The sequence below is a fragment of the Salinispora pacifica DSM 45544 genome, assembly GCF_000378845.1.
Lineage (GTDB): Bacteria > Actinomycetota > Actinomycetes > Mycobacteriales > Micromonosporaceae > Micromonospora > Micromonospora pacifica.
Genome location: NZ_KB905359.1, coordinates 4,881,089 through 4,938,759, shown reverse-complemented (window position 1 = coordinate 4,938,759; position 57,671 = coordinate 4,881,089). Strand labels below are relative to the sequence as shown.

The 57,671-nt window shown below is 71.2% G+C and carries 44 protein-coding genes (2 of these 44 running past the window's edge); 23 read left to right on the top strand and 21 right to left on the bottom strand.

The features are described from left to right. The 7 genes from SALPAC3_RS28455 to SALPAC3_RS0122585 all read right to left on the bottom strand — a co-directional run. A protein-coding gene (locus tag SALPAC3_RS28455) for a hypothetical protein (protein WP_018223447.1) crosses the window boundary here: on the bottom strand, nt 1-59 show its start. The gene continues 112 nt to the left of window position 1, outside the view; only the first 59 of its 171 coding nucleotides appear in the window; the start codon lies at nt 57-59; its stop codon lies off the left edge, out of view. A 97-nt stretch (nt 60-156) separates the two neighbouring features. Further along, nucleotides 157-2,424 carry a transglycosylase domain-containing protein gene (locus tag SALPAC3_RS0122610; RefSeq protein WP_026185827.1) on the bottom strand — a complete coding sequence of 756 codons (2,268 nt, stop codon included), beginning with the start codon at nt 2,422-2,424 and terminating at the stop codon, nt 157-159. An 86-nt stretch (nt 2,425-2,510) separates the two neighbouring features. Beyond that, nucleotides 2,511-2,948 (bottom strand): carboxymuconolactone decarboxylase family protein, encoded by a 438-nt coding sequence (locus SALPAC3_RS0122605; RefSeq protein ID WP_018223445.1) that lies wholly within the window; start codon nt 2,946-2,948, stop codon nt 2,511-2,513. 172 nt (nt 2,949-3,120) lie between these two features. Further along, on the bottom strand, nt 3,121-3,942 hold the full coding sequence (locus SALPAC3_RS0122600) for a hypothetical protein (RefSeq protein ID WP_018223444.1): 822 nt from the start codon (nt 3,940-3,942) through the stop codon (nt 3,121-3,123). A gap of 160 nt (nt 3,943-4,102) precedes the next feature. Beyond that, nucleotides 4,103-5,212, bottom strand: a complete 1,110-nt coding sequence (locus tag SALPAC3_RS0122595) for an SPFH domain-containing protein (RefSeq protein ID WP_026185825.1) — start codon at nt 5,210-5,212, stop codon at nt 4,103-4,105. Between the two features lie 2 nt (nt 5,213-5,214). Beyond that, nucleotides 5,215-5,685 (bottom strand): NfeD family protein, encoded by a 471-nt coding sequence (locus SALPAC3_RS0122590; RefSeq protein WP_018223442.1) that lies wholly within the window; start codon nt 5,683-5,685, stop codon nt 5,215-5,217. Between the two features lie 129 nt (nt 5,686-5,814). Further along, complete coding sequence (locus SALPAC3_RS0122585; RefSeq protein ID WP_026185824.1) at nt 5,815-6,630, bottom strand: DUF3097 domain-containing protein; 816 nt, start codon at nt 6,628-6,630, stop codon at nt 5,815-5,817. Between the two features lie 116 nt (nt 6,631-6,746). On the opposite strand from SALPAC3_RS0122585, the gene SALPAC3_RS0122580 reads away from it, so the two are divergent. Beyond that, nucleotides 6,747-7,541, top strand: a complete 795-nt coding sequence (locus SALPAC3_RS0122580; protein WP_018223440.1) for a hypothetical protein — start codon at nt 6,747-6,749, stop codon at nt 7,539-7,541. A gap of 64 nt (nt 7,542-7,605) precedes the next feature. Here the strand turns inward: SALPAC3_RS0122580 and SALPAC3_RS0122575 are convergent, their stop codons facing one another. From SALPAC3_RS0122575 to SALPAC3_RS0122540, 7 genes are all read right to left on the bottom strand, one after another. Beyond that, nucleotides 7,606-8,469, bottom strand: coding sequence for an HAD-IIA family hydrolase (locus SALPAC3_RS0122575; protein ID WP_018223439.1), 864 nt, complete (start codon nt 8,467-8,469; stop codon nt 7,606-7,608). Further along, nucleotides 8,418-9,449: a ferrochelatase gene (locus tag SALPAC3_RS0122570; protein WP_018223438.1), complete on the bottom strand. Its 1,032-nt coding sequence runs from the start codon at nt 9,447-9,449 to the stop codon at nt 8,418-8,420. Before SALPAC3_RS0122570 ends, SALPAC3_RS0122575 begins: the two co-directional genes overlap by 52 nt. A 76-nt stretch (nt 9,450-9,525) precedes the next feature. Beyond that, nucleotides 9,526-10,293 (bottom strand): enoyl-ACP reductase FabI, encoded by a 768-nt coding sequence (gene fabI / locus SALPAC3_RS0122565; RefSeq protein ID WP_018223437.1) that lies wholly within the window; start codon nt 10,291-10,293, stop codon nt 9,526-9,528. A 14-nt stretch (nt 10,294-10,307) separates the two neighbouring features. Beyond that, nucleotides 10,308-11,045 (bottom strand): beta-ketoacyl-ACP reductase, encoded by a 738-nt coding sequence (locus SALPAC3_RS0122560; RefSeq protein WP_018223436.1) that lies wholly within the window; start codon nt 11,043-11,045, stop codon nt 10,308-10,310. A gap of 609 nt (nt 11,046-11,654) precedes the next feature. Next, on the bottom strand, nt 11,655-12,605 hold the full coding sequence (locus SALPAC3_RS0122550) for a VWA domain-containing protein (RefSeq protein WP_018223435.1): 951 nt from the start codon (nt 12,603-12,605) through the stop codon (nt 11,655-11,657). Then, a complete protein-coding gene (locus tag SALPAC3_RS0122545; protein ID WP_018223434.1) occupies nt 12,602-13,621 on the bottom strand; it encodes a DUF58 domain-containing protein in 1,020 nt (339 codons plus the stop codon). The genes SALPAC3_RS0122550 and SALPAC3_RS0122545 overlap by 4 nt, the downstream gene beginning before the upstream one ends. Beyond that, nucleotides 13,600-14,697, bottom strand: coding sequence for an AAA family ATPase (locus SALPAC3_RS0122540; protein WP_018223433.1), 1,098 nt, complete (start codon nt 14,695-14,697; stop codon nt 13,600-13,602). The genes SALPAC3_RS0122545 and SALPAC3_RS0122540 overlap by 22 nt, the downstream gene beginning before the upstream one ends. A gap of 240 nt (nt 14,698-14,937) precedes the next feature. Between SALPAC3_RS0122540 and SALPAC3_RS27490 the strand changes: the two genes are divergently transcribed. From SALPAC3_RS27490 to SALPAC3_RS0122530, 3 genes are read left to right on the top strand one after another with little or no spacing between them, the layout of a single operon-like run. Further along, the gene (locus tag SALPAC3_RS27490; protein ID WP_080635216.1) at nt 14,938-15,162 is read left to right on the top strand and encodes a hypothetical protein; all 225 of its coding nucleotides are present in this window, start codon (nt 14,938-14,940) and stop codon (nt 15,160-15,162) included. 22 nt (nt 15,163-15,184) lie between these two features. Beyond that, nucleotides 15,185-15,733, top strand: coding sequence for a PH domain-containing protein (locus SALPAC3_RS0122535; RefSeq protein ID WP_018223432.1), 549 nt, complete (start codon nt 15,185-15,187; stop codon nt 15,731-15,733). Further along, nucleotides 15,730-17,256 carry a PH domain-containing protein gene (locus tag SALPAC3_RS0122530; protein ID WP_026185823.1) on the top strand — a complete coding sequence of 509 codons (1,527 nt, stop codon included), beginning with the start codon at nt 15,730-15,732 and terminating at the stop codon, nt 17,254-17,256. The genes SALPAC3_RS0122535 and SALPAC3_RS0122530 overlap by 4 nt, the downstream gene beginning before the upstream one ends. A gap of 36 nt (nt 17,257-17,292) precedes the next feature. Here SALPAC3_RS0122530 and SALPAC3_RS26100 read toward each other — a convergent pair whose 3' ends face one another. Further along, nucleotides 17,293-18,366, bottom strand: a complete 1,074-nt coding sequence (locus SALPAC3_RS26100; protein WP_033774903.1) for a phosphatase PAP2 family protein — start codon at nt 18,364-18,366, stop codon at nt 17,293-17,295. A gap of 117 nt (nt 18,367-18,483) precedes the next feature. Here SALPAC3_RS26100 and SALPAC3_RS0122520 point away from each other — a divergent pair, with 117 nt between their 5' ends. Next, complete coding sequence (locus SALPAC3_RS0122520) at nt 18,484-18,876, top strand: thioesterase family protein (RefSeq protein WP_018223429.1); 393 nt, start codon at nt 18,484-18,486, stop codon at nt 18,874-18,876. After that, entirely contained in the window at nt 18,873-19,700 is an 828-nt protein-coding gene (locus SALPAC3_RS0122515; protein ID WP_018223428.1) for an MBL fold metallo-hydrolase, read from the top strand. Before SALPAC3_RS0122520 ends, SALPAC3_RS0122515 begins: the two co-directional genes overlap by 4 nt. Before the next feature lie 93 nt (nt 19,701-19,793). Here the strand turns inward: SALPAC3_RS0122515 and SALPAC3_RS0122510 are convergent, their stop codons facing one another. Further along, nucleotides 19,794-20,282, bottom strand: coding sequence for a MarR family winged helix-turn-helix transcriptional regulator (locus SALPAC3_RS0122510; protein WP_018223427.1), 489 nt, complete (start codon nt 20,280-20,282; stop codon nt 19,794-19,796). Nucleotides 20,283-20,351: 69 nt separating this feature from the next. On the opposite strand from SALPAC3_RS0122510, the gene SALPAC3_RS0122505 reads away from it, so the two are divergent. Both SALPAC3_RS0122505 and SALPAC3_RS0122500 read left to right on the top strand, forming a co-directional pair. Next, nucleotides 20,352-21,596 (top strand): multidrug effflux MFS transporter, encoded by a 1,245-nt coding sequence (locus SALPAC3_RS0122505; protein ID WP_018223426.1) that lies wholly within the window; start codon nt 20,352-20,354, stop codon nt 21,594-21,596. Between the two features lie 365 nt (nt 21,597-21,961). Continuing rightward, complete coding sequence (locus tag SALPAC3_RS0122500; RefSeq protein WP_196233702.1) at nt 21,962-22,999, top strand: lytic polysaccharide monooxygenase; 1,038 nt, start codon at nt 21,962-21,964, stop codon at nt 22,997-22,999. Nucleotides 23,000-23,096: 97 nt separating this feature from the next. Here SALPAC3_RS0122500 and SALPAC3_RS0122495 read toward each other — a convergent pair whose 3' ends face one another. From SALPAC3_RS0122495 to SALPAC3_RS0122485, 3 genes are read right to left on the bottom strand one after another with little or no spacing between them, the layout of a single operon-like run. Next, entirely contained in the window at nt 23,097-23,558 is a 462-nt protein-coding gene (locus SALPAC3_RS0122495) for a hypothetical protein (protein ID WP_018223424.1), read from the bottom strand. A 16-nt stretch (nt 23,559-23,574) separates the two neighbouring features. Next, a complete protein-coding gene (locus SALPAC3_RS0122490; protein WP_018223423.1) occupies nt 23,575-24,138 on the bottom strand; it encodes an RNA polymerase sigma factor in 564 nt (187 codons plus the stop codon). A 32-nt stretch (nt 24,139-24,170) separates the two neighbouring features. Then, complete coding sequence (locus SALPAC3_RS0122485; protein ID WP_018223422.1) at nt 24,171-25,349, bottom strand: S8 family peptidase; 1,179 nt, start codon at nt 25,347-25,349, stop codon at nt 24,171-24,173. Between the two features lie 230 nt (nt 25,350-25,579). On the opposite strand from SALPAC3_RS0122485, the gene SALPAC3_RS0122480 reads away from it, so the two are divergent. From SALPAC3_RS0122480 to SALPAC3_RS0122425, 12 genes are all read left to right on the top strand, one after another. Further along, complete coding sequence (locus tag SALPAC3_RS0122480) at nt 25,580-28,252, top strand: CHAT domain-containing protein (RefSeq protein ID WP_018223421.1); 2,673 nt, start codon at nt 25,580-25,582, stop codon at nt 28,250-28,252. 274 nt (nt 28,253-28,526) lie between these two features. Then, a complete protein-coding gene (locus SALPAC3_RS0122475; RefSeq protein WP_018223420.1) occupies nt 28,527-29,147 on the top strand; it encodes an NADPH-dependent FMN reductase in 621 nt (206 codons plus the stop codon). Between the two features lie 18 nt (nt 29,148-29,165). After that, nucleotides 29,166-29,426: a lymphostin biosynthesis Trp-donating RiPP gene (locus SALPAC3_RS0122470; RefSeq protein ID WP_018223419.1), complete on the top strand. Its 261-nt coding sequence runs from the start codon at nt 29,166-29,168 to the stop codon at nt 29,424-29,426. After that, nucleotides 29,414-31,213: a hypothetical protein gene (locus SALPAC3_RS0122465; RefSeq protein WP_018223418.1), complete on the top strand. Its 1,800-nt coding sequence runs from the start codon at nt 29,414-29,416 to the stop codon at nt 31,211-31,213. Before SALPAC3_RS0122470 ends, SALPAC3_RS0122465 begins: the two co-directional genes overlap by 13 nt. A gap of 2 nt (nt 31,214-31,215) precedes the next feature. Further along, complete coding sequence (locus SALPAC3_RS0122460; protein ID WP_018223417.1) at nt 31,216-33,651, top strand: lantibiotic dehydratase; 2,436 nt, start codon at nt 31,216-31,218, stop codon at nt 33,649-33,651. Then, on the top strand, nt 33,648-35,933 hold the full coding sequence (locus SALPAC3_RS0122455; protein WP_018223416.1) for a lantibiotic dehydratase: 2,286 nt from the start codon (nt 33,648-33,650) through the stop codon (nt 35,931-35,933). The genes SALPAC3_RS0122460 and SALPAC3_RS0122455 overlap by 4 nt, the downstream gene beginning before the upstream one ends. After that, nucleotides 35,930-37,399: a hypothetical protein gene (locus SALPAC3_RS0122450; RefSeq protein ID WP_026185822.1), complete on the top strand. Its 1,470-nt coding sequence runs from the start codon at nt 35,930-35,932 to the stop codon at nt 37,397-37,399. Before SALPAC3_RS0122455 ends, SALPAC3_RS0122450 begins: the two co-directional genes overlap by 4 nt. Next, entirely contained in the window at nt 37,396-39,645 is a 2,250-nt protein-coding gene (locus tag SALPAC3_RS0122445; protein WP_018223414.1) for a lantibiotic dehydratase, read from the top strand. Before SALPAC3_RS0122450 ends, SALPAC3_RS0122445 begins: the two co-directional genes overlap by 4 nt. Beyond that, on the top strand, nt 39,642-40,901 hold the full coding sequence (locus SALPAC3_RS0122440; protein ID WP_018223413.1) for a metallopeptidase TldD-related protein: 1,260 nt from the start codon (nt 39,642-39,644) through the stop codon (nt 40,899-40,901). The genes SALPAC3_RS0122445 and SALPAC3_RS0122440 overlap by 4 nt, the downstream gene beginning before the upstream one ends. Continuing rightward, entirely contained in the window at nt 40,894-41,970 is a 1,077-nt protein-coding gene (locus SALPAC3_RS0122435; RefSeq protein ID WP_018223412.1) for a hypothetical protein, read from the top strand. Before SALPAC3_RS0122440 ends, SALPAC3_RS0122435 begins: the two co-directional genes overlap by 8 nt. Continuing rightward, nucleotides 41,945-43,045: an NAD(P)/FAD-dependent oxidoreductase gene (locus tag SALPAC3_RS0122430; RefSeq protein WP_018223411.1), complete on the top strand. Its 1,101-nt coding sequence runs from the start codon at nt 41,945-41,947 to the stop codon at nt 43,043-43,045. The genes SALPAC3_RS0122435 and SALPAC3_RS0122430 overlap by 26 nt, the downstream gene beginning before the upstream one ends. Further along, on the top strand, nt 43,045-43,716 hold the full coding sequence (locus SALPAC3_RS0122425) for a VOC family protein (RefSeq protein WP_018223410.1): 672 nt from the start codon (nt 43,045-43,047) through the stop codon (nt 43,714-43,716). Before SALPAC3_RS0122430 ends, SALPAC3_RS0122425 begins: the two co-directional genes overlap by 1 nt. Nucleotides 43,717-43,748: 32 nt before the next feature. Here SALPAC3_RS0122425 and SALPAC3_RS0122420 read toward each other — a convergent pair whose 3' ends face one another. Further along, nucleotides 43,749-44,957, bottom strand: a complete 1,209-nt coding sequence (locus SALPAC3_RS0122420) for a M20 family metallopeptidase (protein WP_026185821.1) — start codon at nt 44,955-44,957, stop codon at nt 43,749-43,751. A 101-nt stretch (nt 44,958-45,058) separates the two neighbouring features. On the opposite strand from SALPAC3_RS0122420, the gene SALPAC3_RS0122415 reads away from it, so the two are divergent. From SALPAC3_RS0122415 to SALPAC3_RS0122405, 3 genes are all read left to right on the top strand, one after another. After that, entirely contained in the window at nt 45,059-47,545 is a 2,487-nt protein-coding gene (locus tag SALPAC3_RS0122415; RefSeq protein ID WP_018223408.1) for a lantibiotic dehydratase, read from the top strand. 29 nt (nt 47,546-47,574) lie between these two features. Next, on the top strand, nt 47,575-48,432 hold the full coding sequence (locus SALPAC3_RS0122410) for a methyltransferase domain-containing protein (RefSeq protein ID WP_018223407.1): 858 nt from the start codon (nt 47,575-47,577) through the stop codon (nt 48,430-48,432). A gap of 89 nt (nt 48,433-48,521) precedes the next feature. Beyond that, nucleotides 48,522-55,664 (top strand): type I polyketide synthase, encoded by a 7,143-nt coding sequence (locus SALPAC3_RS0122405; protein WP_026185820.1) that lies wholly within the window; start codon nt 48,522-48,524, stop codon nt 55,662-55,664. Between the two features lie 121 nt (nt 55,665-55,785). Here SALPAC3_RS0122405 and asnB read toward each other — a convergent pair whose 3' ends face one another. After that, nucleotides 55,786-57,671, bottom strand: partial view of an asparagine synthase (glutamine-hydrolyzing) gene (gene asnB, locus SALPAC3_RS0122400; protein ID WP_018223406.1) — the 3' portion only. 76 nt of this gene lie beyond the right edge of the window; 1,886 of the gene's 1,962 nt are visible here — the last part of the coding sequence; the start codon falls outside the window, past its right edge — the gene reads right to left on this strand; its stop codon occupies nt 55,786-55,788.

Sequence of the window (57,671 nt, the reverse complement as noted above, 5' to 3'; positions counted from 1 at the left end):
ACGCCTTTTGGTTCTGCGCCGACCACGTCCATCTCGGCCAGGAACGCCAGTCGATGCATTGGCGCGAAGCCATCGCCGAGATCAACGCCACGATCGGCCGGTAGAACCGCTACGTCGAGCCGTCATCACCACGGAACTTTTCCCGAGCGCGCTATCTCAGCCACGGCTCTCAAGCCAACGACGCAGGTCGGCGAAGGGACCACGGTCGTCGCCGGGCTCCGGCCGCCCACGGTCCGGCTCAGGCCGTTCGACCGGGCGGCGCGGATCACCGACCAGTTCCCGGCTGGGCGCGACGAACGCCTGCTCCGGCTGCCCCTGCACGGCGGTGGAGATCACCTCAGCGACCGCGTCGATCACCTGCGCCTGCACCGCACTGCCGACCGCGTCGGTGGTGTCGTCGGGGTTCGCGGCGATGCCGGCGACCGCGATCTGCGGGGTGAAGCCGACGAAGCTCTCCGTGGCGTTCCCCTCTGAGCTGCCGGTCTTGCCGGCGACCGGCCGACCACCCAGGATCTGGTTCACCGAGGTGGCGGTGCCGCCGTTGCACTGGTTGGTCGAGGACTGCTGGCCGACCGGGCAGCGGGCGGCGTCGGTGGCGGCCCGCGCCACCTCCGCGTCGAGCACCCGCTCGCAGGACGGTGCGACCGGCACCGCCGAGCCGTCCGGCGCGGTCACCGAGACCACCGGCAGCGGCTCGCAGTACGTCCCCTCGGCCGCGACGGTGGCGTACGCGTTGGCCAGGTCCAGTGGGGTGGCGGCGGCCACACCGAGGGTGAACGAACCCCAGTTCTCGGCGTTGTTCTCGGCGAACGCCGCGTCCGCGTCGGACCGGAAGGTGATGCCGAGGCGCTGCGCCATCTCCACCACCTTCTCCGGGCCGACCTGCTCGGAGAGCCAGACGAAGTACGTGTTCACCGAACGGCCGAAGCCGTCCCACATCATCCGGTAGCCGTCCATCCACGCCGGGTTGGCGTTGCTCGGGCACCAGCGTCCGTCGCAGCTCGCGTCGCCCTCGGCCGGGTACCGGGTGGGCAACTGGCTGGGCGCGTCGAAGCCGGTGGCGAGGGGCATCCCCGCCTCCAGGGCGGCGAGCATGGTGAACAGCTTGAAGGTCGAACCGGCCTGGTAGCCGGCGATGCTGCCGCCGCCGGAGATGAGCGGGTTCACCGTGTTCGGGTAGTTCGGCTGCCCGGCCGGGTTCTCCGCCAGGCTGTAGTGCCGGTTCACCGCCATCGCGAGCACCCGGCCGGTGCCGGGCTCCACCGCCGCGAGCGGCAGCGCCCGCTCGTTGTCGTACCCGTAGACGCTGGTGACCTGCTGCTGCGCCGTCGCCTGCAGCTCCGGGTCCAGCGAGGTGACCACCGTGTAGCCGCCCCGGCGCAGCGCCTGCTCCCGCTCCTCGACGGTCTCCCCGAAGGCGGGCTGGGTGAGCCACCACTGGCGTACGTAGTCGCAGAAGAAGCCCCAGTCGTCCGCGCCACCGGTCGGGGCGGTGCAGCCGTTGGGCTGGGAGGTGGGGCGCAACGTCAGCGGCTCCACCTTCGCGGTGGCGGCCTCGGCAGCGGTGATCTCGCCGGTGGCGACCATCGCGTCGAGCACGTACGCCCGCCGGTTCAGCGCCGCCTCCTGGTCGCCGTCGATCGGGTTGTACGCCTCGGGCGACTGCACCAGGCCGGCGAGCAGCGCCGACTCGCTGAGGGTCAGCTCCGCCGGGGTCTTGGCGAAGTACCGCTGGCTGGCCGCCGAGACGCCGTACGCGCCGGCGCCGAAGTAGGCGATGTTCAGGTAGCGGTTGAGGATCTCGTCCTTGCTGAGCTGCTGCTCGAGCGCGTTGGCGTACCGGATTTCCTGAAGTTTGCGTTCGACGGTCTGCTCGGTGGCGGCGGCGCGCTCCTCGGCCGTCAGCCCGGGGTCGGTCTTGAGTACGTTGCGGACGTACTGCATGGTCAGGGTCGAGCCGCCCTGCGAGGTCTCGCCGCCGGTCACGTTGGCGACCAGGGCCCGGGCCATCCCCCGCAGGTCCACGCCGCCGTGGTCGTAGAAGCGGCGGTCCTCGGCCGCCACGATCGCCGCCTGCAGCGACGGCGCGATCTCGGCCAGCCCCACGTCGGTGCGGTTGACGTCGTAGAAGCTCGCGATCAGCGTCGTGCCGTCGTTGGCGTAGAGGTAGGAGCGCTGTGGGGTGGCCGGGGTCCGCAGCACGTCCGGCAGCGACGAGTAGCTCCCGAGCGCCGACCGGGCCGCGAACCCGAGCAGCAAATTGCCCGGCAGCACGGTGACCGCCAGGACAAGACCAGCGAGCAGGCCGGCGAGCAGCACGGTGAACAGCCGAGACAGCGGCGTACGGGGCAGGGCCATGGCGTCCAGGATTGCCAGGAAATGCGCAGACCGGCCAGCCTGAACGACGACTGTCAGCCAATTCACCGGCTACTGCCAGCTAATTCCCGGTGTAACCGCTCGGGAGGCCGGTCAGGCGGACATACCAGGCAAGGGACGACACCTCACCCTCTTCACCATGTTTTACCGGCTTGCTCCCGAATAGTGTGGTTAATGCGATTAAAGAAGTTGGCCAGTGCGATCTGGAGGGTTATCGCACCCAGTTGCTCCTCGGTGAAATGTTCGGTGGCGTCGTCCCAAATCTGGTCGGTCACGCCCGGTGCCCCGTCCTGGATTCGGGTGGCCGCCTCCGCCAGGGCGAAGGCCGCCCGCTCCGCCTCGGTGTAGAAGGGCGTGTCGCGCCAGGCGGTCACGTTGTGCAGCCGCTCCGCTGTCTCCCCCGCCTCCCGCGCCGACCGAACCGCGCCGAACACACACGGGCTGCAACTATTGATTTGGCTGATCCGCAGGTGAATCAGGGCCAGCAGGCCCGGGGCGACGCCCCCGGCGTGGATCGCCTGACCGAGATGCTGGACCGCTGTCATCACGTCGGGACCGGTCAGACTTGGCATGCGCGCTTCCATCGGTGTGCTCCCTCATCGCTGTCAGCAGTGACGTGGGTCCCTTCGGACCCAGGGGACTGTCACCAACCATGCGGGAGTAGAACCGGGGAGGGTACCGACGTGTCTGAAACTAGCCCGACGACAGACCTGCCAGCCCCGTGGTGATCCGGGCCGAGACAGGTCAGCCCGCGGCCAACGGTCCGCCGGTCCCGGCCGGGCCACCGGTGGCGGGCGCCGCCGGCACGGTCGTGGGAAGGCTGGCATTGGTGACGTCGCGAATGATGTCCCGGGGCAGCAGGCGGCCGGAGCGGTAGCCAATGCCGATGCCGGCGATCAGCGCGAAGATCGCGCCGAAGGTCTGCAACGAACCAAGCAGCGAACCCGCCAGGCCGAGCAGCGGCGCCGCGATCATCAACATCACGCCGTCGCCCATGCTGAACATGCCGGAACGGGCGACCGCCCAGCCGGTCGCCAGCCAACCCACGCTGTAGCAGCCGGAGCCGACCAGAACCAGGACCCGGGCGGTGGTGCCGAAGACCGGCGTCTGCGCGGCCAAGCCGGCGAACGGCAACATCAACACCAGGCCCGCGATACTGAACAGGAGCCCGATCACCGCGGCTCGTCGACTCCGGGTCGCCGCCAGCAGACCAGTCAGCGCGAGTACCGCGAGCAGCCCCAACCAGATCGCCAGCAGCCAGCTGACCAGGAAGAGCGGGCGGCCATCGGTCGGGTACGGCGCGTTGCCGATGCCCCGGTCGCTCGCCATCGAAACGATCCCGTAGAGGATCGCGTACGCGGGTAGCAGCCACACCGCCGCGCGGGCCAGCCGACGGATCGACCACGCCCAGGTCGCGTCGGTAGCCGGCAACCGTGGCGGCGGTTCCCCGATGAACGGCAACACCGCGAAGCCGCCACCGGTACGGCGGGTACCCAGTGGCGCGACCGGATCGTGCGTCCCGGCTTCCGACGCCGAGGAGCGGCGTCGCCTGTCCGCCTTCTTCATCTGTCACCTCGCTCCGCCCGAGCGGTGCGGGACGCGCCGAGGCGCCCCGAAACCTGGTCACCACCCGCCCTATGACCGATGGTGGCAGGCACCGGAGCGCCCCATGAGGTGTTCTCGTGTTATCGCTTGCGCTGGTGCTCAGTCCTGCTGGCGCTGGTGCTCAGCCCCGCCGGCGCTGGTCGGTGGCATCGTCGGGTGAGCCCTCCGCCGGGACTGGCTCGGGTGCGGGCAGCTCCGCCGGAGTTTCGCCTCCGGATGCCTGCGCCTCAGCGACGCGAACCTCGTCGTGGATCTGCCGCGCGGTGTCCGCAGCGACCCGCGCGGCTTCCTCGGCCTCCCGCTCGACCTGGCTGACCCCGTCGGACGCCTCCGGCAACGGCGAGTCACCGGCCATCTGGCTCAACCCCCCCAGCGCGCCTCCCATGCCCTCCAGCGCCTTGGTCAGCTCCGCCGGGACGATCCAGACCTTGTTGGCGGAGCCGTTGGCGATCTGCGGCAGGGCCTGCAGGTACTGGTAGGCGAGCACCTTCTGGCTCGGATTCGCCTGGTGGATGGCGTCAAACACGGTACGAACCGCCTTCGCCTGCCCCTCGGCCTCAAGGATGCGGGCCTGCCGGTTACCGTCGGCGCGCAGCACCGCCGCCTGCTTCTCACCCTCGGCGGTGAGGATCTGCGACTCCTTGTGCCCCTCCGCGTTGAGGATCGCGGCCCGCCGGTCCCGCTCGGCGCGCATCTGCTTCTCCATCGAGTCCCGGATGCTCGGCGGCGGCTCGATCGCCTTGATCTCCACCCGGGTTACCTTGATTCCCCACCGACCGGTGGTCTCATCCAGCACGCCGGAGAGGTGCCGGTTGACCTCCTCCCGGCTGGTCAGAGCCCGCTCCAGGTCGAGGGAGCCGATAACATTACGCACCGTCGTCACGGTGATCTCTTCAATGGCGTGCAGGAAGTCCTCAATCTCATAGGTAGCCCGAACTGAGTCGACCACCTTGAAGTAGAGCACCGTATCTATCGAAACAACCAGGTTATCCGAGGTAATCACCGGCTGCGGCGGGAAGACAACCACCTGTTCCCGCATGTCGACCTTGGTGCGCACCGAATCAATGAAAGGCAACAGCAGATTGGGCCCCGGCTTCAGCGTACGTCGGTATCGACCGAGCCGCTCCACCACGTCCTCACGCTGCTGCGGCACGATCCGCACCGCCTGGAACAGGGTCACCACGCCGATAACCGCCAGGGCTATCAGGAGGATTGGCACAATAGTGTCCATGTTCACCTTTTCATTTCAGGTAGTTCACCGGGGCGGGAAACGTCATCTCGCCACACCTGGACCGTGGCGCCGCGCACCTGGATCACCTGCACCCGGTCACCCGGCGCGAAGACTTGGGTCGCGTCATACGAGCGGGCCTGCCACAACTCGCCGTCGATCTTCACCAGACCGTTCTCGGCGTCAACCCGCTCCAGCACAAGAGCCGCGCTCCCTTCGATCGCCCCGACCCCGAACGATGAGCCATCTTTCGGGGTCAGGTTAAACCGTCGCCGCAACATCGGCCGCGCACCCAACACAGTCAACGCCGAGACCACGGCGAAGACGACCGCCTGAATCTCCAGGGGAGCCCCGAGTGCCGCCGCGCCGGCCGCCGCGAAGGCCCCGACCGAAAACATAATCAGGAACAGCGTCGTCGTAAAAATCTCGGCGATGGCGAGCACCGCCCCGGCCACAATCCACAGCACCGCGTCCACCCCACGATCGTGACATGCCGGTGCACGTGTCATCGAATCGACATCTGGTGCGGCAGGTTCGCACGCTCCCCGGTCGGGTCGACGCCAACCAGGGCTCAGCACCACCAGACTCAGCGGCTGAGCCCTGGCTCAACCCGCCGGTTCGGTGACAAAATCGATCAACCGCTCCATTGAGTTAATCAACGGCGTCTCGACATCGGCGAAGGAGTTCACCCGGGACAGAATCCGCCGCCACAGCTCGGCGGGTTCGGCCACACCGAGCGCCGCGCAGACCCCCTCCTTCCAGGGCTGCCCGGGCGGTACCACCGGCCAGGCCGAGATGTTCAGTACGGCCGGCCGTACCGCCTGCCACACGTCCACGTAGGGATGCCCGGTCACCAGCACATGCGGCGAGGTCACCCGGGCCACCATCCGGCTCTCCTTGGAACCGGGGACGAGATGATCAACAAGTACGCCGAGCCGCCGGCCCGGACCGGGGGCGAAATCGCGTACCCGGGCGTCGAGATCGTCTATCCCGTCCAGCGGCTCCACCACCACACCCTCGATGCGCAGGTCGTCGCCCCAGATCCGCTCCACCAACGCGGCGTCGTGCACCCCCTCCACCCAGATCCGGCTCGCCTTCGCCACCTGGGCGCGGACGTTGTCGACGGCGATCGAGCCGGAGGCGGTCCGCCGCCGAGCCGCCGGTACCGTCGGACGGGAGGGGCGACGCAGCGTCACCGGCTCCCCATCAAGCAGGAACGCCGCCGGTAGCAGGGGAAAGGTACGCCGCCGTCGGTGCCGGTCCTCGAGCAGCACCCCGCCGGCCTCAAACCCGACCACCGCGCCGCAGAACCCCGAGTCGGCGTCCTCGACCACCAGGTCAAGCTCCGCGGCCACCTCCGGGATGACCCGGCGCCGCCGCCAGTCCCCCGCCAACACGTCATGGTCGTAACGCCCTGCCATGCCGATCAAGCTAGCCCCAGCGGGTCCCCACCGCCGACCCGGCACGCCGGCCGGGGTGCGGGACGGCTGGTGCGGCAGCCGAGACAGAGGCGGGCAGGAGGACGTACCCTTTCGGCATGTCCACCCCCGCCGCTGGCGCAGCCACCCTCGCGCCACGCCGGTCCAGCCGGTTCGTTGCCTGGGTACGCGCGTGGCGTGCCGGGCTGGTGCCGTTCGACGAGGTCGCCGATGCCATCGCCGGCGACGAGGAGCATCTGGTCGCCGACGCACCCGGGACCTGGACCGATATCCCCCTACCCGCGGCCCTGCCCACGCTCGCCAAGCTCTCGCCCGATGTGATCCGCCTGGTGCTGCCCGCGCCCGGTGACCCGCGCGGGCTGCCCGGCCCGGGTGACTTCGCCGGTGCCGCGCTGCTCGCCGGCGAGGGAGTGATCGCCGGTTCACTTGGCCTGGTCCCGCAGCTGCGCACCCACACCTCCGGCTCCGGGGACGTCTTCGAGACCGTGCTGTGGCGGAGCTACCCGCTGCCGGCCGATGCGGCGGCCGCATCGCTCGCCCTCCCCGGGGCGGCAGAGGCCGAGGCGGAGTTGGCCGCCGCTCTCGCCGAGACCACCGCCACCCTGACCCGGCTCGACGTGGCTCAGTGGCGGCCGGAGCTGGCCGGGGCGTTGGAGGCGCTGCGCCGCCCCGACGGCACCACCGACCTGCCACCGGGCTTCGACCCCCGCGCCCGCCGGCTCTTCGCCCGGGCCGCCGTGTTGGACCGGGTGCTCGCCCTGGCGGGGCAGGCCGCCCCAGGGGGCGCAGTCAACAACTACGAGGCCCAGCAGCGCGATGCGGCGCTGCGCCCGTTGACCAGCGCCTGTCGGCAGGCGCTGGCCGCCGCCTGCAACGCCCCGCTACGCCCGTAGCGGCCCCGGCAGCGGGCAGCCAGGCCCCGGAGGTCGCCGCACCGGCCGACCGCCACCCCCGCCGTTAGATCTCGTCGAGCAGGTCGGCCACCGAGTTCACGATCCGCGACGGCCGGTACGGGTAGCGCTCGGCCTCCGTCCGGCTGCTGATGCCGGTGAGTACCAGGATCGTCTCCAACCCCGCCTCCAGCCCGCAGAGAATGTCGGTGTCCATCCGGTCGCCGATCATCGCCGTTGACTCGGAGTGCGCGTCAATCGTGTTCAGCGCCGACCGCATCATCATCGGGTTCGGCTTCCCGACGAAGTACGGCTCCACGCCTGTCGCCTTCGACACCATCGCGGCCACCGAACCGGCGGCGGGCAGCGCGCCCTCCATCGACGGCCCGGTCACGTCCGGGTTCGTGCAGATGAAGCGGGCCCCGTCGTTGATCAGCCGGATCGCCTTGGTGATCGCCTCGAAGCTGTAGGTACGGGTCTCCCCCAACACCACGTAGTCGGGCGCGAAGTCGCTGAGCACGTAGCCGACCGCGTGCAGCGCCGTGGTCAGCCCGGCCTCCCCGATCACGTACGCGGTGCCACCCGGCCGCTGATCGGCCAGGAACTGCGCGGTGGCCAACGCGGACGACCAGATCGCGGACTCCGGCACGTCCAGCCCCATCCGAACCAACCGGGCCTGGAGATCGCGCGGCGTGTAGATGGAGTTGTTGGTCAACACCAGGAACGGCCGGCCGGAGGAGCGCAGTCGGGCGATGAACTCCGGCGCGCCGGGCACCGGCTGCCCCTCGTGCACCAGCACCCCGTCCATGTCGGTGAGCCAGCTCTGGACAGGCTTGCGATCATTCATCTCGGATCCCTGGTGTCGGGCCGCCGAAGCGGTCAGGAGGGGCGGCGGGCCGGAACGCAGCAGACTGTCGGGCAGGTATCCCACATCGGCAGGTCGCCGAGGCGCCGGCGCAGCGTCGCGCCAGCCGGATCGGTGCGCTCCCGGACCAGTTCGCGCACCATCGCCACAAACCGGGAATCGGTGCCCGGCGTGGCGGCCCGGACGAAGTCCAGGCCGAGCTGCTTGGCGGTCTCCCGGGCTTCGGTGTCCAGGTCCCACACCACCTCAAGGTGGTCGGAGACGAACCCGATCGGGCTGACCACCACCCCGGTGACGCCCTGCCCGGGCAGCTCGGCGAGGTGGTCGTTGACGTCCGGCTCCAGCCAGGGTACCTGCGGGGGCCCGGAACGACTCTGCCATACCAGGTCGTAGGCCAGGTCGGGGGCAGCGGCGGCGTGCACCAACCGAGCGGTCTCCGCCAACTGGGCCTCGTACCGGCCGCCGTGCGGGCCGGCCGCTGCCGCCGCGGCGGTGGGAACCGAGTGGGCGGTGAAGACGATCCGGGTGCTGTCCCGCCGTGCCGGGTCCAGCTGGGCCAACGCCGTGCGCACCGCATCGACGTGCGGCTCGACGAACCCGGGGTGGTCCCAGAACTGACGGAGCTTCTCGATCACCGGAGCGTCCGCGCCGACCGCCGCCCTCGCGGCGGCGATGTCCTCCTGGTACTGCCGGCAGGAGGAGTAGCCGCCGAGGGCGCTGGTCACGAAGGCCAGGGCCCGCTCGACCCCGTCGTCGCGCATCTGCGCCACGGTGTCGGCGAGCATCGGGTCCCAGTTCCGGTTGCCCCAGTAGACCGGCAGGTCAACACCGTTGGCGGCGAAGTCGTCCCGAATCGCGGCGAGTAGTTCCCGACACTGCTGATTGATCGGCGACACCCCGCCGAAGTGCTGGTAGTGCTCGGCGACCTCGGCCAGCCGCTCCGGCGGCACACCCCGGCCCCGGGTCACGTTCTGCAGGAACGGCATTACGTCCTCGGGCCGCTCGGGCCCGCCGAAAGAAACCAGCACCACCGCGTCGTACGCCATGGCCCCATTCTTCCCCGGTGACTCGGTAACCAGACGACGGCCCCCGCGGCGTAGCCCGCGGGGGCCGTCGGCCAGGTCAGGCGCCGATCGCGTGGTAGCCGCCATCGACGTGGACGATCTCGCCGGTGGTCGCCGGAAACCAGTCGGAGAGCAGCGCCAGGCAGGCCCGGGCGGCCGGCTCGGAGTCGGTGAGGTTCCAGCCCAACGGCGCGCGCGCCGACCAGGCGTCCTCAAACTGCTCGAAGCCGGGGATCGACTTCGCGGCGACGGTACGCAGTGGCCCGGCCGCGACCAGGTTGCTGCGGATGCCCTTCGGGCCCAGGTGCAGCGCCAGGTAGCGGCTGGCGGATTCGAGGCCGGCCTTGGCCACGCCCATCCAGTCGTAGACCGGCCACGCCTTGGTGGCGTCGAAGGTGAGCCCGACCACCGAGCTTCCCGGGGCCATCAGCGGCAGCGCCGCGGTGGCGAGGGCCTGGTACGAGTAGGTCGAGACGTGCACGGCCGTCGCGACGTCCTCCCACGGCGCGTCGAGGAAGCCGCCGCCGAGGCAGCTCTGCGGGGCGAAGCCGATGGAGTGGACGATCCCGTCGAGGCCGTCGACGTGCTCCCGGACCTGGTCACCGAGCCCGGCGAGGTGGTCACGGTTGGTCACGTCCAGTTCGATTACCGGGGCTGGCTCGGGTAGCCGCTTGGCGATCCGCTCGACCAGGGAGAGCCGACCGTAGCCGGTGAGTACCACCTGTGCGCCGTTCTCCTGCGCGAGCCGCGCCACCGAGAAGGCGATCGAGGCGTCGGTGATGACGCCGGTGACCAGCAGCCGTTTACCGGCGAGCAGTCCTGACATGTCGATGTCTCCTCTCAGTGCCCCATGCCGAGGCCACCGTCGACCGGGATGACCGCACCGCTGATGTAGCCGGCGGAGTCCCCCGCCAGCCAGGTGACGGCGCCGGCCACCTCGTCCGTGGCGGCGAAGCGGCCCGCCGGGATGGCCTTGCGGTACTCGGTCTTGCGGTCCTCGGGTAGCGCGGCGGTCATGTCGGTTTCGACGTAGCCGGGTGCCACCACGTTCGCGGTGATGTTGCGACTCCCCAGCTCTCGCGTGATGGAGCGGGCGACGCCGACCAGGCCGGCCTTACTGGCGGCGTAGTTGACCTGGCCCGGGCTGCCGTAGAGCCCGACCACCGACGAAATGAAGATCATCCGTCCCCAGCGCGCCCGGAGCATCTTGGTCGAGGCGCGCTTGGCGCAGCGGAACGCGCCGGTCAGGTTGGTGTCCAGCACCCCGGTGAACTGCTCTTCGGACATGCGCAGCAGCAGCGTGTCATCGGTGATGCCGGCGTTGGCCACCAGCACCTCGACCGGGCCGAGCTCCGCCTCGACGGCGGTGAACGCCGCGTCCACCGAGTCGGAATCCGTCACGTCGCAGCGGACGCCGAAGAGGCGGCCGGCGTCGGTCCCCGGGTCGGCCGCGTCGGCGCCGGGCGCCGTCCCGCTCCGGTAGGTCACCGCCACCTGGTCACCCTGCTTGACGAAGGCCTGAGCGATCGCCAGACCAATACCGCGGTTACCCCCGGTCACCAACACGGTACGGGCCACGATTCCCCCTCAGCTCGGAAGATCTCCACGTCGCGTCGGAGCCTAGGGGTTACCGGCAGGTAAGCGCTAACGCGCCACGGCGCCGGCCGCCACCGGCAAGGCGAAACCACCGCAACCACCCGGCGACCGTCACCCCCGCCCCGGCCCACTTCGATGCCCCACCGACCAGGGTGTACGATGGCGCCGTTTTGCGAGCTCGCCCTACGACTCGCAGCCCCTGGGCCCCGCCAACCGCTGGAGGTGATCGCTGTGCGAGATAGCGATCCTCCGAGTCGTGGCCGGGCCGACCGTCAGCCCCGCTGAGTCCCATAAGCACGGCTGACAGACCCGCTCCCGCACGCCACCGGACGCCGGCCCCCGCCGGACCGAGCACCGGTGGACGATCGGAGCTGCCGGCCACGACTTTGTGTGCGCGTTCTGACCACCCTCCCGCGGGCCCCGACGCCCGCGCCCAGTCGCCACCGGAGCCAACTCCCATGAGCCGTTACGTCGCCCCCCTGGGCTTCACCCTGGCCGCGGTCTGGGTGGCCGTCCTCTTCGTCCTGGCCGGCGGTGGTCACTGACCGCCACCGAAATCCCCGTTTGTTCCGGACCCCGCCAGCGACGGCCTCAGACAATCCGGGACGACCACAACAGACTGGTCGCCCCGGCGCAGAGCGCCAGCAGCAGCGCCACCCCGGCGTACCACTGGGTGACCTCGCGCGGTTCGGTCCGGAACCCGATTGACGAGCCCATGTCCTGGTAGACCTGCTTCAGCTCACGCACCGAGGCCGCCTCGTAGAAGTACCCGTCGGTCGTCGCCGCCAGATCCGCCAGGGCGAGCCGATCCACCGGCACCCGTTGGCGTTGGCCCCCGATGTCGACCTGGCCGCCGTCGGTCCCGAAGGCGATAGTGGAGACGGCGACATTCGCGGCCTGTGCCGCCGCGGCGGCCTCCTCCACCGACCGACCCGACGTGCGATAGCCGTCGGAGAGCAACACGATCCGGGCCGGCGGAATCCCCGCCGCGCCGTCAGCCGGCACCGAACGGATCGCCTCCAGACAGGTGAAGACCGCCTCCCCCGTCGCCGTCGACTCGGCCAGCGCCAAGCCGTTGACGGCGGTGACCACGGCCTGTCGGTCCTTCGTCGGCGGCACCAGCAGGTTGGCCGCCTTCGCGAACGAGACCAGCCCCAGGTTGTAGCTGGCCGGCAGTTCGGCGATGAACTGCTGTGCCGCCTCCTGGGCCGCCGCCAGCCGGTTCGGAGCCACATCGTCGGCCTGCATGGACAGGGAGACGTCGACAGCGAGCATGATGGTGGCCCGTTCCAGGGGCTGCCGGGTGTCGATCGACGGCCGGGCCAGCGCCGTGGCGAGCACCAGCAGACAGAGGAGGAACGCGGTCGCGGGTACGTGCCGACGCCACCCGAGGCCCTTCGGCGCGATCGTACGTAGCAGCTCCACATTCGTGAACCGCAGCGCGTACGCCCGGCGGTGCAGCTGCCGCCACACGTACAGCCCGGCGAGGACGAACACCGGGAGTACGGCCAGGAGCCACCACGGCTGTAGAAAACGAATCATCGTGTCGTCCCCCGGGTGCGGGTGTGCCGCTGCGCGGCGACGAAGCGCACCATGTCCAGCAGCCAGTCTCGGTCAGTACGCAGTCTCAGGTGGGCAGCGCCCCCGGCGCGGAGCGCCGCGGCGATCTCCGCGCGCTGGGCGGCAGCGGCCTCGGCGTAGCGGTGGCGCAGCCGCGGGTCGCCCGTCCGTACCTCATGCAGTTCGCCGGTCTCCGGGTCAACCACCGGCAGAACGCCCACGTCGGGCAGTTCCAGCTCCCGCGGATCGAGTACCTCGATGGCCAGCACATCGTGGCGCACCCGCAGCTTGCGCAGCGGCCGGGCCCACTGGGCCGGTGGCGCCAGGAAGTCGGAGATGATGACCGCCACACCACGCCGCCGCGGCGGCCGGTTCAACCGGTCAACCAGGGCGCCAAGGTCGCCACGGCCAGGCCGGATCTCGGTGCCGGCGACGGCCCGGACCAGGGCCTGCACCTCCCGGCGCCCGGAGCGGGCGGGCAGTTGGGTAAACCGGCCGGGCCCGGCCGTCGGCGCATCCCGACCGGCGGCGGCCGGCTCGCTCCCGGTGCCGATCACCGCGCCGATCCGGTTGCCGCCCCGGCTGGTCAGGTGCGCCAACGCCGCGGCGGCGGCCACCACCACGTCCCGCTTGAGCCAGCGGCCGGTGCCGAAGTCGAGACTGGCCGAGAGGTCCACCGCAAGCCACGTCTCCAACTCCCGGTCCGCCACCGTGCGCCGCACGTGCGGCATCGTGGTACGCGCCGTGACGGGCCAGTCCATCCGCCGCACGTCGTCGCCCGGGCGGTATTCACGCGAGTCCCCCGCCTCGCTCCCCGGGCCGGGTAGCAGGCCAACGTAGTCACCTTGGAGCAGACCGTCGAGCTTGCGGGTGACGAGCAGGTGCAGCCGGGACAACGTGGCCTCGGTGCGCCTACCGGCGGTGGGATCGACGGAGTCGCGGCCGGTCGCGTCGGTTGGCCGACCGGCGGGTGGGATCACGGCTGCTGCCCAGGCCACCCGGCGCCGGGTGGCACGGCCGGGGCTGGGTTGGCCTGCTGGCGCGGCGCCACCGTGGGCAGCGGGATCGTCGCCATCACCCGGCCGACGACGTGGTCGGCCGGCACCTCGTCGGCCAGCGCGTCGTAGCTCAGCACCAGCCGGTGCCGCAGAATGTCGGGCGCGATGTCCTGCACGTCCTGGGGTAGCGCGTAGTCCCGACCGCGTAGCAGCGCCAGGGCCCGGGTCGCGCGGACCAGGCCGAGCGAGGCCCGCGGGCTCGCCCCGTACTGGATGTGCTGGGCGACGTCGGGCATGCCGTGCTCGGCGGGGGTCCGGGTGGCCAGCACCAGCCGGACCGCGTAGTCGACCAGGGCATTGTGCACGAAGACCTGGTCCGCCTTACGCTGCAGCGCGACCAGGTCGGCGGTGGTGAACACCGGGGCGGGTTCCGGCGGTGTCACGCCCATCCGGTACACGATCTCCCGCTCCTCGGCGGCTGTCGGGTAGCCGACGACGATCTTCATGAGAAACCGGTCCCGCTGCGCCTCCGGCAGCGGGTAGACACCCTCCTGCTCGATCGGGTTCTGGGTGGCCATCACGAGGAACGGATCCGGCACCCGGTGCGTCTCGCCACCGATCGAGACCTGCCGCTCACTCATCACCTCCAGGAGCGCCGACTGCACCTTCGCGGGCGCCCGGTTGATCTCGTCGGCGAGCAGGAAGTTGACAAACACCGGCCCCAGTTCGACATCGAACTTCTCGCTCGACTGTCGGTAGATCCGGGTACCCATGATGTCCGCCGGCACCAGGTCCGGCGTGAACTGCACCCGACCGAACGATCCACCGACCACCGTGGCGAGAGTGTCCACGGCGAGCGTCTTCGCCACCCCCGGCACCCCCTCCAGCAGGCAGTGCCCCCGCGCCAGCAGCGCGACGACCATCCGCTCAATCATCCGGTCCTGCCCGACGATCACCCGCTTGACCTCGAACAGCGCCTGTTCCAGCAGGGTGGCGTCCGCGGCCGGAGTGCTCTGCGCGGCCGGCGGGTTCGACCCGCCGGGGGTCCTGGCGTCGGGCGTGCTCGGCTGGGCCACCGGTCCTCCACAGCATGATCGGTACTCGGGCGTGGTGCGGTACAAGACTGACATGATCGGTGGTGGCACGCCGCAGCGCGAACCCCGTTTCCCGCCCCGCGGTCCGATCCACCGAACTCGCCAGCAGCGGGGTGGACAGCGATCGGTACGGGACGTGTACGATTCACCCGTCGCCGGGCGGCTCCCCCCGTGGCCGCCCGGCGCTCAAACTCCTCCGCGAGCCCGCCTAGACTGGCGGGAATGGATAACCCCGCAACCCCCGCCCTGGTCTGCTCAGCGCGTGGCTGTGCAGCCCCCGCCCAGTGGGCACTGCGGTGGAACAACCCCCGGCTACACGACGCGGCGCGACGTAAGACCTGGCTCGCCTGTCCTGAGCACCGGGTGACGCTCGGCGACTTCCTCGACGCCCGGGGCTTCCTCCGCGAGGTTGTTCCGACGGCCGAATCGCCTACTCTCGACTCGTGAGCACGTACAACGGAACCGCACGGTGACCGGCGACGGCCCGGCCGGGCTCCCGCCCGCTGCCCCACCCCCGACCGGCCCACCCCCCGGTCCGCTGGAACCCTGGCCAGAAACCGTCCGCTGGCAGGCTGTCTCCACCGACCTGATCTGGGTTGAGCTGCTGCGACTGGCCGTGCTGATCGTCATCCTGCTGGCCGGGCTGGCGGTGGGGTGGGCAGTCAGCGGCCAGGGGGCCTTCGGGGTGGCCCTCGCCGGGGTGCTCCTCCTGACCGCGCTACGGACGGTCACCGTCATCCGGGCCGTACGCGCGTGGGGGTACGCCGAACGCGAAGATGACCTTCTGGTCCGACACGGTCTGCTGGTGCGCCGGCTGACCATCGTCCCGTACTCGCGGATGCAGTTCGTTGATGTCAGCGCCGGCCCGCTGGAGCGGGCCTTCAGCCTGGCTACCGTCCAACTGCACACGGCGGCGGCGGCCACCGACGCCCGGGTGCCGGGGCTACGCCCGGCGGAGGCGTCCCGTCTCCGCGACCGCCTCACCGCGCTCGGCCGCGACCGGGCGGAGGGCCTGTGAGCGAGCCGGCCGCACGAGATCCAGAGGAGACCCGGCCACCCGTCCCACAGCCGCACCCCGGCTGGTATCCCCCCGCCGCGCCGCCACACCCCGGCGGATATCCCCCCACCGCACCGCCACACCCCGGCGGATATCCCCCCGCCGCGCCGCCACACCCCGGCTGGTACCCGCCGGCCGGCGCGCCCACCCCACCGGTGCCGCCGCACGGCGCCGAACGCCGGCAGCGGCTACATCCGCTCTCCCCCGCGCTACATGGCGCCAAGTCGCTGGTCGTGGTGATCGCTGGGCTCTCCTGGTCCACGCTGTCCCGGGTCGGCGTCGGCTGGTTCGTGGTGCTGGCGGTGGTGCTGGCGCTCGGCGCCACCGTGCTCGCGGTGGTCAGCTGGTACAACACCGGCTATCACGTCGTGGACCGCGAGCTCCGGGTGCACGAGGGGCTGCTCTGGCGACGCACCCGGGCGATCCCGCTGGAGCGCCTCCAGGCCGTGGAGGTGGTCCGACCGTTACTCGCCCAGCTCACCGGATTGGCGGAGCTGCGCCTTGAGGTGGTCGGGGGTGGCAAGACCGAGGCGCCACTGGCGTATCTGAGTGTCGCGGACGCCGCCGCCCTGCGACAGCGGCTGCTCGCCCTGGCCGGTCCGCAACCGGAGGCCGCCGTCCCGGCACCGGACACATCGCTGGTCCGCCCGGAGGCGGCTCCGCCCGGCCAGCCACTACACACGGTCCGGAACACGGACCTGTTACTGAGCCAGCTACTCACCCCACAGGCCTTCATGATCCCGGTCGGGGTGGCCTTCGTGGCGACGCAGTTCCTCTCCGGCGACTCCTGGTCGTTCGTCGCGGTGGCGAGCACGTTGACCGCGATGGCCGGGGTGCTGCTCCAGCCCATCCGCCGGGTGCTCGACGACTGGAACTTCCAGCTGGCTCGTGCTGCCGACACCCTGCGGATCCGCAACGGTCTGCTGGAGACCCGGGCGCAGACCGTGCCGCTACACCGGGTACAGACGGTCGGTGCGACCTGGCCGCTGTTGTGGCGGGCGAAGGGCTGGCTGCGGCTGCGGCTGGAGGTGGCCGGCTACTCGACGGGGGAAGCCGACGGGCGCAACCGACCAGACCAGCTCCTCCCGGTCGGCCGGCAACCGGTCGCCGAGGCGATCCTCGCGGAGGTGTTGCCCGGGGTACGCCTCGACGACCTGCCGCTGACCGCACCGCCGCCCCGGGCTCGCTGGCTCAACCCGTTGGGTCAGCCGGTGCTCGGCGCCGGGCTGCACGAGCGGGTGTTCGCGGTCCGCTCCGGCCTGCTCACCCGCCAGGTCGTGGTCGTGCCGTACGCGAGGATCCAGAGCGTACGGGTGGTGCAGGGGCCGGTGCAGCGGCGGTTGGGGCTGGCGACGGTGCACGCGGACACCGCCGGCGGCGCCGGGGCCGCCGCCCGCGACCGAGCGGTCACCGAGGCGTGGGCCCTGGCCGCCGAGCTGACGGCCCGCGCGCACCAGGCCCGCCGCGCCAGCCGGCCGCGGTAGCGAGCCGCCGCTCCAGGTGACGAAGCTGGGTGCCGATCAGCGGCCGGCGGCCACCGCTTCATCCGCCGGCGGCGAATCAGCCGACGCCGCGGTGGCCGACGCCGCAGAGTCCGACGCCCGGAGGCCCGACGCCGCCGCAACCGGTTGGTCCGGGGCACGTCGGGCACGCCGGGCCGCCCACCATCGCTCGGCCAGCCCCACCGCCAGGAAGGCCATCCCCACGTACACCCAACCGACCAGGACGTCGATCACGTAGTGCTCCCCGGAGTAGACCAGGGTGAAGGTCATGGCCAGCGGGTACGCGAGCAGCAGCGGCCACCACCGCTTGCGCGTCCCGCGCAGGAAGAACAGCACCACGAACAGGGCGAACGCGGTGTGCAGCGACGGCATCGCGGCGACCGGGTTCGACGCGAGCTGACCGGCGTTGAGCAGATTCCCGGCGCCGTGCAGCCCGAAGACCTGCCACCCCCGGGTGGAGATCCGGGCCACCTCCTCCAGCAACCCGTTCTGCGCCGCCCACCATGGTGGTGCGGCGGGGTAGAGGAAGTACGTCACCAGGCCGCTGGCGCAGAGGAAAGCCCAGCGACGCATGAACGCCGCCCACCGCTGGCGGTCCCGCATCCAGAGCACCGCGGCAGCGGCCATCGCCACCACGAAGTGGGAGAAGTAGACCCAACTCACCAACGCGTCCCACCAGCGCACTTCCGGCTGGTAGAGGTGCTGCTGCAACCAGACCGTGGGCACCTGGCCGCCGGTGGCCCAGCCGAACATCACCCGGTCGGCGACGATCAGCTCGTAGGCGTGCGGGGTCGCCCCGTTGTCGGCGAAGCCACGAGAGAGGTTGTAGAGCATGAGCAGCAACACCACCGGCAGCCAGTCCCGGGCGAAGCGCAGGTGGCTGCGCCACGGCCGGGTGGAGTTCCAGGCGATGGTCGCCGCCCAGATCCAGACGAAGGCGTATGCCGGATCGGTGGGCAGGCCGATGACGAGCCAGCCGAGAACGAAGGCACCCGCCCAAACCGACATCATGATCACGCGACGGCGCCCGCCGTCGGCCACCACCGGCGGATCAGTTCGGACAGGCTGTTGGGGGTCGATTGGCGCAGACATCACGGTCCAGGTTAACGACGGTCGGCGCAGCAGCGGACGCAGGAGGTCCTTCGGACGTTTCCGGGCGGTTCGCCTCAAGCGTGACCGGCCCGCCATCCAACCCATAGGCTGGTGACCATGCAGGAGCCCTTCTCCCCGGGCGCAACCGCCTCGGTGGAGCTGATTGTCACCGAGGTCGACACCGCCCAGGCCATTGGCTCCGGCGACGTGCCGGTCCTGGGCACGCCGCGAATCCTCGCCCTGGCCGAGGCGGCGACGGTTGTGGCGGTCGCCCGCCAACTGCCCGATGACGCCACGACCGTGGGAGTCCGAATCGAGTTGGACCACCGCGCCGCCACCCCGGTCGGCCGGACCGTGGTGGCGCGGGCCCGGCTGACGAAGGTCGACGGTCGACGGCTGATCTTTGCGATCTCCGTCACCGAGGGCGACTCCACCGTCGCCGAAGGGCGGGTGGAGCGGCTCGTGGTTGACCGGCAGCGCTTCATCGGACGAGCCGGGCGGTCGTCATGACCCTCCGCTTCGGCGAAGTCGCCGACCGGGTGTATGTGTTACGCGAGCCGCTGCTACGGGTCAACGTGACGCTGCTCGTCGGCGACGGTGCGGCCCTGCTGGTGGACACCCTCTCCACGGCCGGCCAGGCAGCGGAGTTGGCGCGGGCGGCGCGGGCCGTCACCCCGCACCCGTGGGTGCTGGTGAACACACACCACCACTTCGACCACTGTTTCGGCAACGCCACCCTGGCCGGCGATCCGCCCTGCCCGGTGTACGCGCACCAGCTGGCCGCCGCCGCCCTGCGCGACCCGGACCGGCTACGCCGGGCAGCGTACGAGGAGATGCACGGCGAGCAGCCCCGCCTCGCCGAGGAGTTACTCGGCACTGCCGTACTGGCGCCGACCCATCCGGTGGGCGAGCGAGAGGTGCTCGATGTGGGTGGCCGACAGGTCATCCTGCGGCACCTGGGTCGGGCACACACCGCGGCGGATCTGGTGGTGCACGTACCCGATGCGGAGGTGCTCGTCGTCGGCGATCTCGTGGAGCAGAGCGGCCCGCCGGCATTCGAGGACTCGTACCCGTTGCGGTGGCCGGAGGCGGTGGCCGAGCTTCTGCGGATGACGAACCCGACCACGGTGGTGGTACCGGGGCACGGCGACCTGGTTGACCACGGGTTCGTGCACGCCCAGCACGGCCTGCTCAGCGACCTGGCCTGGCAGATCCGTGCTGGCCACGCCGGTCGGACGCCGGTGGAGCGGGTGGCCGCCGAGGCACCCTTCGGTGCCCGCCCCGCGCTGATCGCCGCCCGTCGCGGCTACGCCGAACTCAACGGCGAGCTCTGATCCACGCCGGCCGGCCGCGCTGCCGGCGGGCACACCGCACCCGGAAGACCGGCGCACCGCCAGGTCCGCCGGGCCGGTGAGCTCCCCGCGGGGTCAGGGGATCAGCAGGTCTGCCAGGCGGGCCAGGTGCGGGGTGGCCGCCATGACCGTGGCGCGCGCCTCGGGGGACAGGCGGGACACCGCGGCGCTGAGCAGGACGGCGCGCTGCTGCTCGTGATCGGCGATCCGAGCGTGGGCGGCGTCGGTGAGGCGCAGCCGGGCGGTACGGCGGTCGGCCGGAGCGCACTCGCGGTGTAGCAGCCCGGCGGCCACCAGGTCCCGGACGAGGGTGCTCACCGTGTTGGGTGCCGCGTGCAGGCGGCAGGCGGCATCCTTCACGCTGACATCGGGGTTGGCCCGGACCAGCAGGAGCAGCTCGACCTGGGCCTCCGGCAACGGGAGACAGTTGGCGTGCTGGGCCACCGCGCGCCGCAGTCGGCGGTGCAGCTCGCCGACGACGGCGCCCAGCGCCGCCGTCGAAGCGGGGTCGAGGCACGGCACCGGCTGCGCCGGCACGTCATCGGTCGTCACCGTGTCGCCCACCTCACCTCAAAAGACTCTGGATACAGAGCTAAGGTTACCCGGTTGGCAGGCAACCCCCGGGGGAACTCAGTGACGCAGACCGCACAACCGACCGCACCCGCCGCAGCCACTCCCGCCGGCCAGCCGCGGCCAGCAGGGGTCGGCGGTGGGCTTGGTCTGCTACTCCTACTCGGGGCGATCACCGCGATCGGCCCGCTCTCCCTGGACATGTACCTGCCGGCGCTCCCCGCCATGGCCCAGGACCTGAACGCGAGCCAGGCCCAGATTCAGCTCTCTCTCACCACCTGTCTGGTCGGGCTCGCCCTCGGGCAGTTCGTCACCGGCCCGCTCAGCGACCGCTGGGGCCGGCGGCGGCCGGCGCTGATCGGCCTCGTGGCGTACACCGTGCTCGCCCTGGCCTGCGCCGCGGCGCCCAGCGCACCGATGTTCACCGCCCTGCGGTTCGCCCAGGGCTTCGCCGGCGGGATGGCCGCCGTGGTGACCCGTGCCATCGTTCGCGACCTGTACTCAGGTCGGGCGGCAGCGAAGTACTTCTCCCGCCTCACCCTGGTCTTCGGGCTCGCCCCGATCGCCGCGCCGACCGTTGGCAGCCTGGTGCTGCGGTTCGGGTCGTGGCGGACCCTGTTCGTCCTCCTCGCGGTCGTCGGCGCACTGCTCACCGCCGTGGTGGCGGCCTGGCTGCCGGAGACCCTGCCCGCGCATCGGCGCAACCGCGACGGCCTCAGCGGCATCGTCCGGTCGCTTCGCGAGCTGCTCACCGACCGGGTCTACCTGGGGTACACGCTGACCCAGGGACTCGCCTTCGCCGGGCTGTTCGCGTACATCTCCGGTTCGTCGTTCGTCTACCAGGACGTGTTCCACCTCTCGGCGAGCACATTCGGTCTGCTGTTCGGCCTCAACGCGTTGGCCTTCGTGGCGGTCGGGCAGGCCAACGTCCGCCTGCTGGACCGGTTCCCGCCCCGCACCCTGCTGGTCAGCACCCTCGGGGTGAGTGCGGTGGCGGCAACCGGGGTGCTGGCCGGCGCGATCGCCGCCAGCCAGCTACTCCTCACGGCCGCGCTGCTGGCCTTCATCGCTTCGCTGGGCATGGTGATGCCGAACGGCACGAGCCTCGCCCTCGACCGACACGCACGCCACGCCGGGACCGCGGCAGCGCTGATGGGCGCCCTCCAGTCGGTGATCGGGTCGCTCGCCGCGCCCCTGGTCGGGCTGGGCGGGGAAGGCAGTGCCGTACCGATGGCAGCGGTACTCGCGGCCTCCGCCGCACTGTCGCTCACCGCCGCACTCACCCTGGCCCGTCCTCAGCGCCCCTGATCGATCACGCGTACCCGGGTGGTTTCGCACCCACCGATCCCGTGAACTGCGCCAACTGAAAAGGACATTGGCTGCTGGCTATTGCGGTCGAATACTTCACCATGTTGCGATAGCAGCACCGGACGACGCGGGACACTCGTCGTCCGCTCGGGCATCCACGCGAGGGCATCGGTCCGACGACGGACCGCCGGCTCGCGTGCCCGCCACTCCTGCGCACGCCGCCTGCCACCGTGACCGCTCGTCGCTGCGGGCCGGCCAGGTGCCGCCCCGCGCCCGTCCCCCACGCGGGGTGGTAGGCGCCCCGCGAGTCAGGAGATCCCGTGTCCTCCTATCGAACCCGAACGGCCGTGCTCCTCACCGCGGCAATGACTCTCCTCGCGGCCGTCGTGGTGCTCATCACCAGGTCGGAGCCGGCGGCGGCGCACGGCGCCGCCATGGTCCCCGGCAGCCGTACCTTCCTCTGCTGGCGGGATGGGCTGAGCCCCACCGGCGAAATCCAGCCGTACAACCCCGCCTGCTCGGCGGCGGTGGACCAGAGTGGGGCCAACTCGCTCTACAACTGGTTCAGTGTGCTGCGCTCCGACGCCGCCGGTCGGACCGTCGGCTTCATTCCCGACGGCCAGCTGTGCAGCGGAGGAAACCCCGGCTTCCTCGGCTATGACCTGGCCCGCACCGACTGGCCACTGACGCACCTGACCGCTGGCCAGAGCATCGAGTTCCGCTACAGCAACTGGGCACACCACCCCGGGACGTTCTACTTCTACATCACCGAGGACAGCTGGAGCCCGACCCGCCCGCTGGCCTGGAGCGACCTGGAGGAGCAACCGTTCCTGACCGTCACCAACCCACCCCAACGTGGCGGTCCGGGCACCAACGACGGGCACTACTACTTCACCGGAACGCTGCCGGCCGACAAGAGCGGCCGACACCTCATCTACTCCCGCTGGGTCCGTTCGGACAGCCCGGAGAACTTCTTCGGCTGCTCGGACGTCACCTTCGACGGAGGCAATGGTGAGGTAACCGGCATCGGCCCCGGTGGCACCCTCCCGCCACCGAGCCCCACCACCACACCACCGAACCCGACCACACCACCACCCAGCGGCGACTGCATGGCGATCTACAAGGTGATCAACGCGTGGCCGGACGGCTTCCAGGGGGAGGTTGAGATCATGAACCACACCGCCGACACCTGGACCGGATGGGCGGCGAGTTGGACCTGGCCCAGCGGTCAGGCAATAACCCAGCTCTGGAATGGCACCCACACCACCTCGGGATCGGCGGTAGCGGTGACCAACGCGTCGTACAACGGCACGGTGGCCCCGGGAGGCAGGACCACGTTCGGCTTCCTCGCCAGCCTCGCCGGCCCGAACACATCACCGACTGTGACCTGCAGCAGCAGCTGAATCGCAGCCGCACCCGGCTGTCAACGGCGACGGTCGGCACTGCCCTGAGCCGCGGCGCAGGACGGTGCCGACCGTCGCTACACCCGGGCCACCCGGATCACAGGATGGTCCACTCGGTACAGATCGGACCGGAGTCAGCCAGGGTGCAGACCAACCGAGCTGGCCCCGGTGCGGTGTCGTCCAGCATGAAACGTCCCAGACCGTCCGCGTCGGTGCCGACGGTCGAGTCGGAACCCGGCTGCTCTACCTGCACCCGAGCTGGCTGTGGCGGCACCAGCTGACCAACGATCCGAAGCCGATCACGAACGGGGATAACCTCCACCTCGATGGTGATCGAATCTGCGCGAAAGGTCAGCAGCCGCGCCTCGTCGCCGCGGACCTCGGCTGCCCCGGACATGCTCTCCACCAACCGGGCAAGCTCGGCATCGGGCGAACGCCAGCTGTAGCTGGCGACCGCGGCGGCGCGTACCGACTCCGGAACCGAATCGACCTCAGCCAGTAGGCTCCCCAGCCGGACAAGCAGTTCCTCATCTGATGTGGTTAATCGGTCGTCACTCATGCGTACGCACGCTCCCCTAGGTACGTCGCTGCGGTGCCGGCTGACTCAGCAGTGCCCGAAGCGTCGCCAGGCACCGGGCGCGAGAAGGGCCAAGACTGCCGATGGGCACCGAGAGCGCCGCAGCAGCGATCGCATAGCTGCCCACCGGCTCGAACACCAGCAACCGTAGTAGCTCCTGACAGCGTATCGGCAACTTGCGGTAGGCGTGCCACAGCTCCGCATCAGTTTCCTCAGCGACCAGCCGCTGCCAGGGCTCCGGCTGCGACTCGTCAATCGGCTCTGACCGCGTGAACTCCGGTGACGGCACCTCCCACCGGTTGCGCAGCAGGGCAAGGGCCTCACGGCGCGCGGTGGTGGCAAGCCACGCCCCCACCGATCCAGGATCACGTAGCTTGTCCAGATTTTCCACGAGCCGCAACCAGGTCGCCTGGCTGACGTCCGCGACGTCAGCCTCGTCGAGCCGGAATCCTCGCGCCACCGTATAGACCAGCCGCGCGTACCGGTCGACCAGTGCCTCCCACGCCGCCTGATCCCCGTTGGCAGCAGCACGCACCAGCTGACCTGCGTCGTCGTCGCTCATAGACAGGAATCGTACAGCGCTACCTGAGCGCATCAGATCAGCCCGAGGTGGCCTCCAAACCGCTGGTTGGCCGTCCTCAGGTCGGCCATTAGCTGGTTGGCAGCGGTCACCGCGCCGACCTCCGAGTCGATCCGGGCGGAGAGTTCGGCAGCCACCCGCGGCGCGGCGAAGGAGGTTCCGCTCCATTGTGCCCACCCCTCCGGGAACAGCGCGTGGTCGATGTACGTGCTTCGTACGTCCGCACCGGGCGCGACGATGCTGACCCACGGTCCGGCGTTACTCCAGGAACAGAGGCTGCTGCCGTCGTGCGCGGCAACCGCCAGGACCTGCCCACTCCACGACTCGTCGGCCGCGGCGAACGCTGCGGGCCAGAACGGGTCGCTGCGGTTGCCATCGTTGCCGGCGGCGGCGACCACCACCCGGTCGATTCCGGACAGGGCCTGCTCCAACGCCGCGCGTACGCCGAGCGGTGCGGATCCGTCGGCGGTGAAGCCGCCGAGGGAGAGGTTGATCACCTTGGTCTCCGGGTGCAGTCGGCCAAGGGAGGCGATCAGCTCGTCCTCCGTGCAGACACCAAAGGTGTCCAAGGTACGAATCACCCGTAACACTGCCCGGTCCGTGTGATTCGCGATGACACCACCGATGAAGTTGGCGTGCCCCACGTCGCCGTCGAGCAGCCCATCCTCATCGACATCGGTCTCCGTCTCCACCTCCACGCCGTCCGCGGCTAGGTAGCCCGCCGGGAGCGGGGTCTCGGTCCAGAACCCGGTATCGACGATGGATACCGGGACACGACCGGTTTCGGCCGGCATCTTCAACGTCGATGCGGCGACGGGCGCCGGCGGCCCGAACGGACCTCCGTGGTTGAACGGACTGGCCAGGAAGACGTGGTTGGGGCTGACCACCTGCCGGCCGGTTGGCCGGTCCGCCCGCAGCGCGCGGCACGCAGCCGGTACATCCAGCCCCGGCGCCCGATAGCGACGCAGGCCCGGCAGTAGCTCCTCATCGCCGGAGCCGGGCTGCGCGGCCCGAGCACGTCCGAGGTAGCGTTCGGCATCCCGGCGACTGTCTTCGGCGACCAACAGTTCGTCGGCGACGAACCACGCCCGGGCGTCACCGCCGACAGCGGTGTGCGCGAGCTTGGGAAGGCGCTCCAGCCGCGCCCGACGGCGGGCAGCGAATCGGTTGACGCGTTCCGAGGACGGAGGCATCCATCTCTCCTTCGCTAGGGGAATCGATCACACCCACCTGCCGGCGACCGGCTGGCGGGCGTTCGCACAAGAGAGGGTGGTGGACCGCTCGCTGATACGAACTGTGGACAGGGAGTTGAGTCAGGTATCTGACTAATACTCATCCGAGTTGACATCCGCCACAGTGGACATTTGGGAAGCTTCATCGGGCGGCTTCTCGGTCGTTCCCCGCTGTGCCAAAATCAAAGGTGATGGACAGCGCCGACCAGATGGACGACAGTCCAGCAGGCAAGGCGCTCCACCTCGTCACCGCCGACCCGGCCCGCGCCGCCGCGCTGGCCGATGCCGCGCTCGCCGCTGCCCGTGCGGGCGCGGATCCCGACCAGGAGACAGTGGCGCTGCGGGCCCTCGGGCTCGCCGCGCGGGAACAACACAACGCGGATCACGGGCTCCGCCACCTACGCCGGGCACGCCGGGTCGCCGAGGTCGCCCAACTCCCGGTCCGCGCCGCCGAAGCCCGGATGAGCCTGGCGCTGGTCCTGGCCGAGGCGGGCCAACCGCAACAGGCGCTGCGCGAGATCGACGCCGCGTCACCGATCCTCCGTGGGCTGCCCGCCGCACGCCTACAGATGCAGCGGGCGCTGATCCTCGACCGCCTCGGCCGCTTCGACGAGGCGATGGCCGGCTACACCGATGCGCTGGCCGCGTTCCGACGGAGCGGGGACCGGTTGTGGCAAGCCCGTGCGCTCACCAACAGAGGCGTGCTACACACCTACCGCGGAAGCCTGCGCCAGGCCGAGACCGACCTGCGGGCCGCGGAGCACGGCTACGCGGAGCTCGACCAGGAGCTGGCTCTGGCCCAGGTCCGCCACAACCTCGGCTTCGTCCTGTCCCGCGCGGGTGACATACCTGGCGCACTGCGCTGGTACGACCTGGCCGACCAGTACTTCGCCAGGACCACCCGCCCGGCGATCGCCCTGATGGATCGAGGCGAACTACTACTGGGGGCGCGGCTACTGCCGGAGGCTCGCGCGGCGGCCGAGGCCGCCCTGGACGCGGCCCGGGCAAGCCGAATGGGGCTCTACGAGGCACAGGCCCGGCTGATGCTGGCCGAAGTCGCGTTGGCCGAGGCCGACCTGCCGACCGCCTCGAAGCAGGCGCAGGCCGCGTACCGCCTGTTCAGTCGACAGAACCGACCGGCCTGGGCGGCACTCTCCCGATACGTCAAGCTACGGGCCAGCTCACCGGACGAGCCGGCGCACCTGCGGCAGGCCCGCTCCGTCGCCCGTGCGCTGGCGGCGAGTAGCTGGCCGATACCGGCACTCGACGCCCGCCTCTATGCCGCCCGAGTCGCCCTCGACCGGGCGCTGCACACCGGGCAACGCGCGAAGGTCGCCGCCATCGCCGGAGAGTTGAGTGCCATCCGTGCCGCCAGCCGTGGTGGGCCGGTCCAGCTCCGGGCCCGCGCCTGGCATGCCGAGGCACTTCGCCGAATCGCCACCGGCGACACCGCCGGGGCACGCCGGGCGCTCAACGCGGGAATGGCACTGCTGGACCGCTACCAGGCAGCCCTCGGCGCCACGGAGCTGCGGGTGATGGCCGGGGTATACGCCCTGGACCTGGCCAGCACCGGCCTTCGACTAGCGGTTCGGGGCGGGCAGGCCCGGGCGATCCTACGCTGGAGTGAGCGGTGGCGAGCCGCCACGCTGCGGCTACCCCCCGCCCGGCCGCCGGACGAAGCCGGGCTCGCCGCCGACCTGGCCGAGCTGCGCCGCACCGTCGACGAAGCCGCCCAGACGAGTGCCGCGTTGGGATCGACCCTGCTGCGTCAACAGCGGATGATCGAGGAACGGATCCGGGCCCGTAGCTGGCAGGCCAGCGGCACCGAGACCGGCACGGCGAGTGGAATTCCACTGGACCGGATCGCGGTGGAGCTGGCCGACCAGACGCTGGTCGAGCTGATCGACATAGACGGCACGCTCCACATCGTCGTGGTGCACGGCGGCCGATTTCACACCCGGGCGCTGGGTGCGCTCGCCACCGTCACCGATGAGCTTCAGGCACTGCGGTTTGCGCTGCGACGCATCCTGACCAGCCGTGGCACCGATGACTCCCGGGCGGCGGCGGCGACCGCGGCCCGGTTCGCGGTGCACCAGCTGGACAGCCTGATCTTCGGCGCGATACAACCGTGGCTCGGCGCCGGCGGGCTGGTCCTGGTGCCGGTCGGCGCCCTGCACGCCATGCCGTGGGCCCTGCTACCGACCTGTGCCGGCCGACCGGTCACGGTGGTGCCGTCAGCGTCGGAGTGGCTCACCGCGTCGGCCCGCCGCCGAGCCGCCCACCCGGCGACGGCCACTCCGCCGCACCAGCGGGACCCAGTGCTGGTCGCCGGCCCCGGCCTCGCCTATGCCGAGGCGGAGGTGCAGCGGCTGGCCGGAACACTCGCTCCCGTCAAGATGCTCCTCGGCCCCGACGCGACCGCCGAGGCAGCGCTCGCGGCGCTGGATGGCGCCCCCCTTGCCCACCTCGCCGCACACGGCACCTTCCGCACCGACAATCCCATGTTCTCGCACGTACGCCTCGCCGATGGTCCGCTGACCGTCTACGACCTGGAGCGGCTCGCCTGCGCGCCCGGGACAGTGGTGCTCTCCGCCTGCGACGTGGGGCTGTCAGCGGTGCACCCGGGCGAGGAACTGATGGGGTTGTCGACCGCGCTGCTCCAGCTGGGAACGGCGACGGTACTGGCCAGTGTCCTGCCGGCGCTGGACTCCGCGGCGCAGGAGCTGATGGTGGAGATGCATCGACGGCTGGCCACCGGTGACACACCGCGGCTCGCCCTCGCCGGCGCACAGGCGGAATTCGGTGCCGGGCTGGACGCCGGCACCGCCACCGCCGCCTCGTTCGTCTGCTTCGGCGCCGGCTGACCGACCTCCCCAGCCCCGGCCGCGCCCACCAGCCCGCCCGGATGACACGCCGTCGACTACCCAGCTAACCTCCCGCGAACACCCTCCGTCACTCCACAACGGAGCGAGTAGTCAGGCGCCGATCTGATACGTCGCCTTCGCGACATGGACCGCATGCATCAGACACGCCCCGGACCCTCTCTTATGGGGGAACCGCACGGGGACGACGAACGAAACACATCCCATCGCGCCGGACAGCTCGCAGCTTCGAGTCCACGCGCGACGAAGGAGAGGTGTGAAGGTGCTCCAGCTAACCAACACCAGCAATTGCACGAGCAGGGTCCGAAGCCGCACCGGTCCCCTCATCGTCGGCATCGGCGGCACCATGCGCCCCGGGTCCTCCACCGAACAGGCGGTCCGGGCCGCGTTGTCCGCCGCCGAGCAGGCCGGAGCCCGTACGCACCTACTCGGTGCCACCGAGCTACAGCTGCCGCTCTACCTGCCCGGCGAAAGCCGGCGGACGGCGGCAGCCCGACAGTTCATCAACGCCGTACGCCTGGCCGACGGGATCGTGATCGGAACGCCGGCGTACCACGGAGGTATCTCCGGCCTGGTCAAGAATGCCCTCGACTACATCGAGGACCTGGGGGACGCGCCCCGCCCCTACCTACACGGTCGGGCCGTCGGCTGTCTGGTCACCGCTCGCGGATCCCAGGCCGCCACCACCCTCACCAGCCTCCGCGCCGTGGTACACGCGCTCCGGGGTTGGCCGACGCCGCTCGGCGTCGCGGTCAACACGGAGCACGTCACGTTCGCCGCCGACGGCGCCAGCAGCGATGCGCACATCTCTTCCCAGCTGTCCCTGATGGGAGAGCAGGTCGTCGAGTTCGCCCTCGCCCGAGCCACCACCGCCTGACTTCCAGCCCGACCCGAAGTGGAGTACGACATGTTGAACAACAACCGCTCCGCCGCAACCGCGGACGTAGCCGACGGCACCGTCGGCAGCCCCCCGCTGGCGGCTTCCCCGGCGGCAGCCGTATCCGTCGACAGCCAGCAGACCAGCGCCCAGCCGATCGATCCCGACGTCGAGGGGCTCGACGACCTGGACAACGTCGACTTCGACCTGGACGAGGTGGAAAACAAGATCGCACCGCTCGCCCTCGCGTCGAATGAGGCGATCCAGTGGCGCCGGTGACCGTGGCCGCCGGTGCCGCCGTTCGGGTGGATATCAACACCGGCCCCGCCAGCTCCTATGTCGGGCTGCGTGAATGTATCGCCGCGCTCCGCGCGGCAGGTGCCAGCTTTGGCGAGCTACCCCACCGCCACGCCGCCGAGTGGGCGGAGCTGGCCCCCGACGACAAGCCACAGGACAACCCACTGCCACTCGGCGAGATCGCACTCGCCGCCTCCGAGCGGCGACTGCACCGGGAGAGCGAGCAGGTGTACCGAGTCCTCTCGGTCGCTGCCGCCGCGCTCTGCGCCGGCACCGCGGAGTTGGGTCGTCCACTGCTCGTCAGCGGCGCCGGCGGCACCGACCTGTCGTCCCTGCGCGGGCTGATGCGGGCCGTTGAGCACTCACGGGTCCACCCCGGCGCGGCACTCCTGCTGGATCGACCGGAGTCGGTCCGGGCGCCGCTCGGACCGCACGCCGACTATCGCGCCGAGCGGGCTCGCTGCCTCCGTCGCATGGACCTGCCCATCACTGTCGAGGATCTCGTGCTGGACCTACCGTCGGTTGCGGCCACCGCGGTGGCGTCCGCCTCCGAGGAGGGCAAGCTCTACCAGCGGGCACGCGACCAGCACAGCTCCGCCGTCGACCGGGTCGCCGCCGCCATGGCCTACTGCCGACGGGCCTTCTTCTCCGCGAACTGGGAAGGGATGGCGCTCGTCGCCACCGAGGCGATCGAGCTCCTGCCCGGGGTCCCCACGCCGGCCCTTTCCGAGCTGCTGGCCAAGGCGGAACGCGAGGACAGTCTGGTCCACGCCATCGAGTTCGAAACCACAATCCTGCGCAGCACCGCTGATATCCGTGGCTTCCTCCTCAAGGTAATCGGCATCCAGGCCGGCTTCCGCGGGGACCAGGACGCGGCTGTCACCGCCTTCCGCGCCATTCGCGAGCACGACGACGGCCTCTCGCCGGAGATCCGCGCCCAGTCCCACCTGTACACCGCCCTCACCCTCTCCAAGCGCAAGGGCCGCCTGGGCGAGGCGGTGGCCGAGGTCGAGCAGGGATTCGAGGTTGTCCGGGAACGCCCGAACGAGGCCGACAGCGTCCGGCGGGAACGGGGCTGGCTGCACAACCTGCGCGGGCTGACCCTCTTCGCCGAGCGACGACTCGGCCCGGCGTTCGAGCATGAGAAGAAGGCGCTTGCCTGCCTCGCCGGCCTGAACGATGCCAGCTCCGCTCACCTGCGCATCAATCTGTACTCCAACATCAGTGTGTTGCAGGAGAAGGCCGGCAAGTATTCGTCCGCGCTGGCGACCTGGGACAAGTTCCGGCAAGCCACCGGCTCCTCGACCGCGGGCTTCGCCAAGCACCACTCGTATCGCAGCGCCGGGCTGCGGCTGCTGGTCGGTGATCGGGAAGCCGCTGTCAAGGAGATCGACACGACCCTCACCAACGCCGCCGGACTCAATGACATCTTCCACCAGACCGAGGTCCGCCTCGAGCTGGGCATGCTGCACGCCACGGCGGGTCACCGCGAGGCCGCCGTCGCGGAATACGAGCTGGCCGAGCAGGACGCGCGACGGCTCGGCGACCCCTACCGGATCGCTCTCGCCCAGGCCGGACAGGTGATGACCGGTGGGGCCGGCGCGGATATCCCGGCCACCGTGGCGAATGCGGAACTGAGCCTGACCCGTCCGGTCGAGGCGACGGCCCTCGCGAAGGCGGTATCCGGCTCAGCGGAGCTCGCCGAACTCCTGCCGAAGCCCCGCACGAAGCTCAACCGTCCCTTCGACCTGATCAACTTTCAGGACTGACGATGACTGAGCAACCAACCCCCTGGCAGCTCTACCCCCGGCTGCTCCTCCGTCGGGCGGGCTTCGGCATCGACCTGTTGACCGCCCTGGCCGACGAACCGACGCGAGCAGGCGCCGCGGAGTACCGCACGGCGGCGAAACAGTTCGGGCTGTGCCGTACCAATTTGATCGAGGGCATCGCCCGGGCGGTCGCCCAGACCGATCGGCAGTCGGACCGGTCGCGACTTCGGGCGCTGTCCCGGGCCCGCAGCCGGGCGGGACGCGGCCTGTCGGTGAACCCCGAACAGCTGGACCCCGCGCTGGTTCCAGCGGCGGCGGCCTACGACACGGCGCAGGCCGAACTGGAGCAGGCGGGCCAACGGCTGACCGACGTCCTCGCCCAGGAGGCGTTGCGCCGACCGGACCGGGTGCACGCGCTGCTGGCCAACGACCGGGTCTGCGACGCGTTGCTTCAGCTCTCACCCTCGTTCTACGGCGAGGTCCTACGCTGGCGGCAGGGGTGGGCCACCCGGAGTGCCGGTGCGAACCGGAACCGGGCCAAGGACCGCGCCTTCTACCGCCGCGCCTACCTCTACGGCCAGCGCCTGGCCGCGAAGAACGAGACGACAAGTTTCTTCGGTCCGCTGGTACACGGACGGATCGACCACACGGCCGCAGGGATCGGGTTGGGCCCCGAGACCGGGTCGGGGGTCCACACGACGGAGGCGCAGACCGCGTTCTGGGCCGTGTGCGAGCTGGCCCGCAACCTCGGCGCCGATCCTGCCGTCCGCGACCAACTGCCAGTGACCTGGGTGCCGGCCTACCGTCGGCGAGCGGAGGCCGAAGCCGGAACCGGCACCGTGCAGACCAGTGCCGGGCGGCGGATCCGGCTCTCCGGCGCCCACTGGCGACTCGTTCACGACGTCAACGACCACCGTTCGGTACGGGACCTCGCGGACCTCGCCGGGATGGAGGTCGCCGAGGCACGGGTGGTCCTGGATCGGCTGCGGCAGATCGGCGCCGTCCGGCTGTGGCCCGAGCCGCCGTCCACCACCGCCCGTCCGCTGGACTGGCTGGTGGGCTTCGCGCAGGAGTATGCCGCCGGCACCGAGTGGCCGGCCCGGCTGCGCGAACTCGCCGCCCTGGCGGACCGGTACGCAGCCGCCGCCGGACACCACCAGCGGGCGGCCGTGCTCGCCGAGGTGGAGGCGGGTTTCTCGGCGCTGACGGCGACCGACGCCCGCCGGGCCGGCGGGCAGATGTACGCCGACCGGTTGGTGGTGTCGCTGGACGCCAAGGGCGACCAGTCTCCGGTGGTGGTCGGCGGCGACATCGCCCGACGCTGGGAGGAGCAGCTCACCCCGGTGCTGGATGTCGCGGCCCGATACGGCGAGCTCCAGCAGCAGGTCGCCGCAGAGTTGTGCGCGAGGGTCGTCAGCGAGACGGAGACCGGTTCGTTGCCCTATGACGAGCTGATCCGCCGGGTGCTACCAGCGGTTGAGGCCGGGGAGCTGACGGCGCTCGCCGACCCGGTACGGAAGTTCACCCAGACCTACACCGAGCTGGTACGCACCGCCCTGCGCGGGCAGGAGGCCCGGTTGTCCACCGCCGCCCTGGCGCCCCTGGCGCCCAGCCCGGGCCGGGACCGGTTCGTCAGCCCGGACCTCATGCTGGAGCGGCAGCCGGACGGAACCGACCTGCTGGTCCTGGGCGAGCTGCACCCCTACGTCTTCGCCTGGGGTTCGCAGGGGCTCTTCTGCGACGACCAGGAGCGGATGCTGGCCGACTTCACCGCGGGGCTCGAGCCGTGGGGCGGCCCCGACCAGCTCGCCACGGTCATCCGTCGACGGCGGCACAAGGGTCTGGTCGCCGACTGGTTTCCGGGACGCTTCGTCGAGGTCACCTCCGTCGCCACCGACGACCGGAAGCGCACCGTGGCGCTCGCCGACCTGACCGCCGTACTGGTCAACGGGGTGCCGCGGCTGCACGCGCCCGACGGTGAACTGACCCTCTACGCCGGCGAGGACGACCACGTCCACCTCCGGGCCTTCGCCGCACCGGGCGTGGCCCTGCCCCTGGTCCGATTCGGCGACTTCGCACCCCGAATTCGCGTCGGGGAGGTCATCGTGCAGCGGGCCCGCTGGTGGTTCAGCGCCGCTGACCTTGGCGTCGCCGAGGTCCGGGACGCCGCCACCGCGTTCCTCGCGGTGCAGTCCCTACGCGCCCGGCACGGGCTTCCCCGCTTCTGCTTCGTCTCGGCGGCACACGAGCCCAAGCCGGTCGGGGTTGACCTCGACAATCCGCTGGCCGTGGACGCGCTGCTGGCGTTGACCCTGGCCGGCGACGGGAAGGTCTCGCTGGCCGAGATGCGGCCCGCGCCAGAGGCCCTGTGGCTACGCCACGGCGACAGACCCGTGACCGCCGAGTTCCGGATCGCTATGAGAAGGGCTTCGTCGTGACCGTCCCCACCAGCGCCGGCCCGGCCGACCCCAGCTGGGAGCTGCTGCCGGTCCTCGTGCTGCGCAGCGCCGGCTTCCCCTGGCAACTGATCGAGTCCCTGACCTATCGACAGACCGCAGCGTTGCTCGGCGAGTTGGCCGCCCTGGAACGAAGGGCTGCCGAGGTAGCCGCCCGAATGCGAGCGTCGGCTCGCCTCACCCGAGGCCAGCAGAGCAAGCTACGCAACGTCCGCCCGCTACCCCCGTCGGACATCTTCGACGGCGACTGGCTCGCCGAGTGGAACGAGATCGCCGAGCAGGCGACGCGGACCCGGGACCAGCTGGAGCCGACCGTCGCGGCGGACGCGGCGACGGTCAATGCCGCGCTCGCGGAGATCCGTACCGACGCACGGATCAACGATGCCATCGTCTGCTCCTCCCCCGCCGTCCACCGGGATCTGGTCCGGGGGGCGACCGGGGGCAGGATCCGCCGCCAGCTCGCCGCGTACGCGCAGCGGCTGGCCGCGAAGAGCGAGACGATGAGCTTCTTCGGGCCGATCAACTACGGCCGGGTGGACGCCGACTCGGACGCGGCGACGACGCTGTCCTGGGCGGGCCACCGGGAGATCCGGGTTCGCCAGGCGCACTGTGCCGCCCGGGTCAACGACGCCGTCCAGACGATGATCATCGACGATGACTCGTTGGTGACGCACCTGGTGCCCATCCGCAAGACCACGGCACGCCCGCCGCGCCGAGACGACCCGGCGGCCGGGTTGATCCGGGCGGTGGACGGCGACCGCACGATCGCTGAGCTCGCCGCGGCCGGTGGCGCCGAGGTGACCCGTACGGTGGGGCTGTTCCGCACGGCCGTGGCCAAGGGGGTGCTGACGCACTCCTGGTGCCCGCCGGCGACGACGGTGGATCCGTTGCGCTGGACCCTGGAGCGGATCGACGAGGCCGGCGCCGAGACCGCCAGCCGCGCGGCGGCCGTCCGGTCGCTGCTGGTCAAGGTGCTCGACCTACTCGACAGCTACCCCTGGACCTCGCCGGAGCGCAAGCTGGCCATTCAGGCCGAGGTGGAGTCCCTGCTCCCCACCGGCGGGCCGACGAACCGCAGCCGTTTCTACAACGACCGGGTGATCATCCACGAGGCCGCGGTGGGTACTGCCCAACTGGAGCTCCGGGGGCGGCTCGCTCACGACCTGCGGGCGGCGGCCGCCCCCGTCCTGGACCTGCTGGCGCATGAGGCGGAGCTGACCCGGGTACAGACCAACCGGGCGGTGGCGCGGCGGCTCGGCCCGGGCCGCACTCCGCTGCTGCGAGCGCTGAGCGCCTGCGCGGACATGTCCATCGAGTACGGCGGCCAGCTCAGCACGGAGCTGGCCCGCGTCGTCGGCGAAGCCGGACCGGAGGCGAGTGAGCTCGACGTCGCCGGTCTGCTGCCCACTGTGCCCGCCCCCACCGCACCGGTTCTCTGCTCCATCGACGTCCTGATCGGCACGGCCGACCTGGCCGACTACGACCCGGGTACGACTCCGTTGGTGCTCGGTGACATCCACGACGCGGCGCTACTCACCCCGTGGGCCCTTCAGTTTCATCCGGAAGCGGCGACGCTGCTGGCCGAGCGCGACGCCGCCGTCCGGCGGGCCCTCGGTGACCAGACAGCCGTCAACGTGATCTCCCGGCGGACGACCGGGCTGCCGCCGTTGGAGTTCCCCGGCGTCGTACTCGAACTGGGCGGCTCCGCCACCGCGGGTCGAGACCGGATCGGTCTGGACGAACTCTGGCTTGACAGTGACGGGGAGCAGGTGGTGCTTCGGGGCGCCAGCTTTCCCGGGCAGAGCCTGCTGTTGCACAACGGCGAACTCGACACCGCGGTGCACACCGCGCTCGCGCTGCCCCGCATTCGGCGTGCCGTCCTCCCGCCGCTGCCGTACCTGCCCCGACTGCGCTGGGGCAACGCGGTCTTCTCCCGGCGGCGCTGGCTGGTGCCGAGCGCCGAGGTACAGACGTCGCTCCGCGGCCAGCGGGACCTGGACCTGCTGCTCGGTGCCGCCCGGTTGGTCACCGAACGCGCCCTGCCGAACCGCTTCTTCGTCAAGTCGCCCGCCGAACGCAAGCCGGTGTATGTCGACACCGCGAGTCCCGACCTGTTGAAGGGGATGGCGCGGCTGGCGGCCACCGCCGACCACCTCGCCATCACCGAGGCCCTGCCCGCGCCGACCGACGCCTGGCTTCGCGACGGTGAGCTGCGGTTCGCCTCGGAGCTGCGCTGCGTCTACCTGCGGGGTGGTGGACAGTGATGCGCCGGGTGATCCTGCCGCCCCTGTACGACCTGAGCCTCGAACCGATCCTGGGGCCCGCCGACGAGCTTTTCGACGCCAACGCCGAGTTCCTCGACCGGCTCTGCGCTCCGGTGCGCCTGCGCACGTTGGCCGAGTCCGCGGCGCGGCCGACGTCTGGTGTGACCACCGCCGAGACGGCCACCAAGGCGCTCTTCGCCGCGGGCGCCGCGACGATCCTGGACCGCGGGCGCTACGACTGGGGCCGACTCCGGGCGACGGGGCTGGCCCTGCGGCTGACCGCCGAAGCGGATCCGACGATCCGGTTGGCCGTAGACGATGTCGAGCTGGTCCACGGCACCACCGAGTCGGGCGCCGACGTGGTGTCTGCCGCGACCGGTACCGCCCTGTTCGGGCCGGAGGCCGACCGGGCCCGATCCTGGGCACCGGGGGCTCGCGTGCACCTGCTGGTCGAAACCGACCAGCAGCTTCCGGCCGCTGCCGCGCTGGCGAAGGCGTTGGGTCCGCACCGGGTCACGCTCTGCGGACGGTTCGCCGCCGCACACCGGAAGGCGCTACGCGCACTCGCGCCATTCGCCGGCGCCGAGATCGAGGACTGGACCCCGTCCTGGCGCCTGCGGCGAGAGTGGGCCCCGGCGGGCGAAGACATCCGCTGGGTACGCGACGCCCACCAGTGGCGCCCCGGGCCGCCCTGGGCGGGTTGGCTCGCCCCCGAGCAGGCCGTGCTGCTGCCGGCCCGAGCCTGGCGGGACTGCCGCGGGGTGGCGCTGACCGTGGCCCGCTTCTCCGCCTGGTCGGCGGTGACGGGGGTGAGTGGCGTCGACACCGACCTGGAGACGGTACGCCGACTCGTCGGCGACGACCGGCTGGCCGTCGAGCTACTGGTCGGCGCCCCCGGGCTGGATGCCGACGCGACCACCACCGCCGCCCGACGGCTGCGCTCCGGGCCCGGACCCCGGCTGGCGGGTCTGAGCCCGTTCCGGCTGACCAGCCGAAGCGGTCCACGCAGCTCGACGATGTGGGGTGGGGTGCCGCTGACCCGACAGGACGCACCGCGGCACGATCTCCCGCGCTGGGATCGTTTTCACGGTCCGGGGTCGCTCGACGACGCCGACCGGCGGCGCATCACCAGCGCCCTGACCGCCGAGTTCGGCGCCGAAACCGAGCTGTATCCGGGTCGGCTCGCCTGCTGCGCGCTCGCGCCCGGAAGCCAGCCCCCCGCCGCGTGGGAACCCTCCGCCGCGGTCGTCGAGGCCAGCGGGGCCGGGCCAGATGGGCGCGGACCCGGATCCTTCGTGGTGAACCTGCGCACGGGTAGCGCCTTTCGGCTGCACCCGAGGCTGACGCCGGTCGTACGGCGGTTGGCGAGCGGCGACGCTGCCGTCTGGCAGCACCTCAGTGACACGGTCCGTACAAAACTGTCCGGTCAGCTGGTCCGGGCCGGGGCAATCCGGAGTCCACAATGACAAGAAACTGGCGCATTGGCCGCGAGTTCATCGTGCGCCACGCGGGAATGCCGTTCGACTGGCTGGAGGAGCTGGGCGCCCCCGGTGACCTGCTGGAGCTGGCCGACGAGGTGGTTCGGCGGGAGGATGTCCTCCTGGCCAGCGTCTCGACGCACTTCACCGGCGATCGAGCCACCGGGATCCGGGCCGACGTGCTGCACGGCCGGATCGACCAGCTGCCCCGGACCGCCGGGCCGGACTGGCAGGCGGCGGTCGATGCCTGGGGAGAGGCCCTGGCCCAGTACGTCCGCGCCTACCAGGCAGCGGACGAGCAGGTGGGCAAAGAACTCCGGGAAGTGCTGGCGACGTCCCAGGTGTCCGAGGCGGTCTTCCTGTCGAACCCGGATGTCTACCGCAACATGCTGCAACCCTTCTTGGCGTATCAGGGTGCACTGAACTCACGCTGGCGGCGGGTACGCCGACAGATGTACACCTACGTGCAACGGTTCTGCGCCAAGAACGAAACCGTCAGCTTCTTCGGCCCGATGGCGTACGGCACGGTGGGCGGCGGAGACGACGCCCAGCTACGCCGAGACGTTCCCCGTACCCGCCGGGTGTTTCTCTCCCACTGGGCGGCCCGGGCCCTGGCGTTGGCCATCGCCCGAGACTCCGCGATCCTGCCGCACCTCCGCTTCCACCACACCGGCCGCGGCGCGGACCCGGGTGAGCCGATCCTGGCCCAGGTGCTCCCGGGTGGCACGACCGTCCGGCAGCTGATCCAGCGTTCGGGCCGACCCGCCGTCGAGGTGGTGCGGACACTGATGAAGCTGGTGGCGACCGAGCACCTCACCATCGGGCTCGGCGGCGGCGACTACGACCTGGACCCGCTCACGACGCTGCGCGAACAACTCGCCGCGCTGCCGGCCACCCCCGCCCGCGACCAATGGATCGCCCGGCTCGGCGATCTCGCCGCGCTCCTGACGGAGCTGGGCGAACAGCCACTGGACCGCAAGATCACCACCGTCGCCGCGGTGGAGGCCCGGTTCACCGAGATCACCGGCAAACCGGCCCGGCGGGGCGCGGGCGCCGCCTACGCCGACCGGGCGGTCTTCTTCGAGGAGTGCGCGTCCCCCTTCGCCCTCACCATCGGCGCCGATCTGATCCGGCGCTGGGAGGAGCAGCTCACCCCGCTCCTGGAGGCCTGCGTCACGCACGGTCACGCCACCCAGACCGCGGCCGCCGAGGCCGTCCGCGAGAGCTTCGCCGGCAACGGCCAGGACCGCGAACTGAACCTCCTCGAATACGCGACCCAGGCCGCCGCGGATCAGTCCGACTCCACCAGCACCTACCAGGCGACCTACGCGCCCAGCTACCCGGGTGAGGACTGGCGGTCCGAGCTGGCCCAGCTCATCGACCGGGCCAACGCCCTTGACGGCGAGCGGTACGCCGTCATCGACCTCTGCCCGGCCGCGACGGACGTGGCGGGGCTGGACGAGGCACCGCTGGTGCTGTCCCGCGCCCACCACCACCTGCTGGTCAACAGCTGGCTCGCCACCATGCATCCGGATCCGCGACGGTACGGCGCGGCCGCCACCGAGTGGGTCGCCCGACAAGCTGACGACCTGGTCGGCCTCGACCTCGGCCGCCGGAACAAGGGCTACTACCGGTTCCCCGGCCGGGAGGTCGCGATGCGTCCGCTCTCCTGGACCGACGAGGGCCGGGCGGACCTACTCAAACCCGAAGACCTCCGGGTCTCCATCACCGCCGACACGGTAACCCTCCGGGACCCGGACGGTCGCACCGTCACCGCGTACGTGCCGCTGAGCGACTTCGTCAAGTACGCGCCGATCGCCGCGCTGTCACATCCGCAGGTCCTGCACCCCACCTTCCGCGCCGCCACCGGCGGTGCGCTGCCCGAGGTCGTACTGGGGGCGGTGACCCTGCAGCGCGCCCGCTGGCGGGTACCGACCCAGACGTTGGCGGCGGCGGAGCCGCACACCCGGTTCCTCGGGCTGCGGCGGTTGGCCCGCGACACCAACGTCCGGTTCCTCTTCGGCCGCAGCGCCCACGAACGCAAGCCGTACCTGATCGATCTCGCCTCCCCACTCGCCGCCGACCTGGTCAACCACATCACCCGGGGCTGCGACGAGATCGACGTGGAGCGGATGGCACCAGGGCCCGAAGGGCTGTGGCTCCGCGACGCCGAAGGGCGGCGCTACACCAGCGAGCTGCGGATGCAGGTCGTCGGCGAAGGCGGGCCAGCATGACGCCGACGATCTGGTTCAGCGAACACTCGCTACGGCTGCGGGTCGACGTCCGACCGGACGGCTCGTTCCCGACCCAACGCTCCACCGCCCGCGGGATGAGTGTGGAGCGGCACCTCGGGGACGGCTGCACCGAACACCGTTTCACCGACGGCGACGCGCTGCTCGGGACCGGCTACGCCGGGCCGGCCGGGCCGGCCGCCGACGCCCTGCGCGAGGTCCAGGGCCGACCGGTGTTCGAGGTGACGGCGCAGCATCGCGCCCTGCTCACCGCAATCGCCGCCGAGACCGGCGCCGAACTCGTGCTCGGCGTCGCGGAGCAGCACGTCGCCGCCGGCGACCCGGAACAGGTCCGCTCCACCCACCGCTTCGTCGCGACGCTGCTGCTCACCCTGACCGGCGACGACGGCACCCGGCACACGCAGTCGGTTCGGTGGGATCCGACCGACGATCCCGGCACCCTGGCGCTGGCGGCGCGGCAGACGGCCACCCAGATGCGCGGCCGGCTCGGTCTGCCACTGGCCGAGGAGCTACCCGTGAACACCGACCTCGTTCTGCTGCCGGGGTTCGCCGGCGCGTTCTTCCACGAGCTCGTCGGGCATCCGATGGAGGCCGACGTCGTCGCTTCCGGCACCAGCTACCTGGGCCAGCAACTCGGGCACCGGGTAGCCCCACCCTGGCTGTCCATCCTCGACGGCGGCCATCTCGCCGGCGGCGGCTACCGGAGCGCCTTCGACGACGAGGGAGCCGACTCGGTGACCAGCCGGCTGATCGACCGGGGCGTGGTTGGCCGGCCGATGAACGATCTGGCCCTGGCCCAGCGCCTGAACACCACCAGAACCGGCCACGGACGGCGACAGAACTACCGTCACCCGGCGATCCCCCGGATGACGCACACCGCGGCGATACTGGAGCCCGGCGTCGAGGTCGAGGAGCCGGCCGGGGACTGGATCGCTCCCCGCGGGCTGCGGCTGGAGATGATGAACATCGCCTCGGGCGCGTTCGTCTTCCACGCGCCGATCTCCGTACTGCACCGGGCCGACGGCACCACCGCCCGGCTCGGCCCCCTCCGCATCGTCGGCGACGGCGCTCGGGCGCTGGCGCGCATACGGCCGTACGCACACCAGGTCGCCGGGTACCTCCGGGCCACCGGCGGCTGCGGAAAGCTTGGCCAGTATCCGGTCCTGGTGTCCTTCGCCAACGCGGGCCTCCGGCTCCCCGCCGGATCGGTCGGGATCCGGGCGGTGCGTCATGCCTGAGCTTCGGCTGCGCGCCTCCGGGCTGCTCACCCCCACCTCCGCCGGCCCCCGGCTGACCGTGTCGCTGGACTTCGTGCGGCTACGCCGAGACGCCTCCGGACGGGTACTCGGATCGGTTCGGGTGGACGGATCCGCCGCCGACGCGGCAGCCAAGAACGTGGCGCTGCTGCTCACCGACGCCGCCGCCCGGATCGGCGGCGCCCTCGACGGGCTGCAGAGCGCGGTCGCCACGATCCACGAGTGGCGAGCCGATACCGACCTGCCGGTATCACACCGCAGCGACCTGCTGCTCCGGGTCGAGACCGCGGCCGGGCCGGTCGTGCTCGGCACCGCCGGCCCCGGCGCACCGCCCGAGTTGGTGTCGGCCGTCGCCGGGCAGGACCTGGCGGTGCTGGCGCACCCACCAGCCGCCGAACCGCCGGCGGGCTGGCGGGATCGCCCGCTCATCCTGCGCCCGGCGCCCACGGCCGTACTCGTGGCCGGCGCGGCATTCTCCCTCTCCTCGCGCAAGGGCCGGCGGAGTGCGGCGCAACTCGCCGGGCGTCGGGTGCTACCCGCGCTGACCATCCGGGATTTCCCCGTGGTGCCGGCCGGGTACGACCGGGACGACCTCGGTGATCCCGCCGAGGCCAGCACGCTGGTGGACGCCGGCCGGATCTGTCCCCCCGGGCGGTGGCGCGACGGTGTGCCGCCGGGCCGGGCGGTCTGGGATCACGACGCTGCCGCCTGCGGCCCGCCTCCGATCGTCCGGCTCGAGCTCGACGGGCCTGATGCGTTAACCCCGCCGAACGCCATCGAGCTGCAGTGGTGTGTCGAAGGGCTCCAGCGCTACCACGGCGACGGCACGATCCGGGTCCACTGTGTGGCCCGGCCGGTGGACCGCCCCGAGGAGAGCTTCGTGGTCGTGCTGCACGGCAAGCCCATCCACCTACTCCGTCATGCCCACGGCCTGACGGGCCCCCGAACGGCTGTCTACGGCGACAGCGACGTGACCACCCGCTCGCTGGTACTCGCCAGCGCAGCCGAACTGGAAGGTGCCGGACATGCAGTCGTTTCCGTCAACCCCTGACGTCGCCATCGTCGGCGGCGGCATAGTCGGTGCGTGCCTGGCGGAGGAGTTGAGCAGCCAGGGCGCCTCGGTCCTGGTGCTGGACGCCGGTGCCGAGCCCGGACACGCGACCCATCGCGCGGCCGGGGTGGCGGTGCCCTCCCTTCGCTACCTGGACGACCAGGAGTTCTACTCCTGGCTGCGGAACGCGAAGCTGGACCTGGACGCGGACGTGGCCCGCCTGGAGCCGGAGTTCGGCACCTTCAGCGTGGTGCGGCCGATTCTGCGCGCCCTGCGCCCGCAGGACATCGAAACCTACGGCCACCTGTTGATGGAGGCGGGGTCCGGGGTGCAGGTCAGCGGCGACGACCTCGCCGCTGTCGCGACCGGCTTGAAGCTCCCCACCAGCCGACACTACCTGTACGCCGAGGGTGGACTCATGATCGACGGACGACGGTATCTGGCCGCGGTCCGCGGCCGCTGCCGAGAGCAGGGGGTCGACTGGCGACAGGGGTGCCAGGTACGCGAGGTGCGCGAGGACGGGCACCGGGTGGTGCTTCGAATGGACCAGGAGGCGCTGCACGCCGACCGGGTGGTGATCGCCGCCGGCGCGTGGAGTTCCGGCACCGGCCTGGCCGAGTCCACCGGAATCCGGCCACAACGCGGTCAGATGGTGGTGTTGCGCACCGACGAGAAGCTGACCAGCATCCTCTCCTCCGCCTACTACCTCGCCCCGGGGGTCGGCGACGACATCCTCGTCGGCGCCACCGAGGAGGACGCCGGCTTCGCCGACCACGTCACCACGAAGGGCATCGGAGCGCTGCTGCGGTTCGCCACCGCCGCCATGCCCAGCCTCGCCGCCTCCGTACCGCTGGAGCTGCGGGCGGGACTGCGACCGGTCTCCGACACCGGTCGACCGTTGGCCGGGGCGCTGCCGGGTCAGGACCGGATCTTCATCTCGGCCGGACACGCCGGCCACGGGCTGCTCTCGGCCCGTACCACCGCGAAGGGGATGGCGGCCGGGCTGCTCGGCGACGACTGGGACGCGCTGCCGTACCGCATGTGCCCGACGCACGCGCAGGGAGGCACCGCGTGATGCGCATCGACCACGTGATCCTCGGCGCCCGCACGATCGCCCCGCTCCGGGAGTTGCTCTGGGAGCGGCACGGCTTTGGGATCACCGACGGCAGCCCCAACCCGGACGGCACCGCGAGCTGGGTCGTCCCGTTCGACACCCCCGACGTCCAGTATCTGGAGCTTCTCGTCACCCACGACGAGCGGGAACTGGGTAGCACCGACTTCGGCCGGGACTTCCTGGAACGGACCGCGGACGGGCCGGCCTTCCTCAACTGGGCGGTACTCACCGACGACATCGCCGGCACCGCGCAACGGGTGGAACAGGTCACCGGCACCGACCCCGGCCTGCTGCGGGGCGAGTCGGTACGCGCCGACGGCCAGCGGGTGCCGTGGGCGGAGGCCGCGTTCGACCTGTCCTGGCGCAGCCAAGTGCTGCCGTTCTTCCTGAGCTACGGCAATCCCGCGGACCGGGCGGATCGGGTGGCGGGTGACCTGCGGGCAGCCGGGCACCGGGTGCGGCCGACCGCACTCGCGGGGCTGGCGACCGGCCCGGCCCGGGAGCGGGACTGGGCGGCACGGTGGCCCGGCCTGGCCGGGCTCGCGGTGACGATCCACGATGACGCGGGCCCCGAGATCACCGCGGTCCGGGTGGAGACCGGCGCGGGCGACACGGTGGTGCGACTGCCATGAGCCGAAGCCGAGCCGCTCGTGGCCGCCCACCGCTACCGTGGGCTCGCCGTCGACGTGCCGCGCGCCCGGTGCAGGTCCAGCAGCCGCTGCCGGGCCGACTGGTCCTGGGCTGCCTGGGCGGCGGTCCAGGCAAGCGCGACCGCGCCCTGCAGCAGTGCCCGATCAGCACCGGGGGCCACGCAGGCCGCGGCGAACTCGGGCTGGTGGTTCACCGCGTCGCCGCTGTCAATCCCGATGCTCGGGTGCAGGCTGGGCAGGGCGCGACTCACGTTGCCCATGTCGGTGCTGCCGGTGGGCATCTCCCGCTCCTGCTCAGGGGAGACCAGCGGCCGGCCCAGCTCGGTAGCCGCCGAGCGGTAGGCCTCGGACAGGAAAGGGTCGTGCACCAGTTCCGCGTAGGCGGGGGTGGCGCTGACCTCGTGCGTGCAGCCGCTGCCGACGGCGCCCGCGGCGAAGCAGTCCCGAATCCGCGACTCCAGCCGGCTCAGGGACTCCATGTCGGCCGCCCGGAGGTTGTAGCGGGCACGGGTGTGCGCCGGCACCACGTTCGGCACGTCGCCGCCGCGGGTGACGATGCCGTGCACCAGTTGGCGCGGCTCGAAGTGCTGACGCCCGACCCCCACCGCGACCTCGGCGATGGTCAACGCGTCCGCGGCGTTGACGCCCAGCTGCGGTGCGAGCGCGGAGTGGGACTCCCGACCGGTGTAGGTGACCTCCAACTCGACCAGTGCCAGCGGGCGAGGGGTGCAGTTGTCTTCCGGCGCGGGGTGGACCAGCATGGCCATCGAGACCTCGTCGAAGACCCCGGCCTCCAGCAGCGTGATCTTGCCGCCCCCATCCTCCTCGGCGGGCGTGCCGACCACGACAACTGTGAGGTCGAGCTCCGCCGCGACCTCCCGCAACGCCAGGGCCGCGCCGACCGAGGACGCGGCGATGATGTTGTGTCCGCAGGCGTGGCCGAGCCCCGGCAGCGCGTCGTACTCGGCGCAGAGCCCGACCACCAGCGGACCGTCGCCGAAGCGGGCGGTGAAGGCGGTGTCGAGGCCGCCGACGCCGACATCCACCGCGAAGCCCTCGTCGCGCAACAGACCGCTCACCTTGGCCGCGCTGCGATGCTCCCGGAACGCCGTCTCCGGCTCCGCGTGCAAGCTACGCGACAGGGCGAGCAGGCGATCCTCGGCTTGGTCCACAGCGTCCGCACACCGACGCCGTACCTCGGGGCTGAGCCTCATCCGCGGCATGTTCCCTCCCGTCGTACCGGCCGGGCCGTGGTGCCGTACCCGGCTCCTCCCGTTCCTACCCGAGCCGGCAGCCGAAAGCGAGACCAGTCAGGAGGCTCACGATGGCAGCACTGACCTGGACGGTGCCGGCCGGGCGGGGAGCATTGACCGTCGAGACCGTACCGTCGGCGCTGCTCCGCAGCACCGGCTTTCCAGTCCAGCTGGTGGCGGGGCTCGCCACCACGACCCTCATCGCCGCGGCCGACCAGGTGTTCGCCGCGGAGCAGGAGATCGAGGCGGCCCGGGTCCACTTTCTGCACGAATGCTGGCCCAGCGCGCGCGAGGCCGTCCGGGAACTCGAACCCCGCCAACGATCCCTGCGCGCGTTGCAGAGCTGTCGGCGGCGGATAGAGGCGGGGGCGCGGCTGGACGAGCGGGGCAGCGAGATCCTGGCGGCCACGGGAGCGCCGCGGTGGGCTTCGCGGTGGAACACCCTGGTCGACACGCACGCCGAACACCTGACGACGCTCCGCGCGGAGTTCGACGGTGCGCTGCGCCAGGCCCGACTGCGTACCGCGGAGGCCGCCAGCTCCGATGCCTTCCGGCACGCCGTGTTCGTGTCGAACCCGGGCTTCTTCCACTCCGCGCTGCGGACGCCGCCGCTGGAGCACCCCGGCTGGTCGGCGGCGGGTGCCGACCTACCACGGGCGCTGCGCCGCCGGCTCGACACCCTGCATCGCTACCTTCGCCGCTTCACCACCAAGTGCGAAACCGTCGCCTTCTTCGGCCCGGTGCTGTTCAGCAGCCTTCGCCCGGAACAGGACCAGGCGATTCGGGTCGGAGCACCCGGGCCCGAGCGCGTCGTGGTGGAGGCCAGCGCCTGGCTGGTCGAACAGCTCCGCGAGCAGGCCGCCGGTGAGACCCCACTACGTACCCAGCGCGCCTGGCCCAGTCCCCTGTTCCGCCAGCCGGGCCCGGAGCACGTGCTGGAACGGGTCGTGGACGGCCGCCGCTTCACCGTCGCCGCCGCCGCGCTGGCATTGTGGCAGGCGGCAGCGGAAAGCCCCGGCGCCCACCTGGCCGATCTACTGGCCGCCACCGGGACGACCGAGCAGTCCGACGAACGCCTGGCACGGTTGGTGCGGGCGCTGGGGCCGGCGCTGACCGTCTCGCCCTGGCGCCTTCCGGCCACCGAGCTCCACGCGTTGACCCGACTCGCCAGCGAGCACCCCACCCCCACGGTTGCCGAACTCGCCACCTGTCGGGACAGGTACGCCCAGGCCGGATGGCCGGACCGCGTCCCACAGCTCGCCGCGGCGCAGCAGGCCAGTGCCCGGGCCGGCGGGGACGCCTCCCGCAACAGTGGACAGCACTACGCCGATCGGGAACTGTTCCACGAGGACAGGTCAAGTCCACTGAGCGAGCAGGTCAGCCTCGGCGCGCCCATCGTTGACCGGATCCGTCAGGTCACCGAGGCCGTCCTCCCGCTGACCTTCCTGGCCGCCCTGCTGGCCCGCGAGGACGCCCGGGACGCGCTGTGTACCGCGCTGCGGGGCACGTCGGCCCCGCTCGCGGCCCTCGCAGCGCGGGAGATCCCCGCCCGTACCGATCGGCGGGACCAGTTGGATGGCATCCTGCACGAGCTGGTCACGAAGGCCGTCGGAGACCTGACGGTGGTCGCCGACCGTCCACCGGTCGTCGACCTCGACCCACACGTACTCGCCGATGCCCTCGCCCCGTTGTGGGACCTGGTCTCCCTCGACCCGGACGACGCCTGCCTGCCCAGCCCCGACCTGATGGTTGTCGGCCCGGACCCCGCCACCGCCACCTGGGTGCTCTCGGAGCTGCACGACGACTGCAGCTCCATCTTCGGGGGGCTGGAGCGACCCCTGCACAGCGATCCGGACGGGCTCTGGGCGGACTTCGTGACCCGGGTCGAGCAGGCGGTGTCGCCACGGACGGCCGCGACGATCGTCTCCCGCCGCCGCAGCGCCCACGTCACCCCGGAACTGCCGGGGGTGGCGATCGAACTCAGTGGCCTGTCGAGCAAGGACCGCGCCGAGGTGGTGCCGATCGCCGAGGCCCACGTCCCCGCCGCCGCAGACGCCGTCCTGATCGATGGCGAACGCCGGCTGCTGTGGCCGGGAGACCTCTCCTCCACCCTGCACCGGGCGCTCTCCCGCCCGGCGCTCGGCCCGGTCTCGATCGACCTCGGCAGCTACACGCCGCGCATCGTCGTCGGCGGTGTCGTGCTGCAACGCGCCCGGTGGCGGGTACGGCTCCCGGAACGCGCCGAGGACGCGTACGGGCAGTGGTTGGCGCTGCACCGCATCCGGGCGCAGCACCGGCTGCCGCGCCACGTCTATGTCCGGCATCCCGCCGAACCAAAGCCGCTGTACGTCGACTTCGCCGACCCGATGGCGGTGCTCGACCTCGCCCGTCTCACCTCGGCCGACGTCGTGGTCTCCGAGATGCTGCCCACGCCGGAGCAGCTGTGGTGGCGCCCCAACGACCAGCCGCACTGCGCCGAGCTCCGCCTCGGTGCGGTGGTACGACCGACAGCCCCGGCCCGCGCGGACGAGGACGATGCCGTCCCCCACCGCACGTAGCCACCGCAACCGCAACCAAGGAGAAGGTCATGACCGAGAAGAGCAGCCTTACCGCCCAGGTCCGGGACGCCTACGACAAGTCCGCCGACCAGTACGATTCCGCCGGCCAACTCGTCTTCCACCCACTGGGCAAGATGGTCGCCGACCGGCTGGAGCTCACCCCGGGTGAGCGGGTGCTCGACCTCGGCTGCGGCCGGGGCGCCTGCCTGTTTCCCATCGCCGCCCAGGTCGGTCCCGGGGGGTTCGTGCTCGGCATCGACCAGGCGCCCGGCATGGTTGAGGCGTGTGGGGCCGACCTTGCGGCCCGCGGACTGGCCGACCGGGCACAGGTCCGGCTCGGTGATATCCAGAGCTTCACCGTTGACCAGCCCTTCGACGCAATCAGCGCCGGTATGGTCCTGTTCCTGCTACCGGCGCCGCAGCAGGCGTTGGCCGCTGCCGCGGCGGCGCTGCGCAGCGGCGGACGGCTGGTCGCGACGACCTTTCCCACGGAGAACGGTCGACTCGCCGCCGGCTGGGAGTCGGCGGAGATTCTGGCCGAGGTGCTGTCCGCCCATCTCCCGGAGGGCGTGGACGATCCGTGGCGGCTGGTCCTCGGTCTCGACGGACCGCTGGTCTCCGAGGAGTCGACCGCCGCAGCGGTTCTGGCGGCGGGCTTCACCGATGTCGAGATTCAGCACGTTCCAGCGAAGTCCCGATTCGAGTCAGTCGACGACTATCTCGCCTGGACCTGGACGGTCACCCCGCGCATGCAGTGGGAACTGGTGCCGCCGGAGCGACGGACCGAGGCGACCGATGCGGCCCGGACCGCGTTGCGGAGCCTGGCGGGCTCCGACGGTTCGCTGGAGTTCTCCTGCCCGACCCGGACGATCCGCGCCCTTCGTTGACCGACGCCCTGCCCTGACCGGCGTCGTCCGTTGACCGGCATCGTCCGCCCACATCTACCCCAGAGTACGAAGCCGAAAGGTACGAAGACATGCGTAGCGAGTTGATCCGGCCGCTGTCCGAGCTACTCGGCGGACACGCCGCCCAACGCGGAGACAAGATCGCCTTCGCCGACGGTAAGCGTGGCGTCAGCTACGCCGACCTCGATCGGCGGACCGCTCGACTGGCCGGGCACCTGGCCGCCCTGGGGTTGGCGTCCGGTGGGCGAGCCGTGATCCTGATGGGTAACAGCGTCGAGGCGGTGGAGAGCTCCCTCGCGGTGATCCGGGCCGGCGGCATCGCGGTACCGCTCAACCCACAGGCCGCCACAGCTGAGATCGACTACCTCCTCGAAGACGCCGAACCGACGGTCATCGTGTGCGACCCGGCCCGCTTCGACCAGGTGGGCCGGCGGCACCGCCCGGGCCAACCGCCACGGATCATCTGCACCGGCGAGGCTTCAACGGCGGAGCGCGCCGCAGCAGCGACGGTGAGTTACGAAGAGCTGATGGGCACCGAGCCGAGCGGACCGGCCCCGGACGAGGCCCCCCTGGACGACCCGGCGTGGATGCTCTACACGTCCGGGACCACCGGCCGGCCAAAAGGGGTGCTGTACTCACTGCGCAGTTCGTTGTGGCTGGTGGCGGCGGGCCATGCGCCGGTGCTGGGGCTGTCGGAACAGGATCGTCTGTTGTGGCCGATGCCGTTGTTCCACGGGCTCGGGCAGAACCTCTGCGTGTTGGGGGTTACCGCGGTCGGCGCGAGTGCGCGGCTGATGAGCGGGTTCGCGCCGTCCGAGGTTCGCGACCTCCTGCGCGAGGAGGCCGTCACGTTCCTGGCCGGGGTGCCGACCACCTACCACTACCTACTGGACCAGGACGCCGACGCCAGCACCGACCTCTCCGCACTACGACTCGGCTTCGTGGCGGGATCGGCGAGCGGCGCCGCCTTGGGCAGACGCTTCGAGGAGGCGTTCGGTGTTCCCCTGGTGGACCAGTACGGGTCCTCCGAGACCGGCGCCATCACCTCGAACCGGCCGTTCGGGGAGCGGGTCCCCGGTTCCGTCGGGCCGCCGCTGCCCGGCGTGGACATCCGCCTGGTCGACCCGGAGACCGGCCAGGACGTGCCGCCCGGAGAGGAGGGCGAGGTCTGGGTCGCCGGACCGAACCTCATGCTCGGCTACCACCGGCAGCCCGATGCCACCGCCGCGGTCCTGCGCGACGGCTGGTACCGCACCGGGGACCTTGGGCGACGGGACGCCCTGGGACACCTGACCCTGACCGGCCGGCGCAAGGAGCTGATCATCCGTGGGGGCGAGAACATTCACCCCGTCGAGGTCGAGGAGGTGCTGCGCGCCGCCGCCGGGGTAGCCGACGTGGCGGTGGGCGCCGAATCACACGACGTGCTCGGTGAGGTCCCGGTGGCCTATCTGGTGCCGGGCCCGGAGGGCGTGGACGCGGCGACGGTCTTCGCGCACTGCCGGCGGCTGCTCTCCTTCTTCAAGGTTCCGGACAAGCTCTACACCATCGAACGCGTCCCACGGACCAGCACCGGCAAGATCACCCGACACCTGCTGGCGGAGGCGAACCCCCAGCTGCTGGGCATCGCCAACCCGGACGGCGAGCCCGACGAGGCCGGGCCGATCGACGGTACGGAGTGGGCAGCACAGTTGCGGGAGATGCCGCCGAACGAGCGGACCCGGAGCGTCCTGGAGCTGATCCGCGCCGAGGTGGCCCGTGCCGTGGGGCTGGACACCGCCGATCAGGTCCGACCCGACCAGCCCTTCGTCGACCTCGGGCTCGGCTCCCTCGCCGTCGTCGGGGTTGGTCAGCGGCTCTGCGCGCGAGTCGGGCTACGGCTGCCGGCGACCGTCGTTTTCGACCATCCGACGCCTACCGCCCTTGCGGCCCGGCTGGTCACCGAGGTGAGCGGAGCGAGCGCACCGGCCGAACCCACCGCTACCCCGGAGCGGACCGGCTGGGCCAACGCCGACGAGCCGATCGCCATCGTCGCGATGGCCTGCCGCTTCCCCGGCGGAGTCGATGATCCGGACCAGCTCTGGACGCTGATCGCCGAAGGACGGGACGCCACCACGGAGCTCCCGGAGGACCGGAACTGGCCGCTGGACACCCTCTTCGACCCGGACCCGGACCACCTCGGCACCAGCTATGTGACCCGGGGCGGGTTTCTCGCCGACCCCGCCGGCTTCGACGCCGCCTTCTTCGGGATCAGCCCACGGGAGGCCACCGCGATGGACCCACAGCAGCGGATCCTCCTGGAGATCGCCTGGGAGGCGTTCGAGCGCGCCGGAATTGATCCCACCCGGATGGCCGGCTCGCCGACCGGTCTCTTCATCGGCACGAAGGGGCAGACGTACAGTTCCCTGGCCACCGCGGCCTCGGAGTACGAGGGCTACCTGGGCTTCGCCACCTCGGGCAGTGTGCTGTCTGGACGCGTCGCGTACACCCTCGGGTTGGAGGGTCCGGCCATCACGGTGGACACCGCCTGCTCGGCGTCGTTGGTGGCGCTTCACCTGGCCTGTCAGTCGCTGCACTCCGGGGAGTCCCGCCTCGCCCTCGCCGGTGGGGTCACCGTGATGGCCACCCCCGACGATCTGATCACGTTCAGCCGGCAGCGCGGTCTGGCCGCGGATGGCCGGGTCAAGGCGTTCGCCGCGGCCTCGGACGGCACCGCCTTCGGCGAGGGTGCGGGGGTCGTGCTGTTGGAGCGCCTCTCGGACGCGCGCCGGGCGGGACGGAAGGTACTCGCCGTCATCCGGGGCAGCGCGGTCAACCAGGACGGTACGTCGAACGGACTCACCGCCCCCAACGGCCAGGCCCAGCAGCGGTTGATCCGGCAGGCCCTCGCCGCCGCCCGGCTCGGCCCCGCCGACATCGACCTGGTCGAGGCGCACGGCACGGGGACCGCACTCGGTGACCCCATCGAGGCCGAGGCGATTCTCGCCACCTACGGGCAGGGGCGGGCACCGGAGCAGCCGGTCTGGCTCGGATCCGTCAAGTCCAACATCACCCACACCCAGGCGGCTGCCGGTGCTGCCGGTCTCATCAAGGTGGTGCAGGCGATGCGCCACCAGACCCTCCCGGCCACGCTCCACGTCGACCAACCCTCGCCGCACGTCGACTGGACCTCCGGCCAGGTACGCCTGGCGACCGAGCCCCGGCCCTGGCAGGTGTCCGGCCGGCCCCGGCGGGCCGGGGTCTCCGCCTTCGGGATCAGCGGCACCAACGCGCACGTGGTCGTGGAGGAGAGCCCGGTTGAGCCGCCGGTGTCGGCGAGCGTTGCCGAGCCCCGGAGCCCCGCCGTCGTACCCTGGCTGCTCTCCGCCAAGTCGCCGGTGGCGCTGCGGACGCAGGCGGCCCGGCTGGCCTCGATGGCGCGCTCCACGCCAGAGCTCAGCCCGGTGGCCGTGGGCCGCGCGCTGGCTCGCTCGCGCGCGAGTCTGGATCATCGGGCGACCGTGGTGGGTACGGAGACCAAGCAACTCCTGGCGGGCCTGGAGGCCCTCGCCTCGGGTACGCCGTCGGCCGGGCTGACGATGGCACGCGCGGTGCCCGGCCGGGCCGTGGCTGCGCTCTTCACCGGCCAGGGCGCGCAGTACCAGGGCATGGGCCGGCACCTCTACGACAGCTTCGACGTCTTCGCCGACACGCTGGACGAGGTCTGCGGTCACCTGGCACCGGAGGTACGGTCGGCCCTGCTGACGCCCGCTGAGGCGCCGGACGACGAGTCGATCCACCAAACCGGTCTCGCCCAGCCGGCCCTCTTCGCGCTGGGGGTCGCCCAGTTCGCCCTGCTGCGTTCCTGGGGGGTACACCCGAGCGTGCTCGCTGGGCACTCCATCGGCGAGCTCACCGCGGCACACGTGGCCGGGGTGCTCTCGCTGCCGGATGCGGCCCGCCTGGTCAACGCCCGGGGTGCCCTGATGCAGGCGCTGCCCCCGGGCGGGGCGATGCTCGCGGTCAAAGCCACCGAGGAGGAGCTCCTGCCCCTGCTCGGCGGGGAGGAGGGGCGGATCGGAATCGCCGCGATCAACGCACCCCGGTCGGTCGTCGTCTCGGGCGACGAGGAGGCCGTGACCTCGCTCGCCGCCCGACTGGCCGAGCACGGGCGGCGGGCCACCCGTCTCCGGGTGAGCCATGCCTTCCACTCTGCCCACATGGATCCCGTCCTGGACGACTTCCGGGCCGTCGCCGAGTCGCTGACCTACCGGCGACCGACCATCCCCATCGTCTCCACCGTCACCGGCGCGGCCGCAGGTGCGGAGCTACTCACCCCGGAGTACTGGGTCGGGCAACTCCGCCAGCCGGTTCGCTTCGCACCGGCGGTAGACGCGATCCGTAGGCAGGGGACCGACACCTTCGTCGAGCTCGGTCCGGACGGGGTGTTGACCGCGCTGGTGCGGGAGACCCTCGGTGCGGACGAGCACCACGCGGTGTCGTTGTGCCGTCGCGGCCGGTCGGGCGCCGAGGTCGCTGCCCTGGGCGCCCTGCACGCCCTCGGTCTCCCGGTGGAGTGGGAGGGTTTCTTCCCGCCAACCGGCGGACCCGAGGTCGACCTACCCACCTACCCGTTCCAACGACGGCGCTACTGGCTCCCACCGGCCACCGTGCCGCCGCCCGCCAGCCCGGGTCCGGCCCCCCGCGAGCTGGTTGCGGGGGCCGACCCGTCCCACCTCTCCGCGGCGGCTACCCAGCGATCCGCCGGCACCGGGCCGTCGACGGGCGCCACCCCGGCAGCCGATGCCGCGCAGTTGGCCGGCGCCATGCTCGCGGCTCGACTCGGCCCGCTGGACGAGGAGGAGCAGTTCCTGGAGCTGGTCCAGACCGTCAAGACTCTGGTCGCCGCCGTACTCGGTCACGCGGACCCGGACGAGCTCGATCCGGACGAGTCCCTGCTGGATCTGGGCTTCGACTCCCTCACCGCTGTGGAGCTGCGCAACCAGATCCGCGACCTCAGTGGGGTCAACCTCCCCGCCTCGCTGGTCTTCGAATACCCCACCGTGGCAGTCCTCGCCGATCACCTGCTGGGCCGGGTGCTCCGCGCCGCCGACGACGATGAGGAGCAGGTGGACTTCGCCGCCGAGGTAAGTCTGGCCGCGGACATCGTCTGCGCGGACGAGGTCATCACCGCCGCCACCGAGCCCCGCGAGGTCCTCCTCACCGGAGCGACCGGCTTCCTCGGCGCGTTCCTCCTCCGCGACCTGATGCGGAGCACGAACGCCGTGGTGCACTGCCTCGTTCGGTCCACCGATGAGAAACCGGCCCTGGACCGGCTACGGGACAACCTCGAGTGGTATCAGCTCTGGGACGAGATCGATCCGAACCGGTTGTCCGTGGTCGTCGGCGACCTGGCCACTCCCGGGTTCGGCCTGTCGACGCAGCGGTACGACGAGTTGTCCCGCCGGGTCGACGCGGTCTACCACGCGGCTGCCACCGTCAACGGGCTCTACCCGTACTCCTCGCTGAAGGCCGCGAACGTGACCGGCACCGAGGAGATCCTGCGGCTGGCCGCCCGGCATCGCAGCGTTCCGGTCCACCACGTGTCGTCCACGGGTGTCTTCGCCGCCGAGGTCGTACCCGGGGTCGCTTTGAAGTCGACCGACCTGCCGGGGCCCGCCACGGCCCTCTCCTCCGGGTACCGACAGACCAAGCTGGTCGCGGAGCAGATCATCGAGATCGCCCGGGAACGCGGGCTGCCGGTGTCGATCTATCGAGTCGATGAGATCTCCGGCGACTCGGAGTTGGGCCGCTGCCAACGGCACGACTTCGTGTGGCTGAGCATGAAGGGCATCCTGCAGGCGGAGGCCGTTCCGGCCGACCCGGCCGGGATCTTCCACCTCGTGCCCGTCGACTACGTCAGCTCAGCGATCCTGGGGTTGTCCCGGAACCCGGCCGCCGGCAACCGCAACCACCACCTCGCCAACCACACGCATCTGCCGTTCGTCGAGATGATGGACGCACTGCGGGTGCGGGGCTATCGCCTCGACGAGTTGGGCTGGGACCCGTGGGTCAGGCGGGTACGGTCCAACCCCGAAAACAGCATGGTGGCGATGGTCGACAGCTTCGAGTCCACCATCTACAGCGGACGTAATCACTACCTGACGGTTGACACCGCCGAAACCCGCGCGTTGCTGGCCGGCACCGGCATCGACTGCCCGGCCATGACCCAGGACCTGTTCGCGAAGTACGTCGACTTCTTCGTCCGGGTGGGCTACTTCCCGCCGCCCGGCGCGCACCCGGCGCCGGCCTCCGCCGGCGGTCGCCTCCACATCCGCCCGGCGACCACCGCCGACCTGCCGCGGTTGGCCCAGATCTGCTATCGGGCATTCGAGGACACCAACGCCGCGCTGGGTCTACCACCGGAATGGTCCTCGGAGCAGGCGGTGCTGGAGATGCTCCAGGGACGGCTCGCCGCACCGAGCTGTGTGAGTGAGGTAGCGGTCGATGCGACGGGCTCGGTGGTGGGCTCCAACTTCTTGGTGCTGGGTGAGGAGGTCGCCGCCTTCGGGCCGGTGAGCGTCGCCCCCGACGCGCAGGGAGGTGGGGTGGGCCGGCTGCTGATGGAGTCGATAGTCACCGCCAGCGAGCGGCGTGGCTGTTCCTCCGTACGGGCCGTCCAGGTCGCCAACAACACCTGGGCCTACCGGCTGTACTCGTCACTCGGCTTTGTGCCACAGGAACAGCTCTCCCTGATGGTGGGGTACGCCCCGCCGACTCCCGGCAACATGGCGGGCTTCGAGGTGCGTGCCATGACCGAGGCGGATGTTCCGGGCTGCCAATCCCTGTACCGCAAGATCAACGGACACTCCCGGGACAGTGAGATCCACATGGCGGCCAAGCGGGCCTTCGAGTGGTCGATGCCGTACGTGGTGCTGGACAAGACCAACGGGGAACTCGCCGGCTACACCACCGGCCTGGCCGACCTGGGCCACCTGACCGCCACGTCGGAGGCGGCGGCGCGGGCGCTGTACGCCGGAGCGGGTGAGCTGATGCGCCGCCAGGATCCCCACGGCCTGGCCCCCCGGCTACGCATCCCGGGCCGGCTGGCACCAGGCCTGCTCAGCTGGGCCGCCCGCACCCGAGGGGTCGCGCTGCTCCGCCTGGAGACCCTGATCTCACTGGGCAGCTACACCACACCGGAGGGCGGGGTGTACTGCCCCGGGCTGTCCTACTGAATCTCACTGGAAGATCAACTCGGCCCGGGAGGGGCGTCGGGGCGGCTCGTGAAGCCGCCCCGACAAGCCCGGCGAGTCCGGGGCCACACCCGGGCGGTCGACCCGACGCTCCTCGGCCCGCTCAGCGGACCATGCTGCCGACAACCGGCTTCGTCAACAGGGCCGACTGGTTGCGCTGGATGCCCGGGTCCAACGTCTTGGCGATGAAGATCGCATGCCAGATGCAGAAGATCAGCACCGTCCAAACCTTCCGGGAGTGGTCGGCCTCCTCCCGCTTGTGCTCATCGAGCAGCCGCAGCACGTACGGCAGGTCGATCAGGTCACCGGCGCCCGAGGTGGCCAGCATGTGCCGGGCCCACTCGTACATCTCGCCCCGCAGCCACACCCGGGTCGGGGTCGGGAAGCCCAGCTTCCGGCGATTGACGATCGCCGGCGGGACCACGCCCTGCAACGCCTGGCGCATCGCATACTTGGTGGCGTCGGAGCGTGGGGGCAGCCGGAGTTCGACCGGGATCTTCGACGCCACATCGAAGACCGCCCGGTCCAGGAACGGCACCCGCACCTCCAGCGAGTGCGCCATCGAGATCCGGTCCGCCTTGACCAGGATGTCGCCACGCAGCCAGGTGTAGAGGTCCACGTACTGCATCTTGGTGACGTCGTCGAGTTCGGTGCACTCGGCGTAGATCGGGGCGGTGATGTCGGTGTAGCGCACCGAGGGGTCGTAGCGGCGCAGCAGGTGCTGCTTCTCCTCCTCGGTGAACATCCGGGCGTTGCCGTAGTAGCGTTCCTCGATCGGGGTGGTGCCACGTTCCAGGAAACTCTTGCCCTTGACCCCCTGCGGGATCGCCTTCGACACCGCCCGCAGCCCCTTCTGCACGCCGTCGGGCAGGCCGTTGACCGAGCTCAGCGAGAGCGGTTCCCGGTAGATGGTGTAGCCACCGAAGAACTCGTCGGCACCCTCACCGGAGAGCACCACCGTGACGTGTTCGGCGGCCTTACGCGCCACGAAGTAGAGCGGCACCAGCGCCGGGTCGGCGACCGGGTCGTCCAGGTGCCAGACAATCTTCGGCAACGCCGACATCATGTCCTGCGGCCCGATCTTGGTGGGAATGGTGGTGACATCGAGATGGCGGGCCGACTCCTGGGCCACATCGATCTCCGAGTAGCCAGGCACGTCGTAGCCGACCGTGAAGGTCAGAATATTCGGGTTGAACTCCCGGGCCAGCGCCACCACCGCGGTGGAGTCGATCCCACTGGACAGGAACGAACCGACCGGGACATCCGACCGCATGTGAATCCGGACGCTGTCCCGCAGCGCTTCCCGGATCTCGTGGTAGAGCTTCTGCTCGTCCGGCACCGGAGCAGGCCGGAACATCGGCCGATACCACCGACGGACATCGATTCGACCACCCGGTGACCAGGTCAGGTACTCCCCCGAGCCGATCCGTCGGACCCCCTGGTGCAGGGTGCCGGGCTCCGGCACGTACTGCAACGTCAGATAGTGGCTGAGGCTGGCCGTGTCGATGCCGGCGTCACCCTGGTAGTTGGCCGGCGTGAACGGCAGCAGGGCCTTCTTCTCCGAGGCGAGGTAGAGGCCGTCGGCCGTCTCCAGATAGTGCAGCGGTTTGATCCCGAAGTAGTCACGCGCACCGAAGGCACGCCGCTCCTGCCGGTCCCAGATCACGAAGGCGAACATCCCCCGCAGCCGGGTGAGCACCTGCTCACCCCAGTAGTGGTAGCCGGCGACGATCACCTCCCCGTCACCGGAGGTGGCGAACTGCGCCCCGTAGTCGCGGGCCAGCTCCTCCCGCAGCTCGATGTAGTTGTAGATCTCGCCGTTGAAGGTCAGCAGATAGCGACCGTTCGCGTAGGGCAGCGGCTCGTGACTGGACGCCACATCGATGATCGCCAGCCGCTTGTGGGCGAAGACACCATCCGCGTACTGGCCGGACGCGTCGCCGACAACCTCCACCCCGGTCTCGTCCGGGCCACGATGGTGCAGGCATT

Coding starts and splice junctions, on each gene's coding strand:
- SALPAC3_RS0122605 (WP_018223445.1), bottom strand. CDS start 2,948: ATGCCAAGTCTGACCGGTCCCGACGTGATGACAGCGGTCCAGCATCTC.
- SALPAC3_RS0122600 (WP_018223444.1), bottom strand. CDS start 3,942: ATGAAGAAGGCGGACAGGCGACGCCGCTCCTCGGCGTCGGAAGCCGGG.
- SALPAC3_RS0122595 (WP_026185825.1), bottom strand. CDS start 5,212: ATGGACACTATTGTGCCAATCCTCCTGATAGCCCTGGCGGTTATCGGC.
- SALPAC3_RS0122585 (WP_026185824.1), bottom strand. CDS start 6,630: ATGGCAGGGCGTTACGACCATGACGTGTTGGCGGGGGACTGGCGGCGG.
- SALPAC3_RS0122580 (WP_018223440.1), top strand. CDS start 6,747: ATGTCCACCCCCGCCGCTGGCGCAGCCACCCTCGCGCCACGCCGGTCC.
- SALPAC3_RS0122570 (WP_018223438.1), bottom strand. CDS start 9,449: ATGGCGTACGACGCGGTGGTGCTGGTTTCTTTCGGCGGGCCCGAGCGG.
- fabI (WP_018223437.1), bottom strand. CDS start 10,293: ATGTCAGGACTGCTCGCCGGTAAACGGCTGCTGGTCACCGGCGTCATC.
- SALPAC3_RS0122550 (WP_018223435.1), bottom strand. CDS start 12,605: ATGATTCGTTTTCTACAGCCGTGGTGGCTCCTGGCCGTACTCCCGGTG.
- SALPAC3_RS27490 (WP_080635216.1), top strand. CDS start 14,938: ATGGATAACCCCGCAACCCCCGCCCTGGTCTGCTCAGCGCGTGGCTGT.
- SALPAC3_RS26100 (WP_033774903.1), bottom strand. CDS start 18,366: ATGTCTGCGCCAATCGACCCCCAACAGCCTGTCCGAACTGATCCGCCG.
- SALPAC3_RS0122520 (WP_018223429.1), top strand. CDS start 18,484: ATGCAGGAGCCCTTCTCCCCGGGCGCAACCGCCTCGGTGGAGCTGATT.
- SALPAC3_RS0122515 (WP_018223428.1), top strand. CDS start 18,873: ATGACCCTCCGCTTCGGCGAAGTCGCCGACCGGGTGTATGTGTTACGC.
- SALPAC3_RS0122500 (WP_196233702.1), top strand. CDS start 21,962: ATGACTCTCCTCGCGGCCGTCGTGGTGCTCATCACCAGGTCGGAGCCG.
- SALPAC3_RS0122495 (WP_018223424.1), bottom strand. CDS start 23,558: ATGAGTGACGACCGATTAACCACATCAGATGAGGAACTGCTTGTCCGG.
- SALPAC3_RS0122490 (WP_018223423.1), bottom strand. CDS start 24,138: ATGAGCGACGACGACGCAGGTCAGCTGGTGCGTGCTGCTGCCAACGGG.
- SALPAC3_RS0122485 (WP_018223422.1), bottom strand. CDS start 25,349: ATGCCTCCGTCCTCGGAACGCGTCAACCGATTCGCTGCCCGCCGTCGG.
- SALPAC3_RS0122480 (WP_018223421.1), top strand. CDS start 25,580: ATGGACAGCGCCGACCAGATGGACGACAGTCCAGCAGGCAAGGCGCTC.
- SALPAC3_RS0122460 (WP_018223417.1), top strand. CDS start 31,216: ATGACTGAGCAACCAACCCCCTGGCAGCTCTACCCCCGGCTGCTCCTC.
- SALPAC3_RS0122445 (WP_018223414.1), top strand. CDS start 37,396: ATGACAAGAAACTGGCGCATTGGCCGCGAGTTCATCGTGCGCCACGCG.
- SALPAC3_RS0122440 (WP_018223413.1), top strand. CDS start 39,642: ATGACGCCGACGATCTGGTTCAGCGAACACTCGCTACGGCTGCGGGTC.
- SALPAC3_RS0122435 (WP_018223412.1), top strand. CDS start 40,894: ATGCCTGAGCTTCGGCTGCGCGCCTCCGGGCTGCTCACCCCCACCTCC.
- SALPAC3_RS0122430 (WP_018223411.1), top strand. CDS start 41,945: ATGCAGTCGTTTCCGTCAACCCCTGACGTCGCCATCGTCGGCGGCGGC.
- SALPAC3_RS0122425 (WP_018223410.1), top strand. CDS start 43,045: ATGCGCATCGACCACGTGATCCTCGGCGCCCGCACGATCGCCCCGCTC.
- SALPAC3_RS0122420 (WP_026185821.1), bottom strand. CDS start 44,957: ATGCCGCGGATGAGGCTCAGCCCCGAGGTACGGCGTCGGTGTGCGGAC.
- SALPAC3_RS0122415 (WP_018223408.1), top strand. CDS start 45,059: ATGGCAGCACTGACCTGGACGGTGCCGGCCGGGCGGGGAGCATTGACC.
- SALPAC3_RS0122410 (WP_018223407.1), top strand. CDS start 47,575: ATGACCGAGAAGAGCAGCCTTACCGCCCAGGTCCGGGACGCCTACGAC.
- SALPAC3_RS0122405 (WP_026185820.1), top strand. CDS start 48,522: ATGCGTAGCGAGTTGATCCGGCCGCTGTCCGAGCTACTCGGCGGACAC.